A 57,671-nucleotide genomic window follows, 5' to 3' on the forward strand; every position below is an offset into this window, starting at 1 on the left:
ACTGAAACGCTCAAAGACTTCATTCTGCCTGAGCCTGACCGGCCGGATTATCCTAGAGCCGTAAAGATAAAGCCAACAAGATTCCCATTAAAGAAAGCCGAACATCTAAGGAAAAAACCTTAACCGAACAGCATTATGCCTGCGCAGGAATGACGGTTCTGCGCAGGAATGACGGCTCTGCGTAGGGATTACGGTGGTTGGTGCGGGTCTTCGAAGAACCGTCATACCTTCGAAGTACCGTTATCTTACGAAGTACCGTTATCTTACGAAGTACCGTTATATTACGAAGTACCGTTATATTACGAAGTACCGTCATCCCTTCGAAGGAAGGGATCTCCCACCTTTAACTGGTAAACTTAATAGGTGCTCTTTTTGGGTTTTCTTGTAGCGGATGGAGGTTCCTGCCTGCGCAGGAATGACGGTTCTGCGCAGGAATGACGGTTCTGCGCAGGGATGACGGTTCTGCGTAGGGATTACGGTGGTTGGTGCGGGTCTTCGAAGAACCGTCATACCTTCGAAGTACCGTTATCTTACGAAAAACCGTCGGCTCTTCGAAGAGCCGTTGTTTAGTGTTGCTTTACATCCACTCGGAGTTGCGGATAACGCCGACGGCGATGCCTTCGATATTGAAGGGTTGAGATGCTAAATCGACTTTAATAGGAGAAAAAGCTTCATTCTCGGCATGAAGTAAGACTTGGCTTCCACGCTTTTCGAAACGTTTGACTGTGACATCTTCATCCACTCGCGCCACAACCACTTGGCCGTTGTGTACATCGGTAGTGCGATGAACAGCTAGAATGTCACCATCCATAATACCGATGTCTTTCATACTCATGCCATCGACTCTCAATAAGAAATCGGCATTGGGTTTGAATAGATCAGGATCAATTTTGTAATGGCATTCAACATGCTCGGTTGCAAGGATTGGCTCACCTGCTGCAACACGACCGATCAACGGTAAACCTTCTTCGGCTTCATCGTCCAACGGGCAATTCAGACGTATCCCACGAGAAGTACCGGGAATAATATCAATCACACCTTTTTTCGCGAGTGCCTTTAAATGTTCTTCTGCCGCATTAGCAGATTTAAAACCTAAACTGCGCGCAATCTCTGCACGAGTCGGTGGCATTCCGGTGTCGATCATCGTTGTTTTAATTAAATCGAGTACTTCTTGTTGCCTGGGTGTTAGTGGACGCATAAACAGCCTGTTTTTCTATACAGTTCAGTGTAAGTATATACAGGAAAAGACAAATGGCAACGATCAAATTTGTGGGATCCGGTTTATTTTGCAAAAAATCCGGCTTGATTGAACTCGATTAGTTTGTTTTTTCCCTCCTAAATCCGAATTGAAACCATACAATAACTAGGGTGGATACATGGTGAAAGAATTATCCATTCTCTATTTATTTCGTATTTGGATAAAGCATTAGGTTATATCACGTCTTGCAAATTAAAATAGTAAAAAGCAACTCGATAACTGGGTAAAGATTTGAAAGCGTGTTAGTTACCTTAGTCTAAAGGAAAAAGCTACATGTAAACTGCATTTAACATGCATGTGAAAATGTTAGAGGATAAATATGCTTGTACAATTGTTGATTCCTAAATTAAAAAGCTATCTAGCTGATTTTGAACAATCTCAAAAGAATGACAATACTACTCACTAAATATCATTAAGATAGTCGCATATTTAAACTCATATTTGATACATTACCATTAGATAAAGGGAATTATAAAAAGGATTATAAAAATGGCAGATTTTAAAAAGATAGAAGAATTAGAAAAACGATTATGGTCTGCAGCAGATTCATTACGTGCTAACACCGGCTTAACTGCGCAAGAATATTCTCGACCAATACTAGGATTAATTTTCCTTAAGTATGCAGAATATCGCTTTACGTTAGCAAAAAATAAAATTGAAGAACAAACTAACTCACGTCGCCGCAGCGGTGGGGACATTAAATCGAAAATTCAAGCAGAAGGTGCGATGTACGTACCGGATGATGCGCTTTACTCGAATTTATTGACACTACCCGAAGGCTCAAACATTGGCGTTAATGTTAACAACGCGATGAAAGCGCTAGAAGCAGACAACGAAGCAATTAAAGATGCCCTGCCTAAAACCTTTACTCGTTTTGATAACGACATACTAAAAAGCTTGCTGAAAAACTTTAACGATATCGACTTCAGCCTTGGCTCAGATATCTTTGGGCGTATTTACGAATACTTCCTTAATGAATTTGCCAAAACTGAAGGTCAAGGCGGTGGTGAGTTCTTCACACCCTCAGCATTAGTAAAGTTAATCACTGAGGTGATTGAACCTTACCACGGTAAGGTATTTGACCCTGCTTGTGGTAGTGGCGGTATGTTTATTAGCTCTGCCGATTTTGTGGCAAAGCATAACAAAGACGCCTCTGATGAGTTGTCTGTATTCGGGCAAGAAAAAACAGGTGATACTGTTCGTTTATCTAAGCTGAACCTCGCGGTTCATGGTTTACAAGGTGATATCCGTGAAGGTAACTCTTACTATGAAGACCCGTTCGATTTAGCTAAAGGTGATGTAATTGACGGTAAACAATACGGTCAGTTTGACTATGTGATGGCTAACCCACCGTTTAACGTTAATGAAATCCAAAAAGACCGTTTAGAAGGTGATAAACACCGTTTTCCTTATGGTATGCCACGTAACGACAATGGCAATTACCTGTGGATTCAAATGTTTTATTCAGCACTTAACCAAAAAGGTCGTGCAGGTTTTGTTATGGCTAACTCAGCCAGTGACGCTCGTGGGTCAGAGCAAGAGATCCGTCAAAAGCTAATTGAAGAAGATGGTGTTGATGTCATGGTCGCTGTTTCAAGTAACTTCTTTTACACCGTTACTCTACCTTGTGCTTTATGGTTTTTAGATAAAAATAAACCTGCACATAATAAAGACAAGGTATTATTTATTGATGCTCGCCATATATTCCGCCAAGTAACCCGTGCTGTGCGTGATTACACTAGCGAGCAACTTAACTTTATTGCCAATATTGTGCGTTTATACCGTGGGCAAGATATTGATAATACTTATCTTGAAACTCACCCTGATGCAGGTAACGATAGTAAATTTGAACTAGAAAGCTTCTTTGCTAATGACAATGGAGAACTGACTTATCAAGATATTGCAGGCCTTTGTAAAGTAGCATCTAAAGGAGAAATCATTGAACAAGGTTATAGCTTAAATCCTGGCCGTTATGTGGGTGTTGCTGAAGGTGAACAAGAAAATGATGAAGACTTTGTTGTTAGGTTGACAGCATTACAAGAAGAGTTAGAAGTTTTGAATGTAGAGGCGCATGAATTAGAGGCTTCTATTTCAGAAAATGTAATTAAAGTTTTAGGGGCTCCTTAGTGATTACTTATAACAAAGTCCCATTGAAGGATGTGTGTAAAATAATCTCTGGTTATGCTTTCAAAAGTGAGTCTTTTAAAGTAGGTGGAAACACTCCAGTTATAAAAATTAAAAACATAAAGATAGGGACTGCTTCTCTTGATGATGCAGATTATGTTGACTCGATATTTTTAGACAAAATAGATGATAAATATAAGGTTACTGCTGATGATGTTTTGATATCACTTACTGGTTCACATATGACCCAACCAAACTCTGTCGTCGGTAGAGTTGGCAGATATCCCAGTAAATATCCAGTAGCTCTTCTTAATCAACGAGCTGGCAAAGTAATACCTAATGAAGCACGAATTGATAAAAGCTATCTTTTCTACTCTCTTCTTGGCGAGGATATTAGGAAAGAGATTGCACAAATGGCTCACGGTGCAGCGAGTCAAGCTAATGTCAGTCCAACTCAAGTAGAAAGTATAGAGATACCGCTACCTGAACTTAAATCGCAGAAGAAAATAGGTAGTGTTTTGCAAAATTACGACAACCTAATCGAAAACAACAACCGCCGTATCGATATTTTAGAGGACATGGCACAATCACTTTATCGCGAATGGTTTGTTAACTTCCGCTACCCAAGCCACGAAGATAGCCTTGATGCAGACGGTAAACCAAAACTCATCGACTCGCCACTAGGTCAAATTCCAGAGGGATGGGAAGTTAAACCATTGGGTGATCTTGTTGAGTTTAAAAGGATAACAATAAAAAAAGGAAGCGTACCTGACAACACACCTTACATGGGGTTGGAGCACTTTCCGAGAAAATCAATTGCATTATCTGACTGGGAAGAAGTGTCGGAAATTGGCAGTAACAAACTAGCTTTTAATCGCGGTGATATATTGTTTGGAAAAATTAGGCCGAATTTTCATAAAGTAGGTGTTGCACAAGTCGACGGTCTTTGCTCTTCCGATACGTTCGTTCTATCACCCAAAGAGCCTGAACACCACTCTTTAATTGCTATGGTTACATTCTCCAATGAATTTGTTGCTCAAGCAGTGCAAACAGCGCAGGGCAGTAAAATGCCAAGAGCGAGCTGGGATGTTTTAAAAGAGTTTGCTGTGTGCTTACCTGATTCTAATGCTCTTGAAAGATTTAACAGCGTGGTTAATCCTGCGATTGAGCAAATAAGATTACTTAGCCTTAAGAATAGAAATCTAAAACAACAACGAGACATGTTGTTACCGAAGTTAATTTCAGGACAAATAAAATTATAAGGATATATTATGCAGCCCGTAGAAAAACTAGTCGATTGGGTAAAAGACAAACCCGTTTTTTGGCGTCATGCTGTAAAGCTTGCGTTAAGAAAGGGTGAATTAACAGAAGCACAACACCACTTGATTTGGTCAATAGCACAAATGGAATACGGAGTTATTGAAAAGGGCGAGTTGTATCCTCTCTATGAAACCCCTGTTACTGCAACAGGATTAGTCTCAGAAGTGTCAGAGATAAACTTATCTTCGATTACTGATGTGGTGAATGTCGGCTCTTTAGCGCCAAACCAAGAACTAACTTTAAACACAAAAGGTTTAAATATTGTTTATGGTGATAATGGTACGGGTAAATCAACATATGCTCGTATTTTAAAACACGCCTGTTTAACGAGAGGTGACGTTGCACCCATACTTGGTAATGTTTTTGATAATTCGAGTGACGAATCCTCAGCAAAATTGACTGTGTGCAATGAGAGTGAATCTTTACCTGTAGATTGGACTAAAATGGCAGAACCAGACGAAAAATTAAAATCTATTCGAGTATTCGACACAGAAACTGCATCACACTATGTAAGTAAAAAAGAAGGAGTCCTTGGCTACAAACCTTTTGTTCTTAAAGTGCTAGAGAGTTTATCCCTTGCTTTAGATTACATAAAAAGACAGATTGGGGAAGAGTTAATGCCTGGTAATGGTCTTCAATCACTACCAGGGTTTTCATCTGACACATTAAGTGGGAAATTTGTAAATGGATTGAGCCATCTTTCAACGTTAGAAGAAGTTGAAAAGCATTGTGCAACTGACGACGAAATTAGCCAAATAACACCAATCCAACAAAGTATTTTTGAGCTAAAGTCTCAGTCTGTGGCGAGTATAAAACAAGGTTTAAACGCACAGGTTGCTAGGATAACTCCTTTATCCAATAAGCTTAGAGCGTTAAGCAATGCTTTATCAGATAAAGCTTATACCGACTTAAATGCTGTTAAGCAAGAAGCTGCTGAAAAAGCGGAACTAGCCAAAGAGCTGCGAGAAAGAGTATTGTCCAACTTGCCATTTGAAGGTATTGGCGATGCCAAGTGGTTAACTCTTTGGCGAGCAGCGGAATCCTTTATTAAATCTCAAACGAGTGACATATCATTTCCACCAGATGAGTCAGATACGTGCCCATTCTGCTTACAAGCTATAGGCAGTGATAGTGCACAGAAATTAGTTTCTTTTAGAGAGTATGTTGCTAACCAAGCCATTCAAGAAGCTGAGAGCGCAAGTAAGACGCTTAAAGCAGAAATCAAGAAAATTGAAGATATCGTGTTAGACCTGAGCGATTACGATGCTGTTATTGATGAGCTGACAACCGAAGATAATACATTTAAAACCTCGGTAGCAGAGCTTGTTGAGTCACTTAAATTACGCAAGTTACAATTTTTAAATTCTAATCCTGAAAGTGCTTCCCCTGAGATTGATGAAGCACTTGTTAAATACTGCGAAGACGTATTGAAAGAGTTAAATAATGACGTTAACGAGCTGGAAGGTAAAGATGATGAATCTCATGACGCCTTGATTGTGGAAAAAGAACAAGCATTAGCAGAGATCCAATCAAGAAAATTAGTTTCTGATAACAAAGAAAGCATTATCAAAAATATATCGCGCTATGTTTTTGAAAAAAAGCTAAAAGCAATTGAAGAAGTTACAAATACAAGGCAAGTAACTATTCTCGCAAATGAATTAAGTAAAGCGACAATTATTGAACCTTTGGTGAAGTGCTTTGAAGATGAGTTAAAGAAATTCGGATTTGATAGATTTAATGTCAAAGTAAAAACGAGAGGGTCATCTAGCCAACAACTTTCCAAATTAGAAATTATTGAAGGTAGCAATAATGTAGTTGCTGAAATAGCTAGTGAAGGTGAACAAAGGTGCATCGCCATTGCTTGCTTCATGGCTGAGATAATTTCAGATGGTAGACGCTCATCGGTTATTTTTGACGACCCTGTTAACTCTCTGGATCATAGATGGCGAGAAGATATAGGCAAGCGTCTTGTAGAGGAATCACTAGCAAGACAAGTAGTTGTATTTACCCATGATCTAGTGTTTTATAAGTATTTACTTGAGTGTGCTGATGAGTCAACAGACGCTTCTGTTACGCAGATTCGTTTAGATCGTAACCGCAAACATACTGGCATAGTTGACCATACTCCTCCTTGGGATGCTTTACCTATAAAAGCAAGAGTTGGGCAACTTAATGCAAGCTATCAAGCATTAGAAAAAGTTGATCGGACGGGGACTGAGCTTGAATATTCACAACACTGCTATGGTTTTTATAATTTACTTCGGGAAGCTTGGGAAAGGTTGGTTGAAGAAAAGCTGTTTAATAATGTTGTAACGAGGTTTGGCCGTTCAATTCAAACTCAACGTATCACTAAATTGATAGGAGATATTACTCAAGCAGATTACGATATTATTGAGCAGGGAATGTCGAATTGCAGTACGTTTTTTCAAGGGCATGATACTGCAACGGGCTTACAGCAAAGGCCCAGGAAAATTATAGAAGTGAAGGCTGATTTAGATTTAATCGGTAACCTATTAATAGACCTAAATAAAAGAAGATAGTTAAGGAAGTAGTATGAAAGCAACGGAAACACGACTATTCAAATTTTTACAAAAGTCTGCACAATTTATTATTCCAATTTACCAGCGCCAATATAGTTGGACTCATGCTCAATGTGAGCAATTATGGAAAGACATAGTATATGCAGGAGCAACGGATTTAGAAGCTCATTTTATCGGTTCAGTGGTCTATGTAGAGCGTGGTCTATATAGTCATAGCGATGTTCCTCAATTGTTGGTTATAGATGGGCAACAGCGCTTAACGTCAACCACGTTGTTAATCTCTGCGTTAACTCGTGAAATTCAAAAAAGAATTGATGATGGTAATGAAAATGTTGTTGATGGGACCAATGCCAAGAAACTTAAAAAGTATTACCTATGTAATGATGCTGAAGATGGTGATTTATTTTATAAACTGATTTTAACCAAGGCTGATGATAAAGCTTTACGTAGTCTAGTTGATGGCAAAAGCATAGAAGATACAGAATCCTCATTAAGGGTTATTCAGAACTTTTTATTGTTTGAACGAAAGTTACAAAATGCTAGTAATGAGCAATTAAATCAAGTTTACCTTGGTTTACAAAAGCTGATCATTGTTGATATTGCATTAGATAGAGAAAGGGATAACCCACAACTAATATTTGAAAGCTTAAACTCAACTGGGCTGGACCTAAGTCAAGCTGATCTCATTCGGAACTACGTACTAATGGGTCTTGAACCCAAACAACAAAATCAACTTTATAATGATTATTGGTTCCCAATGGAAAGTGATTTTGGTCACGGTGAGTATAGCTGGCTCTTCAACCAGTTTATGCGTGACTTCTTAACAGTAAAAACAGGTAAACCACCAAGAGTTGGTGATGTTTATGAGGCTTTTAAGAAATATGCTTCGGCACTTGAAAGTAATATTGCAGAAATTGTAGCTGACGTGCACCTTCATTCGAAATTTTATATTTCATTCGTCCGAGAACTAGAAACCCAACCTAAATTGTTAGAGGTATTTAAAGATATTAATGCTTATAAGGTTGATGTCGCATATCCTCTAATTCTTGAGCTATACCATGATTACCACTTCAATATTCTAACTGTTGATGAATTTGAGCAATGCTGTAGATTTATTGAAAGCTACGTGTTTCGTCGTTACATCTGTGATATTCCAACAAACTCCTTAAACAAAACATTCGCTGGTTTTGGCAAATCACTCAAAAAAGAGAAGTATTTAGAAAGCTTTAAAGTTGAATTGCTAAAATTAACCAGTTATCGACGATACCCTTCTGATGACGAGTTTAAGCGCTGTCTTGCGACCAAAGATATGTACAATATTCGCAGCAAAGCATATTGGCTTAGACGACTAGAAAACTTTGGTAGAAAAGAGCGAGTTATCGTAGAAGATTATACGATTGAACATATTATGCCGCAAAATAGTAAGTTATCTGACGAATGGAAAATGGAGTTAGGTGACAATTGGCAAGTTATTCAAGAAACATATTTACACACTGTTGGAAATTTAACGCTAACTGGTTATAACTCTGAATTAAGTGATAAGCCTTTTATAGAAAAAAGAGATATGGAAGGCGGTTTTGCCCAAAGCCCACTAAAACTAAATCAAGGTTTAGCAAACCTTAGTAATTGGAACGAACAGCAAATTAAAACTCGTATTACTGACTTAAGCAATAAAATGTCAAAAGTCTGGCTATACCCAGATATAGATAAATCTATTTTAGAGTCATACCGCACAATTGATGAACAAAAAACGTCTTATTCTATTGAAGATCATCCTTTCATTGACAAAGGTGCGACAAAAGATCTGTACCAAAAATTTAGAACACAAATTTTGGCACTTGATGAGAATGTTAGGGAAGAGTTTTTGAAGCTTTATGTTGCGTTTAAGTTAGATACAAATTTTGTAGATGTAGTGCCACAAGCTTCAGGATTGCGCTTATCTTTAAATTGTAAATATGAAGATATTCATGATCCTAAAGGACTTTGTAGAGATGTAACTAACCTTGGTAGGTGGGGAAATGGTGATGTTGAACTGAAGGTATCTCAAGTGTCTGAACTCCCATATGCTTTAGAACTAATACAGCAAGTTATTGATATGCAGATCTCAGGCTAGAATAGGTAAGTGATATGACATACACGGAAGATGTTTTAGTAGAACAGCCAGCAATTCAGTTATTTTCAGATTTAAATTGGAAAACGGTAACGTGCTGGGATGAAGTATTTGGTTCCTTTGATGATGAATCATTGGTTCATAACCCAATGTTTTTTGGTAGAGAAACTCGTAATGACGTTGTGTTATGTTCTCGATTAAAAGCATCACTACTAAAGCTTAACCCTAATATTAGCCCAATGATAATTCAAGAAGCCATTGACGAAATAGCGCGTGATAGAAGCGCTATGACGGCAATATCAGCTAATGAAGAAGTTTACGAGTTATTAACTAGTGGATACGTGTACACAACAAATGCTGAAGATGAAGAAGATTGCGTTGTTCAATATATAGATTGGTCAAACTCCGGCAACAATGAATTTTTGCTTTGTAGCCAAATGAGCATCACCGGAGAAATTGAAACGCGCAGACCTGATTTACTTGGCTTTGTTAATGGCCTTCCACTCGTATTTGTAGAGCTAAAAGCAAGCCACAAGAACTTATTAACCGCTTACAAAGAAAACCTTGCCGATTACCGTAAAACTATTCCCCAGTTATTCACTTTTAATCAATTAATTCTGTTGTCAAACGGCGTGCAATCAAAGGTTGGCTCTATATCAAGCCAATGGGAACATTTTGCTGAATGGAAGAAAATTGAAAATGAATCTGAAGAGCGAAGGGTTAGTTTAGAAGTTGTTATTCGTGGGGTATGTGAGCAAAACCGTCTGCTCGATATTATTGAAAACTACGTATTGTTTGTAAAAACAAAACAAACGATAAAAATCATTGCCAAATATCATCAATATCTTGGTGTTAACCAGGCATTGTCAGGCTTAACTAATGTAAAACAACGTGCCAGTTCAGCTAGTTCTGGTCAGTTGGGTGTGTTCTGGCATACACAAGGCAGCGGTAAAAGTTTTTCGATGGTCTTTTTCTGTAAAAAAGCCTTTCGCAAATATACCGGTAACTGGACATTTGTTTTAGTTACCGACAGAACCGACCTCGATGATCAAATTTATAAAACCTTTAATGCAGCGGGAATCGTTACCGAAAACTGTCAAGCAGACTCAGGTGCGCAATTAAAGTTATTGCTTGGGGAAGATCACCGTTTTGTATTCACCTTAATTCAAAAGTTTAAAGGTGATGAAAAAGGCAATTATCCGATTTTATCGGAACGTGATGATATTATTGTTATTACTGACGAAGCCCACAGAAGCCAATACGACTCTTTAGCGATGAATATGCGCAATGCTATGCCTAATGCCTCATTTATGGCATTTACGGGCACTCCGTTGCTTGCAGGAGAGGCTAAAACACAAGTAGTGTTTGGTGATTACATTAGTATTTATAATTTTTCAGATGCGGTTGACGATGGTGCGACTTTACCTCTGTATTATGAAAACCGAGTGCCGGAAGTATCACTAGCGAATGAAGGTATTGGTGATGAAATCGCTGAAATACTAGATGAAGCAGACTTAACTGAAGAACAACAAACTCGTTTAGAAACTGAGTTTTCTAAGGCGTATCATATAATTACTCGCGATGACCGCTTGGAAACTGTCGCTAAAGACTTAGTAGAACATTATATTAATCGTGCGCCTTTTTCTGATGGCATGTTAGGTAAAGCCATGGTTGTTTCTATTGATAAAGCAACTACGATAAAAATGTATGACAAGGTTCAGGCTGCTTGGAAAACCAAGTTAAACAGCTTAATAGCGCAAGCTAAAGTAGCCAGAGGAAGTCGTTTAAATAAGCTAAACTTTCAAATAGATCATATGACATCAATTGATATGGCGGTTGTTGTATCCGGTGGGCAAAATGATGATGAACGTCTTGCTAAGAAAGGTCTTGATTATAAACCTCATCGTGAGCGTTTCTTAAAAGAAAAAATTGATGAGCAATTTAAAGACCCTCAAGATAACTTAAGAATAGTATTTGTTTGTGCCATGTGGCTAACCGGATTTGATGCCCCATCTGTGTCTACACTTTACTTAGATAAACCCTTAAAAAGTCATACATTAATGCAAACCATTGCTCGCGCTAACCGTGTGTATGCAGGCAAATCTGCAGGGCAAATTGTTGACTACATCAATATTTTTAGTTCGCTTCAGCAAGCTTTAGGCATGTACGGTGGCGGTGTCGCTGAAGGTAGTGGTGGGTATCAGGTAGACAGCCCCGCCAAAGATAAATCAGAATTGGTAACAGCATTGGGCATTGCCGTTGGTGAGTTACAAGTTTTCCTAAATAACAATGATGTAGATTTAGCAGGCATAGTGTCAGCTCCGGCTGATGGCTTTGCTAAGTTATCTTTGTTAGATAACGCGAGTGAAATACTTTTAGACCCTAAAAACAAAGATGAATTTACCGCATTTCTTCGTCAAATAAACCGTATCTTCAAAGCGATAATGCCTGATGATAGTGCTAATAAATATGTGCCCTATCGAATCGCGATTAATATCATTTATTCCCAAATGCGTTTGAAATCTGGCTTATCAATTGATGATGAAGATGTGCTCGATGTCGTGCGTAATCAAGTGAATGAACTGCTTGATGAGTCGATATCAACGATTGAAATTAAAAGTAACTTACCAGAGCCTATTAATATTGCGGATATAGATTTTGATGCGCTAGCAACTATGGTTGCCAAGGTTGAAAAACCTAAACAGTCGGATGCAGAGCGTTTAAAAAACCTGATTGAGCGAAAGCTTCAGCCAATGGTGTTAAAAAATAAAGCCCGTCAAGATTTACAACAAAAGTTCTTAGATTTAGTTGAGGAATATAACCTAGGGGCTTATACCGCTGAAGAGTTCTTTAATCGTTTGAAAGAGTTTATTAATGACTTAGAGCATGAAGAAAAACGCACCGTTCGAGAGGGCTTAACTGAAGAAGAACTAGCGGTATATGATCTGATGATTCAGGACGCACCATTAACCGATAAAGAGCGTAGCCAAGTTAAAGAAATAGCCAAAGAATTAACCGCAAAAATGCAGGATATTTTAGTTATCGATTGGCGTAAAAAACAGCGAACTAAGGCTAGAGTGAAAAATATGATTGAAGAAGTATTAGATAGCTTACCTGAATCATATGATGATGACTTATGGCCTAAGACTTGTGGCGATATATATATGCACATATTTGAAAAATATCCTGGTCAAGGGCAAAGTGTTTATATGGGTTAGTGTCAATACAAAGGGAAACTGTCGATCTAATTACCAGGCGACTTTGTCGAAATGACAGTAGCCATAAGAGTTTGATTTCGTAATCTAACGGCACTTAAATAAGTGCTTGGCGCGAAATCAGACGTCCCATTCTGAATAGTAAAATGAGTATCTAGTGCCAAACACCGGCCATTCCAGGCTCAGAAATATCTAGTCTATTGTTAGAAGCGGGTGCTCAACGCTGGGTTCTGCAGCAAATTTGAAGCGCAGCGGAAAATTTGTCTGTCAGAAGCGTCTTGATATTGGGCATTATCAACGGCCAAAGGTTTCACATATGTATTTGTCGTACTCATAGCAATACATATGAGGATATTCCATTCCACTTCGGCTTATATAAAAAAGCACCCCTTGCAAATCCTCTCTGGCGAAAGACTTAACAAGTTTTGCACTCAAATCGGATTGTAGTGAAAGGCGATCAGTATTTGTTTTAAGGATTGTAGAGTGAGACAAAAATGGAGGAACCACCAACATTTAGAATAAAAAGAGTTTTATGCTCACTCTTTCCCACATGCCTCTGCCAAATCAAATCATTTTCCATCTTAACAATAGAACCTTTCGGTTTATCACGGTATGTAAAGGACCAAAGCATCACATTAATTACAGAGCTTCTGTAGACTCCCATCAGTTCCTTTCTTAAGTACCCTGCTGCAAAATCAGGGTTGTCTGATGAAAAATATGTTTCTAAACCGACCTCATCCAAAAGCGCTGATAAATCTCTACCTATCCAAGCATCATCCGCAGCAAAGGAAAATTCAACATCAATTCTTTTTGAATCTGACATATTCTCTCCGTATGCCCATTAGTAACTTGATAGACATACACTACTCTCGAATTGTAATAATTTTTACCCAGCTTACACTCTTATCCTCACCTTCAAAAACTTCGATAGTCGCTTCTCCAGAACGAACAAACTCCAACTCCATATCTGCTGTGCCATTTTCAGCAGTAAATTCTTGCCTACCACCACTTTCGGACTCGTATGTACTGGTAGTCCAATTTGAACGCTTTGAAAGATTATACTGCCATGAATGACCTTTGTCTGATTTATGAAGCGGCTTAGGCCCCTTGAGCACAACGAGTATCCTTGATTTCTTTGGAATCTCTGCACGAAAACCGACTTTTTCATTAATTCCAATTGACTGGGCTGTATTAGAAAGTACATTTTTCCCATATCTGCCGCTTTGAGGGTATTCAAAGTTCTCATGAACAACAGTTTGGCTATTACTGGCATTATTCTTCTCTTTTAAGAGCTGTATTCGTTCTTTATAGAATAAATTGGCAGCAGCCCAGCCTAAACCAAAAAACATTAAAGCAAGTGCTATTGCTACCCAAGGGTTAACTGACAGCCATTCCCAATTATTTTTTATAATATCCATATTTAAAACTAGTCCTAAACTATTTGTATTTCTAACAATTTACTACTGAGAATTTATAGTAACACTCGTTTTCCTTGAAAAGCTAAATTTTGTGTTTTCATTGGAAGGGCTGAATGACTATAATTACCGTGAAGCTGCCATTATATCAGCCTAGTTTCTACAGGAATTAAATTAGATTACCTTTGAAGTAAAAGACCAAACGACGTCTCTGATTGAAACGTGGTTTGGTCCTGCCCACCCCTTTCCCTTTTTGCTTAGGATTTTTTCAGCTACTTGGCGTACCTTTCACCTAGCCATTGGCAAATCACAAAGCACCTTTATGTTGAATGCGACCATAGCGTCAAATAGCTATAGTGGCACCGCGAAGCGAAACATAACAAGATGGCTGTATTCCCAGCCTTTCACGGAGTATTACTCCAGTTTTTTTGGGGTTTACCGATTATCTAATTTTGGTTCGAAATGTCAATAACATCAGGCAATTGAATGCCTTCTCGCATCAAATGTCGTCTTATATTGAATTGTAATTCTTGACCAGAAAAAATACACTCCTTGCTAAAAATAATGCGCCCTTCAGCAAGATTTTTAGCTACTTTATCAACACAATGTAATAACTCTTCTATTGTTAAAAGCTCTGAGGTTCCTTCCGATATCCAGTTAGCATCTTCATTGTCACAGTGGGATAACGACGTTAGTATATCTGAATCAATAAATTGTTCGGCATCGAAACCTTTTCTAGTTTGTGAAACCAAATAATAGCTATCGTCTTTTCGATAAATTAAAAATCTATGAAGAGCAATATTAAGTTGTTTTTTGGAAACTCGAATGTATTCACGAACGACATGTTTTACAACTAGGTCACCTGTTAACTTAATAAAGTATTGTTGCTCATCTTTTTCAATAAATAATAGATGTTCAGACTTGCGCCTCAATTGCTCGCCAAACACCTTTACGAAGAATCCCATCTGGCGTTCATAAGCCAATACCCCGTCATTTAGCCAGCGGCTAACCATGGATATGGACTTTGGACTTAACCCAGCTTTTTTAGCGATTTCCTTATTGCTCATGCCAGAATCTTTGGCTAATTTCAAAAGCCTTTTTGTGTCCTTACATTTTTTATCCGTTTTCAAAAGCTACTCCTTTGGCTGGTAGAAATTGTATTATCTACCAGCCAGTTAGGTTAGTCATCCCCAATATAGTCATCATTATTTGGGTTATGACAATCAGCCCAATCATCCATATCTGCTTCATTGTTTGGGTTGTTGATGTCTGACCATACATCAAGCTCTTCTTGTGACATATCTGACATATATTTCTCCTTATTTTTTACCTTTGTAACTAGGGTTATTTGGGTTTAGTTGATTACTTCTGTTATCTAACACCTTTTGGTGTGCAGTATTTGTCCCTGAAGTTCCTGTATTCTGATTTTTTTGGTTGGCTTTGTGGTTATTGTTACTCATGACATTCTCCTCTGTGTTGTGTCATGGTTATATTAGTAACTGAATTACTTGTGATGAAGTGATGAGTTGGTGATAGTTTGGTGAAAGGTTGTGATAAATAGTGATAGGTTCAATTTTATAACACTTGGATTGAGAATAACTTTACCGATTACACTAATTCAGTTCGAATCAGTTACGAGTTGAAGCTGAACGGCTGCTAATCACAAAGCTGCCATTGAAATAACCGCATTAAAGACGAACAACTTGTTGCTAGTACAGCGCTGTAAGAGTGATTTTTGATGGCTTTGTTAGCTGTTTATGATTTCAATATTATTCAGCCTGTCACTAATCATGCTTGCTATATCGTCTTTAATTACTTCTAAAGTATCAAGGCGTTTTCCCGCTAACGCTCGTTCTGTAGTGTATGAATACGAAGTATTTTCCTTTTTTGCCTTTATGCAAGCTGCGGAATAAAATAATTCGTTCCTAAGTTCTCTCCCATACTCAACCATTTTCAGTTGAATCGCTGAGTCAACAAAAGGCTTTTTTGACCTAAACACTCTCATTGTTTCTATGTACTTGTCTTCCGCCTCATCATAAGCTTTTTTATCTCCGTATGAAGATTCGTCTTCCGAATACAAATGCTCTAATCTAAATATATAGTCAGTCATTAAATCTAATGCTTCCCACATTGCCTTATATGACTCAAATTCTACTTCAAATTGTGACTTGAAAACTAAGAGGTTTTTTGATGACTTTTCTTTGAATGCTTCAACAGCAATATTCAATTCATTTTGAATTTTAGCCAACTCAATCTTATGGATATTTCTTTCATACTCCAATATGCGATCAAGGTGTCGCTTACCCAGCCATCCAAACAGTCCACCCAAGATGATTGTGGTGCCGCCAATTGAACTTAAAATTATTTGGTATATTTCCATAATCCTTTGGTCACAGTTAGTCATTTAATAGTTCGCAAATTACGCGCTTTTCTACCGAGCATGTGCTCGTTTTTTCCATGATGCCATGATTTAGCTGGTTCTTTCAAAAGTTTAAAACTATTTTGACCGTCCGGAATCTATCAAAAGCATCCAGTCAGGCAACATTCACTGGCCGCCTACAAATGGCACTGAGCCGAACTTCGGCTTAGAGCGATAAGCTGAAGTTGACTTGAGTATCATCGGTCGACCGCTTTAGACAAGGAGCGGACGTTCATTGATATGAGCTTCTATTTCAGTTTTGTGCCAATTGCAGACGTTCACCAACATTCAGCTGAATTGGTGCTTTGGGCAGAAAGCCGACTGTCAGGATTTTTTACAATACGACGGCAAAGAGCGATAAGTAATAGTATAATAGTTGTGGGTATTGTGTATTCAAACCGAATTTTCAAGGTTAATTATTCTTTAGAAATATCCACATTTTACTTAGACGAAGCTCAATAACACCTATAAAACGCTAACAAAGTAACGTCACTAAACCGTATAAATCCATTTTTATTGGCACCACTTTTTGTCAATTAATTTTACATAATCGATTTCTTTTTTTTATAAATCATTCAATATCATAAAGTTACGGATTGGCCTAACTTTTGCTAATATTGATTTAGCATAATATTAAAAAAGGAATTAACATGGGAAAGCTAGGGATAAAAATAATAATAGCAATAAGCACCATCCTGTCAGCTCAGGGGCATAGTTCAATAAATTCGATAATACTTTTTGATGGTCAATTCAACAATTCAGGAAGAACAGTCGATAGCAGTGTAGAATGGGACGTTAATGATACTTTTTCTGGATACTTGACACTTGATAGTTCTTTTGTATTGGAAGCCCCTGAGCCTTTCGAGCAACAATTTTCGCTGGGGAATCTCGGTGCAACTATTTATTCAGATGAACTCGGAAAGACAGTCGGTGGTGGAAGCTTTGTTGAGTTTTATTACGATGCGAATGGAGATAAAATCAAGAATGTCTTCGATGGGCCAACTGACTCTACTCATTTAATAACAAGGTTCAATTCTTCTTCAGAAGCAGCATTTCCAACATTTGAGTTTGACTTTACTGAACTTAGCAATGAAAGCATCGAATTTTCAATGTCTAATGCCCTTGGGGGGTACTCTGAAAGTTCTATCACCGATGTTGTCAGTTATAATTTAGATGATATCCAACAAAGTGTTTTTATTGACTGGAGTAGTGTTAATCCAGTAGGCTTTGTACAAACTCAAACGAGTGATGGGTGGGACACTATCGCTGACTATTCTGTGGTTGGCAGTAACACGAAATACCAGTCCGTAACTCAGGCTTCGCGCCGCTCAATACTTGCTGAGACACGAGCAATATTCGAACGTTCTGGTTTAAATAATATAGCAATTTTTGATGATGTAAGATTGTTTGATATTTTTAACACTGACAATAACGTTACCACGGTAAACTTCCACGACGAACTTAACTTTGATAAAAGTTTATATGGAATCGCTTATGAAGGTGTTGATTTCAAGAACCAAACAAAGAATGACAACGTAACAGTTTTCTGGAATGAATCATATGATTTACCAAACAACGTAGATTTTATTAATAATGAGCAATACTATAATTTTGCTCATACGATAGCTCACGAGGTAGGACATGCAATGGGAGCCGCTCATATTGATGCTCCTGGATTAAACAATACTATGGAACGGTTTTTCTTTGAACCAGTCACTTTTTATGATGGTGTTGCTGATATAGATGATGAGGGAAACTTTTTAACACACAATCCTCGTTGGCATTTAGGCCGATATGGAAATGGTGAAAGTAAGCAAGAATTATCAGTAAAAAATATAGAGGCTGGAACATATGACAGACTTCCTGCATTTATATCGAGACTCGATTTCACACTGGAAAACATTGACTTGCAAGACGCAAAAGTAGGTTATTTCTTGGGTGAGGGAGAGTCTCGGAGTTTTATTGATGTAACGAAAGGTGTGGGTCTATTTCAAGGCTCAGTTTACACTCCTCCTCATGTACTCGAATTGATTGTTATAGGAAAATCAGACCGTTCGCTAACTAACTATGACGTTGCATCTGACATTTTTAATGTCGGTAACGGCTTAAACGAGCAATTCCAATTAGCATTGTCTCAATATGACTCGAGCACTGGTAGTATCGATAGTTTTGGAACCATTAGAGCACGGGTTAGCCAAGTAAGCGCACCTCCCATTGTAATACTTAGTAGCTTGTGTTTATTTGGTATATTGCTATGGAGAAAATGGCTTGAAAATTTTTCTTATATTGAATAAGGTTCATTGAAAAGTGCATGAACAGGATTCCATTTATATTTGAGTTTTCGATAAAGTTCTAGGGTTGCATCTGCATCTGCATCTCCCATTATATACTGGCTAAGGCTCTTATTTAAGAAAGGCCTTTAGGGGGCTTTCTGTTATATTGAGAGGATTTAATAAAAAAGTGTCGTCGTATCCCAAAGCCCGTCTACTGTTGCGTAATTTAGCAACACATTTCGGAGTCGCTTTTTATTAATTGATAACACCATGCGAAGAAAACGCCGAAGCAAAGAAGAATGGAAAGTTACGCTGAACGCTCAAAGTGTAGGACAAATTAACTCTATCGACTAGCCTTTGTGACGGCTGTAATATAATTGGATGTAATATTGTCTTTTACTTTGAACATTCGCTCTAGGGAGCGACAACTCAAAGTTCTGAAATGACTCCTTTTCGCTCAGAGCCGACCGTTGAGCAATTTTTACGACAGTCTGCAAACTGCTGTTTATGCAACGCTATAACTGTAGTAGTCCAAGGAGCACTAACATGAAACAGAGAAAAGCATTAATAATGCCTGAAATAAATATACTAACTCTCAGCAATATTGATTGGATTTACTCTCTTATGTTTATCTGCTCTATAACTCGTAAAGTCCAATCGCTGTCTGTAAAATTCTGAGTGGCTCTTGTAAGTAACGCTATTCTTGGCTAAGTGTTGCAGAAAAAACACCTGCTCAACTTCCAGCCTTCGCAGATTCTCATACTGATCCTTCACTCCCAGCAATCTATAACACGCAAATTCGAGTGCAAACTCAACAAAAGCACCCTTTGACACTCTAAGTTCACCGGAAGTATAAACGAGCTGATTGTTTACACCTTCTGAAAGAGGTACGTCAAATCGAACAAGCCCTTCAGCTTTACGAGCTTGCTCCAACAATTTGAATCCTTCTTCGTTATTTCTACCAACACTGTAAATATTCCTTCTACCGAGTAAGAATTCAATTTCATTCTCAATGAAATATCTAGACCAGAATGTGGATTTCAAACCCAAGCTCTTACACATGAATTTAAAGTTAGTTGCTGAAGATTCTGAAATTTGGAATGTACGATTTTGCATTTTAATTAACCCATTGATTTAAAAGCACGAATTTTTTCGTAAAATAAAAAATAAAGAAAAAAAACACGCTAAATTACTTAAAAAAACAAGAATTATAAGCCATATACGTCAATTAATGTCCACATTTCGTCAATCATCATGAAAATATACAAGTAAAGGCCTAAAATAGGATGTTTATTTTTTACATCAAAAATCGGAACTCATTTCTAGCAACCATAAAATCAATAAGTTAGCTAAAATCGTCGAGCTAAAAACAAACAGTTTTAGTATAAAATTTAACCTTGTTTACTTTTGGTAAAATAGCCTTTTTAATGTATCAGAGCGTTGTTTTTGGAACTCTAAACTTGTTATTCGAAGCTAATAATACTTTTCGTGAAATTAGTGTGTTTGATCACTCGGAACCGAGCCAATTTAAAGTGCGAGGAGCAAAATAGAATGGGGTAAATGCTTTACAAAACCTTTAAATATAGTCTAGAACAGATGTATGGGCAAGAAAAAACGGATTTATTTTTCGCGATTTTTTACAAATATTGTCATTTATGATTGTTAATTATTGGAAGAGAGAAACTTGTAATGCAAAGAAAGAGAACATTACCTCGCACGAGTCGCGTATTGAATATCACGCATTTCTATTCAATGAAAAACGGAAAATCAATATATTGCGAGAGTAAGCTTGAGCGAGATGTCATGCTTACACTTGAATTTGATACCAATATTCGAGCATATACCAGTCAACCACTCTCTATAATTTATGAACTAAATGACAAAGAAACTCGCTACACCCCAGATCTTTTAGTGCAGACGGTGACTGGCGACTTGTACTTCATCGAAATTAAACCTCATTCGATTTTCCAGCTTGAAAAAAACAAACAAAAGTTCGCATTTCTTATAGCTCACTTTCGAAATAAATATCAGCGAGAGCTTCAACTAGTGAGCTGTCATGACATTTATATCGGAGCACAAATACCCAATTTAGATTCACTTTATCGATTCAAAAAATTCAATGTCACTCAAGCAGCAAAAGTGCTCTTCGGTGAGCTTCCGAATGTGATTGATTCAACGATCTATCGACAACTACGCCGCGATGAAAACAAACATCTTTACAACGATTTCATGACATTACTAGCACACAATTTCTTTCATTTTGATATCACAAAAAATTTTGAATCCACACAGTCGTTCTTTAAGAAAAGGGAAACGTCATGCAAATAATAAAGCAAGACATGCGTGTCAATTATCATAAAACACCTGCGCTAGTAAGAACTGTTGATAAAGATTTCATTATTCTTCAACTCGCGAATGACAAAAGTAAAGTGATCTCTGTTGCAGAATACTTTCAACAGACTCAAGATGGTCGCATTACACCTTATGAGCCCAGTTTAGCATTAACTAAACAAAGCGTTTTTCTCACGTCTAAACAAAATGAACAGCTTCAGAAGATGAAAGATTATATCTCTCCACTTTTAGAAGAAGAGTCACCATGTTCTATCCGAGTCCGTCAACGTATTATAAGTGAAGTATCAAGAAAGCGAGGAGATAGCGGGAAAAATATCCCCTCTACAAGCACTTTATACTGTTGGTATAAAACGTTTGTTAGCGACAAAGTCAATCGAAACTACCTAAATTTGATTTTACCGAGTAACGTAAAGAGAGGACGTCATATTTCGACTGAAATTTTTGACTTATTCTCTAGTGTTGTCGACGAGTGGTATCTTAAACCACTCAGTGAGGGAGCACTGAACAAAGAGCAAACATATAGAAAACTGAAGATTGCATTCTCACAATACAAAAGCGAGCTACCAGCTTTCGACCGAGAAAAAGCCAAACTCTTTTCTCGCACCGTCTTTTATGAGCTTATCAACGAGTTATCACAGTTTGAGGTTGCCCAAGAGCGAGAAGGATATTCAGCTGCCTTACAACGATATCGCTATACCAAATCAGTTTACATTGCCGAACGACCACTTCAAAGAGTTCAAATTGATGCGGTTCATATCAATATCGCGTTAAGAAATGAAAATGGCGACTATGTTGGAATGCCGGTTGTTTTTTTTGCCATTTGTATTTTTACTCGCGCAATTGTTAGCTATGTCATATCAATCGCAAAAAAGCGCAGAGAAGACTTATCGAGCGCTATCGATACAGTTAAATGTGCGTTATTACCAAAATCAGCACCTGAATATACGGAAAACGGCTGGCCACTTTACGGCAGAATCGAATCGATTCAGTTTGATTCGGGTATTTTTGCCTCCCAAACCTTTAAGAACTTTCTTGAAAGTATGCAGATCGAAGGGATTCAAAATCCGCCTAAAAAGTCCTGGCGTAATGCCTTTATAGAACGATTTAATCGTACTTTTCGTGAGCAATGCTGTAGAAAAATACCAGGATACGCGGGTAAAAACGAAGGAAGAAAAGACTCCACTGTTATACAAATGCTGCCATACACAACTCACGAGGAATTCAAAAAAATAGTGGATTGTTTCATACTAGATATCTATCACCAATCCCCCCACAAAGGATTGGACGGGAAGTCTCCAGCGCAAGTGAGTCAAGAATATAATGACATCGTAACAATAATGCCTCCAGAGCTCATCGCTTCAATTGATGATTTTCGCGGAATAAAATCGACCGGCACGATTCAAGCCCATAAGGGTATAGAGAAAAATTATCATTTCTATCACAGCGAACAACTACGCGAATATTACGTAGCAATCGTCGGCTCAAAGAAAGTCAATCCGCGAGTCACATTTTTTTACTCTGAAAATGACATATCGAAAATTTCAGTTCTAAATGAAAAAACTGGAGAACTGTTTAATGTCCCTTCTATCACCCTAAATGAACCAATTTCGCTAGCTGAAGACAGAGCAAGGCGAAAGGGTGAAAACAACTTTGATAAGCCTATTGTGTATGATTCGATGACGCCAATCATCAACGATATAACTAGCAGAGCTAAAACGGAGAAAAGTGAAAACAAGAAAAGGCGCAAGGCAAATCAGCAAAACAAAGCTAAACACAAAGCTAATCTAACGGACGAAGCACTTTCTAAACTGCTTAAACCTTCGCCAATTCATGGGAAATCTCGACACGTTGATCGAAAACCAACTCCAACCAAGACCAAGACAGAAGCGTGTCGCTCACGTAAGAAAAACGTTTCAAAATTTGATACTTAATTTTCACTCCAAATAGAGGTACTTACATTGCAGTTTTCGTTGTCGAAGGAATCTTATCGATTTGTTGATTATTATTCTGATATACCAAAGTTCTCTGACGTGTTTCTTGAAATTGATGACGTCATTTTGTCTCGTCATCTTGAAACTTGCGGCGGGCTTCTGATCGGGGCACCAGGGACTGGTAAAACGACGCTTTGCAAGCGCTTTATTGAAACCAGAGCGAATGCGTCAAAAGTTAGTGCGCGAGAATTCGGGGTTTATGTAGAAAGTCCAGGCTCATCAATCACTGAGCTATTGACCGAAATATTGCGTGCTTTAGACGATATAGCTCCAGAAAAGGGAACTATTGCATCAAAGCAACATCGTATTATTACACTGATAAATAACTTGGATATTAAAGTCGTTTTTTTAGATGAAATTCAAGTTGTTTTGCCAACCAGCCGGCTTTTACCAACATCAAAGATACTGAAAATCATCAAGGAACTTGTCAACAAGACGAATTGCGCCTGGGTAGTCGCCGGTGTTCCAGAATCGGCTCAAATTTTATCTATAGATGCACAAATATCAGAGCGCTTTACTAGAACATTTAAATTAACTTCGTTTTGCATGCTAGACAATGAAAGCACCCTCGACTTTTTTGAATATCTCATCGATATATTGGCCCATATAAAAAGAAAAATGCCCTTTTTTAGTTGTCTCAACGACTCAATCACCGATGATGGTTTTGAGTATAAGACCGACATAAATTACGACAATTTACTTCGTTTTCTGCTTGCAACAAAAGGAAAGCCTAGACAAATTCGGCATTTGCTCTCTGAATGTATTCACCACACTCAGCCCTCACAGAAAATCAACTTACAAACGTTAGCCGACTTGTATGAACGTGTTTTTTCAACAGAATTTAACATGTCCAAAAATAATCCTTTTCGTGGATCCATCAAAGAAGTCAAAAGACTACTAATAAAAGAGAATTTATATGCCTAAAGTTTTTCGTATTAACCTAAAGCCGGAAGTTGGCGAGTTGTTCAAAGGTTTTTTGTTAAGGTTAGCAAAAGAAAATGGATTTATGACAATAAAAGAAATGTTCAGTGCAATTGGCATGGTATACACAAGTTCCTGCTTTAAACGAACGAGCAAAATGCACAAAGATTTGTTTAGCACGCTCGCACCAATGCTCAATTTTAAAGTAGATTCACTACAGCAATGCTTTGAATCGTTGAATTTCTTCGAAATAGAAAATAAAGACGCCTCTCTATCAATTCAAACGAATACTCCTTCCGTCTGTATCAAATGTTTAAAAGATAGCGGCTTCATTCGTGAAAATTGGCAGCAATATCACGTTACATATTGCAAATTTCACTCCGGCGAATTGAACACTCACTGTCCTAGCTGTGCTGAAAGACTCTCCTGGAACGCAGATATATTTTCCGGCTGCAATCGATGTGGCTACCGCTGGTGCGAACACGTTTTACAATTGTCAGAGGAGCCAGAACATCTCCGCTTTATAGAAAAATTAACGGGTAGAAAAGAAGAAACTATATTTCTCTCTTCACTTTATAAAGCTTTTTGCGAATTAGCACAGCCTTATTCATTTGCACCCACGAAGGTTGACTTTAATCAATATAACAATAGTGAATTAAGTAATCAGTTTACGCATGCGTTTCAACTAATTACCAGTAAGGCATCAATGTTATTATTTACAGAAAGTATTCATTCTAAACTGGCGAATACGATGCAGTTTGTTTCATTTGAATTACTAAAAAAACTTGAACATCCGATTAAAAATATCCGCCCAAACTTTTTTCAGTACGATACCGCAAACAATAGAGCGTTGATGACTACAAAGATGGGTAAAACGTTGATTACGGAGGTGCAAGTTGGACGATTACTTGGTATACCGCCTGTGACTGTGCGCTCGCTTAGTAAATTGGGACAATTTTCCTCAATAAACTACAACAGAAGCCGACAGTACGATTTGTACGAAATTGATAGTTTCATGCTTACCTGGTCAAAGAGAGCGTCGCCAATTCAAGCCGACGAGATACATCTGCTATCAAGTCTAACTACTTTACACACCATGTCAGTGAAGCACCTTCAAAGCGAAGCCGAAGCTTTAAACTCTTTACTAAAAAGCAACCTATCGGTATACGTTGCGCCCGCAGCTAAAAACCTAAATGACTTCTATGTAGATAGAAACGACTTTTTAGCACTGATTTCTACTCAATATGACGATGTAACCTCCCATCTTCTAAGCTATACAGAGCTGGGCGAATATCTCTGCACTAATCGCTTAAAAGTATCGGAGTATGCAGAAGCTTTTGGATGGAAGCCTGTATTAACAAGCCGCAATGTCAAAAAATTTGACAGGCAAGATGTGTACGAGACGATGGAGTCTCACATTTTTCTGGACAGGTGGTGCGGTTTTAAACCGTACCCTAAAAACGGATTAGATACTTATCTTCAGCAACACGGATTACGACCCGTTTTGAGTGCCAGAAAAGGTACAAGTCTTCATGTCTATATAAAATCGTCTAAGTTGATTGAATTAATTGAGCTATACGAGCAGCTTTGGCTACAACTTCAACCTCCGAATATTGTTCGTGAACGATGTAAAAATAAAAATATTCCATTCGTACAAATTAACAACAAACTGCTGATGCATGACTTTCAGCTCTATCCATATCCAGCCTAGCTTTTAACTCCACTATGTTAAGCAAGCCTAACTGCGGCTTGCTCTATTTAAGTCTACGCCAACGACTGACGTTTATACTCTTGCATAATAAAAATTTTCTGATACTTTAAGTAAATCATCGTATATTGTTAATACTTATTAATAGCTCGTGAGCAATATTTGTGTTTGAGTTCAGACTCAACTCGGATTTTGTTAGCTCAGTTCATGTTTAAACCGGATAAATTAAATTCCAATTCCGGATTTTCCCTCTAACTTATTGATTTATAAAAACGCTGAATTTAGTTCTAAACTGGATCCCACAAATTCACTTTTGTTTAAAAACTATCCTTTTCGCAACAATCGCTTAAGTGACATGCTAGTGAAAAAGGAATTGAAGAAATGTACAAATGTCATGTTATTATTCATTTGTATTGATTCATATCAGGAAGACTACATGAGTGGCGCACGCGCATTTTTTCGAAAAATACTTACTTCGCCAATCCGTTGGTTAATCTCGGTTAACAGTGTGCCCGCTAATGTAGAGACTGAACTGGGCATAAATAAACAAAAACCCATAATCTACTTACTTCAAACCGAATCCATTGCTGATCTCGTTGCATTGCAGAAATCAACAGCAGGTTTGGGTCTACCCAACCCTGTTGCACCGATAGAGTTTTTAGGTCAAAGCCATAAACGTTGCTATTTTCTAACTCGGCCACAAAGTCTTTTTTCAAGAAAAATTAAGAAGACCAGCATTGAAGACGTCTTCACCAATACCTTTTTATTGCATCGAGAGAATCCCGAACTAGATTTACAAGTTGTGCCCGTATTTATATCGTGGGGAAGATCAACAGGTAAAAAATCATCAGGATTTGCACAACTATTAGCAGATAGAGCCTCTCCGAGCTGGTTGAGAAAGTTCTTTATTTTACTCTTTTTAGGTCGCGATAATGTGGTCAGCTACAGCAAAGCCGTCTCAACTAAACAAATGGCGGAATTGCATGGTTCGAACCAAAGGATCTCACAAAAACTAGTAAGAGTAGCGAGGACTCACTTTCATCGAAAGAGACAAGCTTTAACGGGGCCAACGCTTTTAGAACGTTCAACCTTATATAACTCCTTACTTGGTTCAGACGCAGTCAAACAAGCCATGTTAGAAGACATGCGCTCAAAAAATATCAGCGCACAAGAAGCGAGAAAACTTGCAATAAGCTACATTGACGAAATTGCAGCGGACTATCGCGTGGGTCTAGTGCGCATTGGCGAACGCATTTTAAGCAAGATATGGAACAAAATTTATAACGGTATTCATGTCGGTCATGCATATCGAGTAAGAGAACTAGCCCAGAATGGTCACGAAATTATTTACGTTCCGTGCCATCGCTCACACATGGATTATTTGCTTTTAACCTATGTCATTCACAATGAAGGCTTAGTTACGCCGCATATTGCCGCCGGCATTAACCTCAACTTTTGGCCTGTAGGTAAGATATTCAGAAAAGGCGGTGCTTTCTTTCTTCGACGCAGCTTTGCGGGCAACAAGCTATATAGCACAACCTTCAGAGAGTATTTAGAGTTGTTATTCAACCGCGGCTACTCGGTTAAGTATTATCCCGAGGGTGGGCGCTCAAGAACTGGCAGACTATTACCACCAAAAACCGGCATGCTAGCCATGACCTTGCAAGCTGCGCTAAAAGGGATTAACCGCCCAGTGTCGATTGTTCCGGTTTATCTTGGTTACGAACACGTAATGGAAGTGAAGAGCTACCAGAAAGAATTGAAAGGGAACACTAAAAAGAAAGAGTCCCCTACCCAAGTTTTTTCTGCCATTCGCAAGTTAAAAAATTATGGTCATGGTTTCGTGAACTTTGGCGAGCCTATTCAGATCAATCAGTTTTTAGACAGTAATGTAGACAACTGGCGTGAAACAACACCCGATGATCCAAACAAAAAGCCCGCATGGTTAACGCCAGCAGTAAATCAACTGGCCGATACAATCATGACTCGCATCAATCGAGCCGCAGCTTTGAACGGTACAGCCTTGGTTGCACTTTGCTTGCTATCATCGAAAACGCAAATTATGAGTCAGTCTGAACTCACTGCAGCAATTAGCGATTACTTAGAGTTATTATCAAATGTGCCTTTTAGCGGTGACTTCACATTGCCGGAAGCCGATGCAGAAGAGTTAGTAGAAACAACATTAGCATTGAAGCGTTTCGAGCAGTCGGAAGACGAATACGGAAAAATGATTGCTACCAAAGAAGGTAAAGCTGTTTTACTAACATATTATCGTAACAATATTATGCACGTATTTGCTTTACCCAGCTTAATTATGGCGGTCGTATTTAATAATAAGAAAACCGAAGCGTCGCGTGTAATTGATATGGTTAAAAAGCTTTATCCATTGCTGAAGCGTGAATTCTTCATGCATTATTCACTGGACGAAGCAGTTAAAATCGCTGAACAATTGGTTGAGCAAATGAAGACCCAAGGTTTACTCAGTCAAAGTGAAGAGTATTTAATGCCACCGCCGTCTAGCTCAGACAGCTTCCATTCTGCTTGGTTACTGAGTCGTGCAATGCAAGAGACATGGCAACGCTATGCGGTTGTTTTAAGTGTATTGGAAAAAGAGAAATCCTTAGCTCGCACTCAATTAGAAAAACAAAGCTGTGTTGTTGCTGAAAGGCTGTCTACTTTGTATGGCATGAGCTCACCGGAATTTTACGATAAAAATGTACTAGGCTCATTCGTGAATGCCTTACGCGAAAATAAGCTACTCAACACACTCGATAGCGGCACTTTAGAGTTCTCTGAAGACAGCCGAGCCTTAAAAGAAGCGATCATGGAATTAGTTTGGCCTGAAATTGCTCAGCATTTAGAGAAGATTTAAAGCTATAGTGCAATATTTGAAGCAATTCTTGCTTGTGCATAATACTGTTCGTTAAAGCCTTTTACTAACTCTATCAATCTCAGCATCGCAGCAGATAGACGGAGATTACTGCCTTCGCAGTAAAGACGAGGGGCTTTTAAAGCTTGCACGAACAGTATTATGCCGCTTTAAGAAAGACGAGGGGCTTTTAAAACTTGCACGACCAGTATTATGCCGTTTTAAGAAAGACGAGGGGCTTTTAAACCTAGCACGAACAGTATTGTGCCGCTTTAAGAGAGACGAGGGGCTTTTAAACCTTGCACGAACAGTATTATGCCGCTTTAAGAATGACGAAGGGCTTTTAAACCTTGCACGAACAGTATTATGCCACTTTCAGAATGACGTGGTCTTAAGCAAGGATGAAAGTGGACTTGTTGAATAGCTCATGCAACTCGTTTATTCTGAAATCAACGTTCTTTATTGTTAAGCGGCAGAATGAATCGATATAAAAGTTTCATTGGGACTCTAGTTCTCAGCATCTTGGTTTTCAGTGCCGAATGTCACTCATGGCAAAACAATACCCTTCCTAAAATAAACTTCGGCTATTCAGAGTTCGCACCCTACACTTACACAGATGAAAAGGGTCTAGCGGTTGGAGAGGTGACCGAGATTATTAAGAAGGTAGTGATTGACTCAGGTTATGAATTCACTGCTTATCCCGGCCCTAATCGACGCTTATTCAGAAATATGGTGACGGATAAAATTGACTTACTCATGGTCGTCCCTTTTACCAGCCCTGGTTCAGACAAATTAATATTTGGAGAGAAAGTATTTGATACTTTGGATATGTCTGTCTTTTGGTTGGCAGACAAAACGCCTCCTATTAGTAATATATCTCAATTACAGGGAACACCACTTATCACCATCGCAGGATACAGTTATGGTGGCGCGTTCAGAGGAGAAGGGGCGTTAGTGAGCAATGAACGCTTTAACTCAGAAAATCATCCGCGCGCTTTGAAAGCGCTTGTTCAACAACGCGCACAATACTTATTAGCCTACAAGAAGCCGGCTCTGTTTTACCTTAATTCAGATCCAAGTTTGAAACTACATTCTTACACCCTTGAAAAGATACCTCTAGTGTTGTCTATTAGGCGAAACTATCCAAACGCTGAGCAAGTTCTAAAAGAAATTGAAACACGCTATGCCGAACTGTTCCCTGTGCGTTTTCTAACTTTAAACCCAATTCTACCAAATGAGTAAGTTGGTTTAATTTAAAACGACGCTAAGCAAGATTTTATTTAAGTAAAACCTAGGCTTATTGTGTAGAGACTGTATGTAGACTATGCTAACTAATCCTTTAATTAATATACAGGTAGTAGATGAAGTCGTTTTTCCTAGTTATATGCTACTTGTTGCCTTTCTTTGTTCATGCAAGTGAGGAAGTAGACGAGATTTTCTACCCTCAGCCTACAGGAAAGGCGGATGTCAGAGACAAATACTTTTACGAATTACTGCAATTATCATTAGAAAAATCCATCGATAAGTTTGGGGCATATTCTTTAAAGTACGCTGAGATTGAACTTCCGAGTACACGAATTCCCGTTGAAATGAGCCGCGGTCAATATGTTAATGTTTTAACTTCCCCTACGAGTACTCAACTTGAGTCTATGGTACTTCCGATTAAAATTCCCTTAGTGAAGGGGATCCAAGGTTTGCGGCTACTGTTAATAAAAAAAAGCAAACAAGCGCAGTTCGCTGAAGTAGAAAACCTTAATCAACTTACGAATTTTATATTAGGACAAGGCAAAGGATGGCTAGACACTATCGTATTTAACGAGGCTGGTTTAGACGTTGCAACATCTACGGAATATCATGTGCTTTTTAAAATGCTTGCCTTCGACCGCTTCGATGCATTTCCTAGAGGCTTAAATGAAATATACCGAGAACTAGATGAGCGGAAGACAGTTTATCCAGAATTTGCAGTCGAGCAGAAATTAGTTATTTATTACGACTTACCCGTCTACTTTTTTGTTCAATTAGGGGACGAAAGACTGCATGACAGAATTCAGTATGGTTTGAATAACGCGCTCGAAGATGGCAGTTTTGACCAACTCTTTTTTGACTATTATGGTAAGGATATTATCAATGCCAAGCTTCATAATCGGACCTTATTCTATCTGCCAAATAAATTTGTACCCGTCATTGATAAACCGCAATATAGGCAGTTTTGGTTACCCTTTATTCTAGAGAAAACGGCAACATTAGATGCCCCTCTCGATTAGCCTCTCTCGTTCAAAAATGTCTAAGATCGAAGCTTCATTTCTGCCCAGATAAAAACAAACGATACGCTGGATTGTCTTGATGTTCATGCACATCAAAACCGAGTTCTTTCACATGTAAATCAAACAACTCTCTTTTATTATCTTCTATATCGAAGCCCGCTAGCACCAGCCCTTCGGCAGCACCATGATTGCGATAATGAAACAGGGTTATATTCCATTGCTCACCAAGCTTGCTCAAAAAGTGCATCAATGCGCCAGGGTATTCTGGGAATGAGAATGAAAATATATGCTCGTTTATGGGTTCTTGCGGTTTACCACCTACCATATGGCGAACGTGCAACTTAGCTAATTCATTATCCGACATATCAAAACACTCGTAACCGTTCTTATTCAGTCGTTTTAATAATGCCTGCAACTCAGCCATGCCGCGTTTTAGCTTCACTCCTACAAAGATATGCGCTTCATCGCCTTTCGCAAAACGATAATTAAACTCTGTGATGGTGATGCCACCAAGCATTGTGCAGAATGCTTTGAAAGAGCCTTTCGTTTCAGGAATTTTTACCGCAAACACCGCTTCTTTTTGCTCGCCTAACTCACAGCGTTCAGACACATAACGAAGCGTGTGGAAATTGATATTTGCGCCACACAAAATACCACCAATGACTGCGCCTTGAAGCTTGTATTGTTTGCTGTATTTTCGGATCGCTGCTACGGATAATGCGCCCGCCGGTTCAGCAATAACGCGCGTATCATCGAAGATATCTTTAATTGCCGCACAAATCTCATCATTACTAACCGTGATAACGTCATCTAAATATTCTTGGCACAAACGAAATGTTTCGCTACCAATCGTTTTAACTGCAACGCCATCGGCGAATATACCTACCGTTGGTAAGGTAACCGGAGCGCCTTTTTCCATTGCCGCTTTTAAACAAGCCGATTCAACGGACTCAACACCGATTATTTTAATATCTGGACGTATTTGTTTGATATATATAGCGATGCCAGCAGCTAATCCGCCGCCGCCAACCGCAACGAAGAGGTATTCTAAATTAGGGTTTTGTTCCAGCATCTCTTTTGCAATAGTGCCTTGCCCAGCGATCACATCTGGATGATCAAAAGGCGGTATCATTGAGAAACCTTGTTCTTTGCAAAGTGTTCTAGCTACATCATTAGCTTGGTCAAAACTTGTCCCCGACTGCACAACGGTCACATTGCTGCCACCAAATCGCTTTACGGCTTCTACTTTGATATCTGGCGTCGTTTCTGGCATAACGATGGTGGCTTTGATATTGAGCTTTTTCGCTGCATAAGCAACACCTTGGGCGTGGTTTCCTGCTGAGGCTGCAACAACACCAGCCGCTTTTTTCTCATCACTGAGTTGGCGTATACAATTATACGCACCACGAATTTTGAAAGACTTCACCGGCTGCTGGTCTTCGCGCTTCAAATACACTTTGTTCTTCAGCTCTGCCGACAAGCTTGAGAGATAATCCAAATCAGAATTAATTGCGGCCTCATATACTGGGGCACACAAGATCTTCGTTAAATATTGATAAGGCGTTTTTTCGCTTGTGGTTTTTACACTACTTAAAGTCATTAGTAATCCAGTTTTGATGGGTCACGAACGGCGCCTTTATCAGCGCTTGATGCCAACATAGCAAACACTTTCAATGCGGTGCTTACTTCACGCTTTCTATCCACTGGCTTCCAGGGGGTCGCCGAATTATTCATCGCGTTTCTTCTAGCTTGCAATTGTGCATCATCGAGCACCAAATTCATTGTTCGATTAGGAATGTCGATAGCGATAGTGTCACCATTTTGCACTAAAGCGAGTCCACCGCCACTAGCCGCTTCTGGTGAACAGTGACCAATAGAGAGACCAGATGTACCACCAGAAAAGCGCCCATCTGTGATCAAAGCGCACTCTTTACCTAAACCTTTCGACTTCAAATATGAGGTTGGGTAAAGCATTTCTTGCATGCCTGGGCCGCCCTTTGGTCCTTCATATCGAATAACCACAACTTCACCCGACTTAACTTCATCATTCAAGATACCCGCAACGGCATCGTCTTGGCTTTCGTATACGCGAGCTGGGCCTGTGAATTTATGAATAGACTCATCAACACCCGCAGTTTTCACGATGCAGCCATTTTCAGCTAAATTACCAAATAAAACAGCTAAACCGCCCTCTAAACTAAAGGCGTTTTCAATACTGCGAATACAACCTTTTTCGCGGTCAACATCAGCCGATGGATAGCGACAACTTTGACTGAAAGCTTGGGTTGTTCTAATGCCAGCAGGGCCCGCTTTATAGAATTCTAGAGCTTTTTCATTTTGTGGATTGGTAATATCCCATTCGGCAATCACTTCTTTCATACTCTTGCCAAGTACATGAGGGTTGTCACCGTGTAGAAGACCGGCTTTATTCAGTTCATTTAGAATGCCCATGACACCACCTGCTCTGTGCACATCTTCCATGTGATATTCGGGTGTGGAAGGCGCTACTTTGCATAAATGCGGTACTTTGCGTGACAGACGATCAATATCATCCATGGTGAATTCAACTTCACCTTCAATCGCGGCGGCTAGCAAATGTAGAATGGTATTGGTTGAGCCACCCATCGCGATATCTAGGCTCATCGCATTTTCGAACGCCTTAAAGTTCGCAATATTTCTTGGCAATGCTGTTGGATCGTTATCACCATACCAACGCTTGCATAAATTAACGATTTCAACACCTGCTTGCTTAAACAAACCTTCACGGTCGGCATGAGTTGCCAGCATTGAACCATTGCCGGGTAATGACAAACCTAGCGCTTCGGTTAGGCAGTTCATTGAGTTTGCGGTGAACATGCCTGAGCAAGAACCACACGTTGGGCAAGCTGAGCGTTCTATTTGATCTGAATCTTCTTGAGATACTTTATCGTCAGCGGCTGCGACCATCGCATCAACGAGATCGAGCTTGATAAGTTGATCGCTTAGTTTTGTTTTCCCTGCTTCCATCGGGCCACCCGAAACAAAGATGACAGGTACGTTAAGGCGCATAGCTGCCATCAACATGCCTGGGGTAATTTTGTCGCAGTTTGAAATACACACGATTGCGTCGGCGCAATGCGCGTTAACCATATATTCCACAGAGTCGGCGATGATTTCGCGCGAAGGAAGGCTATACAGCATGCCGCTGTGCCCCATTGCGATGCCATCATCAACCGCTATGGTATTGAATTCTTTTGCAACGCCACCTGCGGCTTCAATACTGCGCGCGACGAGTTGCCCCATATCTTTAAGGTGCACATGACCAGGCACAAACTGAGTGAAGGAGTTGGATACGGCAATAATCGGCTTCCCAAAATCACCATCTTTCATGCCAGTCGCTCGCCATAGTGCTCTTGCACCCGCCATATTTCGGCCTTGAGTAGATGTTGCTGAACGTAATTTAGGCATTGCTTTCTCCTGCTATCGCATCAATAAGGATTAGGGCTTTTAAAACAAAAAAACCCTCTATAAAAGAGGGTTTTGTGAATTCTGAGAATGCACTGCGCCCTCGCTCAACTAACGCTTACACACTATTTATGGCTAAGTCGTTGTTGCGAAGATGCTTGAAAAATATTGATTCATATTGTCGTCACTCGGTCAATGTGCCTGAATTAAAGGCGCTTCGCAAGCACTTCTTGAAAAAACTGCTACAAAGTCCAGCTGATTTTCCCCTGCTCATCAAATAGGCTATACGCATAAAAACCATTAGGATTTAATTCATGTCTTTATCTATTGTTTATACCCGAGCCAATTTGGGTGTTGATGCACCTTTGGTCACTATTGAAGTGCACTTATCTAATGGTCTACCTGCGTTTAATTTGGTGGGGCTGCCAGAAACGACCGTGAAAGAATCGCGCGATCGTGTGCGCAGCGCTCTGATCAATAGCGACTTTGAGTTTCCATGTAAACGCATTACCGTAAACATGGCACCCGCCGACTTACCAAAAGGCGGAAGTCGTTTCGATTTGGCAATTGCTATTGGCATTATTGCCGCGAGTGAGCAACTGAAAAGAGTCGACTTACTGCAATACGAGTTCATCGGGGAACTCGCTCTTTCTGGTGACCTCAGAGCAATTCAAGGCGCATTACCCATGGCTTTTGCTGCTTCTAAATCTAAGCGACAACTTGTATTGCCGGTAAGTAACGGAGACGAAGCGAGCCTTGTGAGTAACGCTCAAATTGTGGCTGCGAAATCACTCACTGAGGTTTACTTACATCTATCTAATCGGCAAAAAATTGCGCCTCACATCATCAAAAAAACAAAGCAAGAAGCGTCTGTTTACGGAGATATGTCTGACATTGTTGAACAGCATCACGCCAAGCGCGCATTAGAGATTGCCGCTGCAGGTGCGCACAATATTCTTTTCTTTGGCCCCGCGGGAACTGGAAAAAGCATGCTAGCGAATCGACTACTTTCTATCATGCCAGAACTTGATGAGGAATCTGCGCTTACTTCTGCTTCAATTCGCTCTATTTCAGGCGATAAAATTTGCCCAGCGACATGGCGTAACCGAGCATTCAGACAACCTCACCATACAAGTTCCGCTACTGCACTGGTAGGTGGCGGAACCTACCCCAAACCCGGGGAAATTTCTTTGGCGCATAAGGGCGTTTTGTTCTTGGATGAGCTACCTGAATTCGGTCGTCACATACTCGATGTATTGCGTGAGCCAATGGAGACAGGCGAAATCAATATTTCTAGGGCAGCACAAAAAGTTGTCTACCCAGCGGAGTTTCAACTAGTTTGCGCAATGAATCCAAGTCCAACAGGGGACATAGATGATCAGCGAGCAAACCCAGATCAGGTCTTACGTTATTTGAATCGAATCTCTGGCCCATTCTTGGACCGAATTGACTTGCAAGTGAATGTTCCGCGAATTGATCTAGGCAAAGCTCTGCAAGTGAAACACCAAAGTAAAATGGCGACCGAGTTTTCACAACAGCGAAGCAACAATAATGTGCATCATCTAAAAGCCACTGCTAATTCGGACATTTCGACGTCGATGTCCTCTCAAGCCGAAGAAGCAAACATAGCAGCGCGAAAAGATCATAGGGCAACAGATGTAAAGCAGGAAAATAATGTAGAAATCAATATATCGCAGAGGAAGCAAGGGGAAACCAATTCATCGCGTGCCGAACAAGGAGAAGGAAGTGAGCATCCGCAGCTCGCTGTAGACCTGGAAACAAGCGCCATCGTAAAAGCGAGAGTAGTAGCCGCACAAGAGAGACAAATGGAGCGCCAAGGTAAGCTAAATAAATGTTTAAGTGGAAAGGAGATTGAGCAGTACTGCCCGCTTAGTGAAACTGAAAGTTTATTTTTGAGTAAGGCAATGCAAAGCATGAATTTATCGATGCGTGCTTACCATCGAACTATGCGGGTTGCACGCACCATTGCTGACTTAGATTGCGCAGATCGAGTGAATCAGCGGCATTTGGCCGAAGCGCTTAGTTTCCGGAGCTTCGACCGTATGCTAAATGAACTTACCGGCTAGGCAAGTTCTAATCTTCAGCAGCGCTAACTTATTCGATAACGGCGTCTTCTTCAGATTGAAACAAAACTTCAATTTGCATACCGAATAATTTCGCCGCTTTAAATGCCAAGGATAAACTCGGGTCATACTTACCCTTTTCTATCGCTATGATGGTTTGCCGTGACACATCCAATTCGCGCGCGAGATCGGCCTGCGTCCAATCGCGTTCTGCCCGGAGTACTTTGAATTTATTTTTCATGAGTACTTCCTTGTAGCCACCAACATCGCTACGCCATAGGATATACCCATTACAAAAAGGACACTTGAAGGGTTGGGTTCAAATTCAACTAAACGAACGGCCTCAAGTAAACCAAATACTGCCCCAAACACCATACTAACGCCAAGTGAAAATGCCATCGCAACGAAATGGATACGCTGTTGAAGCTCATCTAAATCCAATAAATATTGCTTATTTGCCATGATCATTTTGTAACCCATCAGTATGTTAATGGCGATAGCCGATACCGTGATTACTTGGCCATAATCCCATAAAAATTTCGGACCGAAAGCCACAAGGGCTAGGCTACACAACCAAGCGCCGGTCCAAACCGCGAGTGATCTAGTATTGCGCTTACATTTGTCTGCCATGCTGATTTTGTCTGTAGAACTTTGAATAGTAGTCATAATGTTACCTTTTAATGTTAGTTTGTCGATAATTCAAGGTAAAGCGTCCTTTACTTAATGATAAGTTAAGCTTACTTTTGATTAATGTCAAGGAAACATTACTTTTTGTTTTGATGTTCGTACATTAAGTATCAAAAAGTTCAATCATGGCACGTATCAATGCCTCATTCTCTCGCTCTCTTAAAAAGCATATTCCTAGCGAGTAGGCTTCTATGTCCTTCACTTCAATACTCGTCACTTTGGATTTCGCCACTGAGTTATCCAGCACAATTTGCGGCACAAAACCGATCGCCAAGCCCAGAGCCACCATGCTCACAATCGCTTCATTACCAGACACACTTGCGTAAACTCTGGGTTTCACTCCATGTTCTGCAAACCAATGGTTTATAATTCTTTTTGAAGGTCCTCGAGCTGGCATCACCACGCTATGCTCATGCCACTTTACCTCGTCGATGTGAGAGACTTGAAGTGACTTGGGCACAATTAAAACCAGTGGCACTTCTTCTAGTTGAATAAAAGACAAATGCGAAGGGAACTCGGGCGTATGAATAGTGATCGCTAAATCTGCTTTGTGCTGTTGCACATTATCAATTGCTAGTGAGTGATCGCCCGTATCTAGCTTAATCTCGATTTGTGGATATTGTGCATAAAGCTTATCGAGTAGGGTGGGAAGATGACTTTGACTCGCTGTCACCGAACAATACAAGGACAAACAACCGCTCAACTGCGTTTGTTGCTGGCCTATATCAGCGCGAACCTGCAGCCACTCATTAATCGTTAGATCAGCAAACTCCAAAAATCGTTGCCCTGCCGCCGTTAATTTAACACTGCGATTATTGCGAACGAACAAAGCGGCACCGCACTCTTCTTCCAATCTTGAAATTGCTCTGGAGAGCGTTGGAGGAGAGACAAACATTGCCTGAGCTGTTTTACTAAAGTGCAAACTCTTGGCCAAGTGTCGAAACATTTGTAAGGCTTTTAGTTCCATTATTTACTCGCATTAAATAGTCTTTGATTGTCAGCTTTCACTAATAGTAAAACTTAATATTTCATAATATGAAATATTAAGTTTCAAATATATCACTTTATAAAAGATTATTTAGTTCTTATTATCGAATCATGTCGTCACGGACACAAAAATTAACACTCATTCAGATATGCAATATGACTAATTGAGTGCGATGCTTGAAAAGCAGATTCAGAACTAATCGGATAGAAAATGACAAATTATTTCAATACATTACCTTTACGCAAACAACTCGACCAATTGGGTCAGTGCCGGTTTATGCACCGAGACGAATTTGCGGATGGTTGTGATTACTTAAAAGGCCAATCGATTGTTATCGTAGGGTGTGGCGCTCAAGGTTTGAATCAAGGCTTGAACATGCGCGACTCTGGTCTAAATGTTAGCTACGCTTTGCGCCAAGCTGCTATTGACGAAAAACGCGATTCGTATGTAAGAGCATCATCAAACGGTTTTGAAGTCGGTACTTATCAAGATTTAGTTCCTGGTGCAGATTTAGTTTACAACTTAACACCTGACAAACAGCATTCTAGTGTTGTCGAAGCGGTCATGCCTTTAATGAAAAAAGGCGCGACGCTTAGCTACTCACATGGTTTTAATATCGTTGAAGAAGGGCAAAAAATTCGCTCTGATATCACCGTTGTGATGTGCGCGCCAAAATGCCCTGGTACGGAAGTACGTGAAGAATATAAACGCGGTTTTGGTGTGCCAACACTCATTGCCGTTCACCCTGAAAACGATCCTGAAAATAAAGGTTGGGCAACTGCAAAAGCATTAGCTAGTGCAACTGGCGGCGATAGAGCCGGTGTTTTAGAAAGTTCATTCGTCGCAGAAGTGAAATCTGACTTGATGGGCGAACAAACAATTTTATGTGGCATGCAACAAGCCGGTGCCATCCTAGCATATGACAAGATGGTTGCCGATGGCGTTGATCCAGCATACGCAGGTGCCTTGGTACAATATGGTTTAGAAGCGATTACCGAAGCACTTAAGATTGGCGGCGTAACCAACATGATGGACCGCTTATCTAACCCAGCCAAAATTGTCGCTCACGAATTATCAGTAGAACTAACAACAATGATGCGTCCACTATTTGAGAAGCATCAAGATGACATTATTAGCGGCCACTTCTCCACTACAATGATGGAAGATTGGGCTAACGGTGATGCGAATCTATTGAAATGGCGCGAAGAAACGGGCCAATCAGGTTTTGAGAATGCGCCAGTTTATGAAGGTAAAATTTCAGACCAAGAATTTTTTGATAAAGGCATCTTGCTAGTTGCCATGATAAAAGCCGGTGTTGAACTCGCATTCGACGTGATGGTTGAAGCTGGTATTTTACCAGAGTCTGCTTACTACGAGTCGCTACATGAAACGCCTCTTATCTCAAATACCATCGCAAGAAAGCGTTTGTATGAGATGAATGTGGTTATTTCAGATACGGCTGAATACGGTAACTATCTATTCGCTAATGCAGCAGTACCTTTGTTAAAAGAGAAATTAATGCCAAACATTACTGCCGAACATATCGGTGGTGGTTTAACAGGGCAGTCCAATGCAGTGGACAATATGAAACTCGTACAGGTTAACAAGGCAATTCGTTCTCATGGAGTGGAAAGTGTCGGTGAAAAGCTTCGCGGATACATGACCGATATGAAAGCAATTGTAGAATAAGTTTAGTTGAAGTTTGCGTAGCCAGTTTTCTAATCCCTTGCTGGCTATGCAATTTTCCACTAATCAGTATTCTTTATACTAGTTTCGAACATTTTCTGTCGTTAGGTGCTTTAACTAAGCTCCTTTTGCCCGGCCTTTTGGTCGGGCTTTTTATATTTAGTTGTAAAATTTAGCTCGAAAAACCCCCGTCGTCACAAATGCCGTGTAGCCAAAAAGATACAAACTGAAAGTTTGAAGTTATTTATCATTACTAAAGTCTATAAATCGGCCTATAGCAGGCAAATAAACACGCTTTAGCTATTGAAACTGCTGAATAAGACTATATGCTTACACTCGACTTTTCTTTGCGTATTAAATGCAAAGGTTAGTTATCACTGAAGATACATTTGGAAATACTATATGCAACCGATGACATCAAGATACACTCAAATAGGCGATTGGATATTTGAAGTTAAAATGGTGAGAGCGTTGAGAGTCAGAAATTATGGTGAAGCTTACACAGGTTCAGCTAACATGACTATCAACGGCGATTCAGCGTACATAGATACACAAATGACCAGGGAAGGTGATAACTTTTCTAGAGTAGATTTTTTAGCGTTCTACAAGTTTTGTCAGATGCTAGAATTGAAACAGACATGTTACGATAAGATGAAAAACGGACAACGTGTCTCTAAAACGATTGATATTGTGGATAACTCAGCTTCTCACTCTCATTTAAAAGTAGCTTATTCAAAATAAGTGATAGACTCTACAGCGGAGATTAGCCAGCAGTAAGGTCTGATACACGAAATTCTGATATAAGAAATGTATGACCCAAGCTTAGCTGCTAGCTAATGATATTAATTAGCTCCAAAAACGTAATTAACATGTATTACGAGTTGTAGTTTATTTAGAAATTAAAAAAAGGGTGATGTAAAAGCGACCTAGTTATATGGGTCACTTTACTATCGCCCTTTTTTATACCTATCAATCTGCCGCTGGCGTTCTCTTTGCATACTGCACAGCGAAAAACGAGAGAACCGAAAATAGTAAAAAACCAAGAGCGATTGGTATCACGTTGTCACTCAAGAATAGGTTAATAATGGTTGCAATCGGTACCGCGACGATACTTGTGAATGACCCTATAAAGGCAGCACCTAAGCCTGCAATATGACCAACAGGTAACATCGCTAGTGCGTTTAAATTCCCAAACAACATACCGATAAAAAAGAAACCAAAAAATAGCGTGCTGATGAAAAGCCACAGCGGTGGAATACCTTCAAAGTACAAAGTGATCACAGTTAATGCAATACCGAAAACCATCGAGAAGAAAAGTGCACGATCGCAAATCGAGCGCATTCCCCACTTCATCACCATCATACCGTTAAAGAATGATGCAAGACCTATAGAAAAGGCTAAGGTTGCGAAGACTAAAGGGAACCAGACACCGGTATCATAAATTTCTTGGAATATCGTTTGTGAAGCACTTAAGTACGCAAGAAAGGAACCAAAGATGAATCCCATTGCAAAGGAGTAGCCCATCACTTGAGGCTGCCTCAACAACCACCAGCATGAACGGAAAAAGTGATGCCAAGCGAACTTCTGGCGATTCGCTCTTATTAGTGTTTCTGACTGACGCAGGAAAAACCAAATACCGGATATAATCGCGACAATCCAAAACACGGTGAATATTTCACGCCAATGAAAATGCTCCATGACTGCTTGACCTACCAAAGGAGCAATCATGGGCACGAGAATAAAAATTACGGTAATAAAAGACATGATGCGAGCCATTGCTTCGCCTTCATATTGATCTCTGATAACCGCCATTGAGGCTACTCTTGGGCCTGATACGCCGAAAGCTTGAATGAGTCTGCCAATCAGCAACACCTCAATACTTTGGGCGAAGTAACACACGAAAGTACCTAGAATGAATATGATCAAACCAACAAGAATTGTTAGCCTGCGTCCTCGCGCATCTGAAAATGGCCCAAAGAATATTTGGCCCAGAGCCATCCCCCCAAAAAACAGAGATATAACGAGGTAAGTTTGTTGCGGGCTGCTGCTGTTTAAGTCTAAGCCAATTTGATTCAGTGCTGGCAACATCGCGTCGATACTTAAGGCAACGAGCGATGTCAGCAAAGCCATTAAGGCAATAAATTCCAACAACGGCAATGGTGGCTTTACAGCTTTTACTGCCGCAGGTGTTGTCATCAAAGAACCGTTATCTTGCCGTTACGCAGGCTGTATATCCAACTGTGGATTTTAACGTCTTGATCGCGTTTCACAGCATCCTGGTAGACAGAAGTGCGGCGCACATTCTCGGCTTGTTGTAATACATTCAGTTCGCAAAGTTTGGCTGCTCTTTCTTCTGGAGGAAGCGAATCAAGCAGGGCTTTATTCTCGTCGGCGGTATCTTTGATATGTGCCAACCAGTTATCGATTAAACCGAAGCTTTCAGTGCCCATAGCCGCTTCAACACCGCCACAACCATAGTGGCCACAAACGATCACATGCTTCACTTTTAGCACATCAATAGCGTATTGCAAAACCGTCAAACAGTTAAAGTCGGTGTGCACGACCATGTTCGCGACATTTCTGTGAACAAAAATATCACCCGGTAGTAAATCAACGATCTGATTTGCTGGTACGCGACTGTCTGAACACCCAATCCATAAGTAAATCGGCTTTTGTTGCTTTGATAGTTTATTAAAAAACTCTGGATCAGCTTTATCTGTCTCTTCCGCCCAACGTATGTTGTTGTCTAGTAATTTTTGAATTTCTTTCATGATAACTCACTTTAGTGAACAGATATTATTCTCGAATGAAGTCGACGGTGATCTCAAAACCCGTCGCTATGAAGAACTCGCCATCGACACATTTTGGCGCAAAGTACCACTGTTTTAAAGCGGCAATAGCGTATTTGTTGAAGGCAATATGAGTGCTGTTCTCAATTTCTATATTAATTGCTGTTCCCGTCTTACTAATATCAAACGCAATAGTAACAGATGCTTTGTTGGTATCTGTTTTCGCCACTTTCTCTGAAGGGAAACGCGGCATAACTCGATGTAAGGCTACTTTCTCACCATCCCAAACTCTATCTTTGCCAACCAGCTGGCTATGAAAGCCTGCTTTCTCAGCATTATTTTTACGTGCATATAACGACGTCAAATGAGCATGCGCAACCGTTCTAAAACCATGCATATCAGTACTTTGACTTTGTGGCAGTGCCAAGGCTTTTTCTAGTGTCTGTAAGGCATCTTTATTTTTTTGCATGCCATACAAAACTTGCCCAAGGTAAACCAAAGATTCTGCATATACGGGGGATGATTCACCAAGATGCTTCTTCGCATCAATACTAAATTGCTTAGCCATATCCAGCAATTGACTGTTTTTTTCAGCCCATCGATTGCTGATTGCTGTTTTTACCGTATGCCCGAGAAACAAAAGTGCATTTTCTGGCATAAACGAAACGAGTTCTTTTGTTACTGCGAGCAATTTAACAATCGCTTTATCGCGCGCAAATTGCGTTATCCCTAAGTCTTCAGCTAGCAACTGCTTCGCTTTGTAAGCAGTATGCAATAAATTAATAATATCAAGTAAGGCAAAGTAATAAGCTTGGCTTTCGTCGCCCTGAGTTTCCTCATAATACTCTATCACTGAAGCATAGTTGGCAGCTGAACGAGAATAATCACCGGTCGTCAAATACGCATTGGCTAAGTTTTGTTGCAATAAGAAGGTGTTCTGATGACGTGGACCAAACTTTGCCTTACCAAGCTGATAAGTTTGTTCGGCGACAATCACTAAGTAAGCTGATGATGCATTGTTTGAGCTAATGACTGCGATGTATTCTTTATAAGCATCACGAAAAGTAGTGAGGGGCTCTATTTCATCAACATCCGCAACAGCTTTGGTCGTCGCATTTCCATAACCGACAAATACGGTCGCTAATGCGAGGGCAAGTACCTTATGGCGCTGACTGAAGCTTGTAAGTAAGCCATCATCTTCCAAGCTATGAATGTTTATCATATATTTGTTTACATCATCAGGCTCAAATGCCCGTTATTATTATTATTTGATGCTCAAGCATGGCAAATACAGCCAAGTTTACATCGTTAATTACTCTCGCTATAAAGCGCGAAGCGAGTTATTAAGCACAAGCATGCACCACAACTGGCCTAGACTCAAATATTTTTAGTACTATAGGACAAATATTAGCGTAAATTCTGACGCAAATTTTGGCTTAATACCAAATCATCTCGGTGGATTGCCTCTTCACCATGACTAAAACCAAGCACGCTCTCAATGCGACTGCTGTTCAACCCTTTAATGGAACGTAGCTCGCTATGAGAGTACAAGCTAATACCTTTGGCAATCACACTTCCTTCGTACAAAATATCGACTGCATCGTTACTCTTGAAGTTACCACTTACTTCACTTATACCTACCGCCAAAAGTGAAGCACCTTTTTCCGAAAGCGCAAGATAAGCGCCTTTATCGATGTTCAGTGTGCCGTTAGATTTTACCGTGTGAGACAACCATTTATGCTTTGCAGAGCGCAGATTATTAGTGGCTTTAAACAAAGTTCCGGGACACATTCCTTGCGACAATGCATCAAACACTGAAGCGTGTCTGCCATTTACCAATAAAGTTTGAACGCCACTTTCTCCGCATTTTTGAGCCGCTTGAAGTTTGGTGATCATGCCGCCTGTCCCTACTGCACTGCCAGCACCTCCGGCTAGTGCACTAATTTCCGGCGTAATAACATCGACGCAAGGCAGTAATTCGGCATCCGGATTTTTACGAGGATCGGCGTTGAACAAGCCGTCAACATCGGTACAAATTATCAGTGTGTCGGCTTGAGCTACAAGTGCGGTATGGGCAGCGAGATTATCATTGTCGCCTACCTTGATCTCATCAACAGCCACGGTGTCATTTTCGTTCACGATAGGAAGGGCGTGATTAGCGAGTAGTTCTCTTAATGTGTTTTTTACGTTTACGTAACGGCGACGATCATGCAAATCATCAAGCGTTAATAGAATTTGCGCACAAGGGAAGTCGAAAAAGCGCGCCCAATTGGCCATCATTTGCGTCTGACCTATAGCGGCCATGGCTTGTTTTTCGGCAATGGTCGCTTGTAAACCCGTTTTTATGGAACTGCGACCCGCCGCAACACTGCCGGAAGATACAATAATGACCTCTTTGCCCTGTTGACGACTGGCAGTAATAAACTTTGCAATAGATAACAAATACTCAGCGCTGCAACCCTTGCCATTAGGCGAGATTAAAGCACTACCGATTTTGATTACGGCCCTTTGCCATGAAAAAGAAGTCATTATTCGCTTTTTGTTACAAAATTTTTATAGTTATTGAGAATACTGTATTCAGCTTGATTAACAAGGAGAATTCAAGGTTTCGCTGATAAATAAATAGCACATTATATAAACAAATATTTGCTACGCCTTTTAATTGTTATTGAAGCCGTTACAATAGCCGAAAATAATTAGAATCGACAAGTGGTAGTACTTTTCAAATGCTCCGTAAGTAGGCACGTACGAAGTGAACGCGAACAAGTCACAAACCAACCAACAGCCAATCGGTAACAGGAAAATAAACATGTCATTTAAGAGAGCCTCGCTTGTTGCACTCGTGTGCGTTTCAAGCTTTCTTCCTATTTGTAGCAACGCAAGCTCTGCCATTCAGCAGACGAAAGGTAATTTTGAAGACAAGTTCCGTCAATTAGACGAAGCCTTACCTACGCCAAACGTATATCGAAATGCCGCTGGTGAACCTGGCCATATGTATTGGCAGCAAAAAGTCGATTATGTGATTGATGTGAAATTAGATGAAGCTAAACGTCGTTTGTCGGCTTCGCAAAGCATCGATTACCAAAATAATTCGCCTGATACTCTAAAGTATTTATGGATCCAGCTTGATCAAAATAAATTTAAAGATGATTCAATGGCCACCCTTACTAGCGCCTTTGGTGGCGTTGGCGGTCGTGGTCCTGCGTCACAAGGTGCAAACGGTGACTCACCGGCACGCCTAAGTCTTGGTGCGTTGCGCAGCCAACAGTTTGTTGAAGACACTGAGTTAGGTTTCGAATTAAACAAAGTCACTGACAACAGAGGGAACCCTCTTAATTACGTGGTTGTCGGTACGTTAATGAGAGTTGACCTAGCTTCACCGTTGAAACCTAATTCCAGCACAAAGTTAAAGATTGATTTTGCTTTCAATATTGTTGAAGAAAATGCCGTTTCAGCTCGTGGTGGTTATGAGCACTTTCCAGATGATGCCAGAGAAGGCGGCAATGATATCTTCCTGCTAGCTCAATGGTTTCCGCGTTTAGCTGCGTATACCGATTATGAAGCATGGACGAATAAAGAGTTTATGGGCCGCGGTGAATTTACCCTAGAGTTTGGTAATTACGACGTGAGCATTACCGTTCCAGCTGACCATATTGTTTCATCGACGGGTGAGTTAAGTAATCCGAAAGATGTACTTACAAAAACTCAACGCAAACGTTTAGAAGAAGCTGAAACAGCTAAACGCCCAGTATTTATCGTGACTGAAGAAGAAGCTTTAGAGAACGAGAAAGAAGGCACGAATAAATCAAAAACATGGCGCTTCAAAGCAGAGAAAGTGCGTGATTTCGCTTGGGCCAGCTCACGCAAATTCATGTGGGATGCCAAAGGATATAATCAAGGCGGAAAAGAACGCCCACTCGTCATGGCGATGTCTTTCTACCCGAAAGAAGGTGGCGATTTATGGAAGAAGTACAGTACTGAGTCTGTTATTCACACCATGGAAGTTTATAGTCGCTTCTCGTTTGATTACCCATATCCTGTTGCCCAGTCTGTAAACGGACCAGTAGGCGGTATGGAATATCCAATGATTACCTTCAATGGACCACGTACTGATTTACAAGATGACGGCGAGCGCACTTATTCATTAGCTGAAAAACGCTTCTTAATAGGCGTAGTTATCCATGAAGTGGGTCATATATATTTCCCAATGATCGTCAACTCCGACGAACGTCAGTGGACGTGGATGGATGAAGGTCTAAACAGTTTCCTTGATGGTGTAGCCGGTCGTGAATGGGATCCGACTATTCCTTGGGGTGTTGAACCACGCGACATTACTAGCTACATGAAGTCATCTACCCAAGTGCCTATTATGACTCAGTCGGACTCTATTCTTCAGTTCGGTCGAAACGCCTATGCGAAGCCTGCTGTTGCTTTGAACATCTTGCGAGAGACTATTCTGGGCAGAGACTTGTTTGATTTTGCATTGAAAGAATATGCGCAACGTTGGAAATACAAACGTCCTACGCCAGCAGACTTTTTCCGCACAATGGAAGAAGCTTCAGGTGTTGATTTAGATTGGTTTTGGCGCGGTTGGTTCTACTCAACCGATCATGTTGATATTTCACTAGATCACGTTTACAAACTGCGCTTGGATACAAAAGATCCAGATATTGATTTTGCCCGCCAACGTCAAGCCGAGCTAGATAAGCCATTGTCTCTTACCGACGAACGCAACAAGGCGGAAGGTATTGAGCTTTGGATTGATAAAAATAAAGACGTAAGCGATTTCTACGACGAAAACGATCAATTTACAGTTACTAACAAAGAACGAAACAAGTATCGCTCTTTCTTAAACAAACTTGAGCCGTGGGAAAGACGTGTGTTTGAGCGCGCCGTGAAAGAAGACAAAAACTACTATGTATTAGACTTCTCGAACAAAGGCGGCCTAGTTATGCCAATCATCCTTGAACTTGAGTTTGAAGATGGTTCGATAGACAACATGTATATTCCTGCAGAAATTTGGCGTCGTGCGCCACATTCGGTTTCGAAGCTTATCGTGACTGAGAAAGACAAGGTGCTCAAATCAGTCACTGTCGATCCTCGCTGGGAAACTGCTGACGTTGATGTTGAAAACAATCACTATCCACGCCGCATCATTCCAACGCGCATCGAAGCTTATAAGTCGAATAGCAGCAAAACAGGCGTTCGTCGCGACTTAATGCAAGATAGTAAAACTAAGCTAAAGACGGACGATGAGATTAAAAACGACAAGAAAGATAACGAAGACGAGAAGTAGCGCTTGATATGACAATTTATTTTCAATCAAGTAAAACGGCCGTAACGAAAGCAGAGCGAAGCCTTGAAGCTGCGGTCTCGTTTTCGTTCGCGCTTTCATTCATCGCTCGCTGCAAGGCATTATGCTTGTCTAGCGTCGTTTCACTTGTGTTCACCTGTGCCTTGGTGGCAAGCCTCGGTTTTTCTGCTGTGTTTGTGGGAAGCGCGTCTGCTCACCAACAAAAAACCGCAATTACCACAGTGCTGTACAACCCTCGCACGCAAAACCTTGAAGTCAGTCATCGCTTTGATTTGCACGACGCGGAACATGCGGTAAAACAAATCTTCGATACCAGTGCTGATATTATGAGTAGCGAAAAAACCCAGTCGGATTTCGCGAAGTATGTACTAGAGCGCTTTGCTCTATATAACTTAGATAAAACCGAGTTAGCACTGAGTTTTGTGGGTCTTGAGCTGGAAGGAAAACACTTTTGGGTATATCAAGAAACACCTGCTCCGAAGAACTTGAACGGTTTGTACATTCAACACAATGCGCTCAGAGATATATGGCATCAACAAACGAATACAATAAACGTGGAAGGCATGGGCGACATTCAAACCTTAACCTTCACCGATAACACTGAATTATTAAGTGTAGAGTTTACTCGTCATTAATGCTGTAATTAGATTTTGTACCAGCACAATAAATTCAGTGAAAATCTAAGAATAAGAGAAGCCTATGTCAGATCAAAAGTACAATCCTTTAGACGAGTTTAAGAACAAAAAGAATATCGTATGGGTCATCATGTCAGCTTCGATGTGCGTATTCATACTCTTTGTTTTGTTCAGTGGTGCAAGCATAGGTGAGAATGTTGGTGTGATTGATTCCGTTTATAGCGTCATGCTTTGGTGTGGCATATTCGGCGGTATCCTTGCGCGCTACATTGATAAGAATGGTTGGTTAGGTTTCGGTATTGGCAGTGTGTTCGGCATGCTGTGCTTTATCATTGCGCCAATGATCGCATAAACGTGTCAGAAAAACGAAGTGAACGAAAAGTTCCTTCCGGGCGACTTTCTCGTTTAGCCAAATTTGGCGGTTTAGCTAGCGCCGTCGCGGGTAATATCGTCAAAGGCGCTACGCAACAAATCCTCAGTGGGCAACGCCCCTCATTAAATCAATCACTCCTAAATACCGACAACGCACTATCTATTACCAAACGTTTGGCACACATGCGTGGCGCGGCCATGAAAGTTGGCCAATTGCTTTCCATGGATGCAGGAGAGCTATTACCAGCTGAATGGGAACCCATCCTTTCCCGTTTGCGTCAGCAAGCCGATCCCATGCCCAAAGCACAATTGCTAAAAACCCTCGAAAACTCATGGTCGAAGGATTGGCATGCACAATTCTCTTATTTTTCATTTGAACCCATTGCAGCAGCAAGCATAGGCCAAGTGCACCGAGCAACCTTGAAAGATGGGCGCGAATTAGCAGTTAAAGTACAATACCCTGGCGTTCGTGAAAGCATTGATAGCGATATCGATAACGTCATTGGCCTAGTCAAAATGACAGGTGCGTTACCGAAACATATCGATTTGAGCGGCATTCTAGCTGAAGCTAAGTTACAGCTGAAGAACGAGGCTAACTACTTACAAGAAGCCCAGTATATTAAAGCCTACGCCGCCAACATAGGGAATGACCCGCGCTTTGTCGTACCCTATGTTGTCGATGAACTGACCGATGAAAACGTGCTTGCCATGGAATACATTGAAGGCTCGCCAATTACCGACATTAACGCGATGAGTTCTGAAATTACCGATCTTGTTTGCACCCATCTTATGCACCTCACCTATGAAGAACTATTCACGCACAAATTGATGCAAAGCGATCCCAACTTTGCTAACTACCTTTACCAAAGCGACACAAAGAAGATAGTGCTTCTCGACTTTGGTGCATGCAGAGAAGTTAGCGAGCATACTTCTACGCATTACTTGGCAATGGCCGATGCAATGCAAAGACAAAATACAGAAGACATGCGCAAAGCGTTATTCGCTCTGGGTTTAATAGACGATAACATGAGTGACTCAGCAATCGATACTATCCTAAAGGCCTGTTTTGAAGCCAGCGATTGTCTGCAAAGTGATTCCCTACAAAGTGATAGTGGCTATAATTTGAAAGAACAACAGCTGATTAAACGAATTCAAAAAATCACCATGCCTTTGATGATCGATAAAACGGCGACCACGACACCTGTTTTCGATGTCGCCTTGGTAAATAGGAAAATTACAGGCATGATACTATTAGCAAATAAGTTAGGCGCCACCCTCGATTACAAGGGTGTATTAGCGCCCTATTTAGAGCGCCATTGAGTGCGCAATTTAGTGCCATATTCAACTCTTACAAATGCGGAAAATCAAGATGGATGAACTCGTTACACTCGGTTGGGCAATGATCCCCTATGTACTGACAATCATTGTTGTTGTCGCATTTTTATGGGGTTCGCATAAGGTACTGCTGGGTAACAAAAGCTTAAGCAATGAAGCAAAGTTACCCCGCAAAATTATCTTATTGGTGCTTTATATTATGGGTGTTATCGTGATTGCCAGCGCGCTTCCGGTAACTGAAAGCACACGAAATCAAGTCATCAGCTTAATTGGTCTTTTACTGTCGGGTGTCATCGCCTTTTCGTCTACCACTATTGTGGCAAATATTATGGCGGGTGTAGTTTTGCGCTTTACCCAGCCCTTTCGTACTGGTGACTTCATTCGCGTTGATGGCTTTTTTGGGCGCGTAACTGAGAAAGGCGTTTTTGATACCGAAATTCAAACTGAACAACGCGAGCTTATTTCATTTACTAATTCGTATTTAATGTCGCATCCACTGCAAGTTGTGCGCTCCTCAGGAACCATTATTTCGGCAAGCTTATCGCTAGGTTATGATATTCACCACTCGCGCATCGAGCCTTTGTTGATAAAGGCTGCGGAATTGAGTGAATTAGAAGGGCCTTTTGTGCAAATTACCGAACTAGGTGATCACGCTATTACTTATCGAATTTCAGGGCTACTCACGGAAGTGAAAAGTATGATTTCCTCACGCTCAAAATTGTATACCAACATTCTTGACTGTTTGCATGAAGAAAAAGTTGAAATTGTATCTCCGAAGTTTATGAACCAGCGAAAATTGCCTGACGGTGAGGCTGTTATTCCTAATAACGACACGACAGGGGCTCAAAACACATCAGTAACACCAAACGCAGAAGAAACGCTAGCCCAAGCGGGACTGAATAGCGAAGCAGGAATGGGTGGCGAAGCGGAAATAAGTATCGCAGCAGGACAGAACAACATAGCAGATCCAACAACAAATCCCGAATCTGCACTTTCTAAAGATACGGTAGCGGAAACAAAATCGACGAAACAGCCAAAAGCCAAAGAAAAAATACCAGCCGAAGCCACACCTGAAGATATGATTTTTGATAAAGCAGAAGAAGCCGTAGCCAAAGAGCAGAGCGAGATGGATTTACTGGAGAAGATTTCGCGACTTGAAACCGAATTGAAGGAAGCAGAAGGCGAATCAAAAGACCTAATCAAAAACAAGATAAACCGTCTGCTAGAGCGTATTAAAGCTTTACATGACAAAGAGAATAAGAGCGACTAAACATGAAACAATATTGGCTATTTAAAACCGAACCCGATGCTTTCAGTATTAGCGACTTAGCCAGCCGTCCAAACAAGCGAGAAGGCTGGGATGGCGTTCGCAACTACCAAGCTCGTAATTTTATGCGTGATGCCATGAAAGTGGGTGATCTGGCGTTTATTTATCACTCCAGCTGCAAAAATATTGGCATAGCTGGCTTGGCGAAGGTAAGTCAAATTGGTTTAACCGACCAGACGCAATTTGATCCTGAAAGCCATTATTTTGATCCAAAATCAACGCCAGAGAAGCCTCGCTGGCAAATGGTAGAGCTTGAGCATGTAGAGACATTTAACAAGATTCTACCCTTGGCTACTATCAAGAAAATGCCTAACATCGTAGAGCTTGGTTTGGTGAAGAAGGGTAGTCGCTTATCAATAATGCCAGTAGAAAAGCAAGAGTTTGAAATCTTGCTGAATGAGGCCAGAAACAATTAGTAAGGCTGGGCCATAGAAAATGGTATTTCAGGCGCTTTCCTTTCAACGATTGGGTTGCCTATCATTTCTTCGTAAACCGAATCTTGCGTCATTACGGCAACTTCCACCTCACAATGAGAAAACATGTCTTTGATCATTTGAGTACTGAAAAAACGCATTGGGCTATCGTTATGATCTGTCACAAACCCGGTTCTACCTTCTATCGTAATCTTAACTAGATAAACGCTCATTTCAAACGATTGCACTTCTAAACGTTTTATTTGTTGGGGTTTTGTTGCCAACATCGTCATCGGAAATTTTACAGTCATAATAAGTCACCTATACTTGATAATATAATATAAATACCCAGATCCAGTGAAAAGGTTCATTTCGAGCGCTGTGATTTAGAAAGCTTTGATTTCAAGCTCTATGATTTCATCCAATAGCATGAACCTTCTATATAAGTGCGTGTCATAATTGCTATGCTAGTTGAACAAAGGTTGTTAATTCTGAATTTCAGATCCATTTTACTAAAGGCAAGGAGAAGTAAGAATGTCAGATCAAGAAACACAGTCACCAAGTCAAATTGAACAAATGAAGCCTTATCTCATCGCTTCAGCCGTCTTAATTGTGATTTTAGTCGTGGCATTTTTGTGGCCGATCTCTGACGAAGAAGAAACTATAATTTCTGAGCCCGTTGCCATCACACCAGTTCAACCCATAGCAGTGGAAACACCGGCTATTGTTGAGCCTGAAGTAACTCCTACTGAAGAAGAGTTGTTTTCAGGCACACCTGAAATTCAAGCGCTTGAGATTGAGACAGGTGAGGACATTGAGCCGCTGCCTGAAATTGTTGAAGCTGAGCCTTTAGATGAAAGTGATGCCGCCGTGAAGAACGCCTTCGTTGAGTTAGCTACCTCTCCCCTTGTAGCGAAGTATCTAGTGGACGAAAGTTTATTACAGAAGTTTGTGATAAACGTAAATAGCATCGCCAATGAAGAAATGTCACCTAATCATAATTTACTTAGCCAACCTGAAAATGAATTTCGCGTTTACACACAAGCCGATAGTGAATGGATAGATGCGTCGAGCTATAAGCGCTACAACAGCTATGTCGATGCACTAGAGTCATTAAGCACCGAAGATTTGGTGAAATTGATGGACACCTATCGTCCAACTTTGGAATCGAAGTTCGCCGAGATTTCGCCACCGAATACGTCTTTCGATGATGCTCTTTTAAAAGCGATTGACGAACTGCTTGATACCCCAATTGTGCCAATGCCAATTGAAGTGTACTCGGATAGCGTGATGTACAAATTCAAAGATGAGCAGCTTGAAGCATTATCGGGCCCTCAAAAACAATTGATTCGCACAGGCCCTGAAAACACACGCAGAATTAAAGATGTTCTGCGAAAATTAAAAGACACGCTGCAGGACTAAAATGGACCTAGGTAAGCTAACTCAGCAATTATCCGATACTTCGCCCGCAAAGAAGATGCCTCCTGTTGATCAATGGGATCCTCCTTTTTGCGGCGACATGAATTTGGTAATTAAACGCAATGGTCAATGGTGGCACGAAGGCACACCGTTCACTCGCGCAAAGCTAGTTAGTTTACTGTCGAGCGTGCTCAAGAAAGAAGATGAAAAGTACTTTTTAGTTACTCCTGTCGAGAAGATTGGTATTCAAGTTGAGGACGTGCCGTTTATCGTCGTCGATTGGTACTTTGAGGAAGGCGCGCTTAAAGTCAAAACGCAGATTGGTGATGAAGTAGAAGTTGGCCCAGAACACCCCATCGAACTTAGGCAATTTCAAGCGGATGATGAGAGCGCCGAAACCTTAGTTCCTTACTGTTTAATTAGACGCAACCTATGGGCACGGTTGCACCAGAATGTGATGTATCAATGGACGGAAATAGCGGAGGAGTCAAAAACGTCTGACGGTTCTGAGTTGGTGATGAGAAGTAAGGATTATAGTTTTAGTTTGGGTTGTTTTTGATTTGATATAACCGTCTTCACTTCGATACCACCGTCATCCCTTCGAAAACACCGTCATCACTTCGAAAAAACCGTCATCCCTTCGAAAACACCGTCGTCACTTCGAAAACACCGTCATCCCCTCAAAAACACCGTCATCCCCTCGAAGGAGGGGACCTCCTACCAATTACGCCAATCTTAAAAAGAGCTCTTTTTGGGTTTTCTAGTGTTTTGGGGAGGTTCCTGCCTTCGCAGGAAAGACGGGGTGAAGTAGCCGTCATCCCTTCGATACCACCGTCATCCCCTCAAAAACACCGTCATCCCCTCGAAGGAGGGGACCTCCTACCAATTACGCCAATCTTAAAAAGTGCTCTCTTTGGGTTTTCTAGTGCTTTGGGGAGGTTCCTGCCTTCGCAGGAATGACGGGGTGAAGTAGCCGTCATCCCTTCGATACCACCGTCATCCCTTCGAAGGAAGGGATCTCCTACCAATTACAGCAATCTTAAAAACAACTATTTCTTCCCAAACGCATTAGCCATTCCAACCATACGCTGAATGTTGTCAGTCAATGCTCTGGCATTGTCTTCCATTTCCACGGCAAGTGAAGCGTTATCATCTGCAACCACTTGGATGGCTGAAATGTTATTTTCGATGTCGTGACACATCCCGTCTTGCACTTCGGTTTCTCTTACGATGCCTCGCAAATGGTCAGAGATAGTTTCGATCATCGTGTAGATGTCTTGGATTGCCTCAGCAGATTGATTCGCTTGCTCAGCACTTCTCTCCGCATTGTCTCGGCTTTCATGCATTTTACCAACCCAACCTTGAAGTGTGTTTCTCATCTCAGCAAGGCTGCCCATCGTATTTGCGGCTGATTCTTGGGTGCGGGTTGATAAAGCTCTCACTTCGTCGGCTACAACAGAAAAGCCTCGACCTGTTTCACCAGCTCGCGCAGCTTCTATGGCCGCATTCAAAGCCAACAAATTTGTTTGGTCTGCAATAGAGTCAATTTCACCCACGGTTTCCGATACTTTGTCGGACGCTTGCATTAATTCATCCGCCGTTTCAGATGCTTGCTCAACAATGCCAGCCAAACCGCTCACACTATCACGACCGCGAACAATCAACTCTTTAGCGCCCGAACATTTTTCATTAGCAAGCTGCACTCTTTGGTTAGTATCTTCAGTGCTAGTCATAACCGTTTGACTACCTTCTGACATAAGCTTTATCGCCGCCGAGATTTGCTGCATTTCAACTTTTTGTTGGTGTATGCCCTGGGTAGTTCGTTCAACCATTGCTAAGGTATTCTGCGCAATCTTGTTTAGCTCCTGTGTCGCGTCTAGCGTGCGCCCCAGTATGGTTCGGCGCATAGCTTTATGCAGGCCTAGATGAAATTTAACCACGCCAGACACACCTCGGCCGGCTAGCACGTACCTGCTCACACTATCGTATTCGAGCTTGAGTTCTTGCGCCATTTTAGGAATGTCGATTAACTCTGTCTTGAAGGTAATTAAACCAATCACGCTAAGTGCGATAATTGAAAGGCCTGCAAACCACCCTGACGTGAAGGTAGTAAGAATGGCCGCCAAGGCAACAACAACGGCAAAGAACATAGCTTTTTGGGCGTAATTCAGTTCTGCTTGTTTTAGTTTGCGACCTTCATTGACGAGTTTATAAAACGCGGTGGCTCTCTCCACCTGTTCGGCTTTTGGCTTTACCCTAACTGATTGATAGCCCGTAAGTTTTTTACCTTCGTAAATTGGCGTTATGAACGCGTCCACCCAATAGTAGCGCCCATCTTTACACAGGTTCTTGACGATGCCATGCCACGACTCTCCTTTCTCTAAGTGAGTCCATAGGTCTTTGTAGGCCGCTTTTGGCATATCAGGATGGCGCACAATGTTGTGGTTCTTACCTAGCAGTTCATCTGCTTCGTAACCGGCGACTTGGCAGAATGCTGAATTCGCATAGGTGATAATGCCGCGAGTATCCGTTGTGGAGACTAGCTCAACTGAATCTGAAAATTTTACTTCTTCATTAACGACCGTCTGATTTCGACGCATATATTTAACCTTGTTATGACATGCTTTTTTAAATGCAACTCACTCTATCGAATACAAGCTTTACGTCCTTTTTGAGCTTATGTTTCATAATCCTTTGATTTGCTCAAATTTTTACCCTAATGTATAGGATACGATAACGCAAACACTCTAGGATGAAAATTAGTAGAATGCTTAAAGACATATTCAAACGCTCTCACATTGCAAAAGCAGTGCTTATCTCTGCGGCTTTTATAGTTGCCTCGAATGCGCAAGCAGCGACTCATATTTTTGCTAGTAAGCTCATCACATCTGAAGATTCTAAAATGCAGAGTGATAAAACTGTTATCGTCGAAAACAATAAGATCATTAGTATAGTTGATGGTAAAAATCAAGGTGGCGAAGGCGATACATTTATCGACTTAAGCGGTAGCACACTGATGCCAGGTTTGATGGATATGCATGTTCACTTGTCCTATCAAAATGAAGGGCCAAGCTCCTATCTTAAAAGATTTACCGCCAACGAAGCGGACTACGCAATTTCAGCCGTAGATTACGCACAAAAAACCTTAATGGCTGGCTTCACGACCGTTCGTAATTTGGGTGATGTAACCAACGAAACCGTTGCCTTAAGAAAATCAATTAGCCAAGGCGTGAGTGTTGGGCCTCGCATTTATTCAGCAGGCAAGTCGATAGCAACGACTGGCGGTCATGCTGATCCAACCAATGGCAGAAGCAGCGATTTTATGGGTAATCCTGGTCCACTCGAAGGTGTTGTTAACGGTGTTGCCGAAGCGAGAAAAGCGGTGCGTCAGCGTTATAAAGAAGGGGCTGATTTAATCAAGATTACTGCGACCGGCGGCGTTCTAAGTGTTGCAAAAAGTGGTCAAAACCCTCAATTCATGACCGATGAATTAGAAGCAATAGTGCAAACGGCAAAAGACTACGGCATGACCGTTGCTGTTCACGCACATGGTAAAGAAGGGATGAAACGCGCGATCCTAGCGGGTGTCGACTCAATTGAGCATGGCACGTACATGGATAAAGAGATCATCCGATTGATGCGAAAGCATGATGTATACTACGTACCTACAATCCTAGCGGGCAACTTTGTGGCAGAGAAAGCCAAGATAGATGGTTACTTCCCTGATATCGTTCGCCCGAAAGCAGCAGCGATTGGTCCTTTGATTCAAAAAACATTCGCTAGAGCACATGAAAATGGCGTCTTAATTGCGTTTGGTACCGACTCAGGCGTATCAGCTCATGGCGATAACGCACAAGAATTCGCACTTATGGTTGAAGCTGGTATGTCGGAAATGGATGCAATCATGTCTGCCACAATCAACGCTGCTAAGCTACTTAAAATAGACAAAGAGCTAGGGACTATTACGCAAGGTAAACTTGCTGATTTAGTTGCGGTAAAAGGCAATCCCCTTGAAGACATTACCTTGATGGAAAAAATCGACTTTGTGATGAAAGACGGGAAGGTTGTTAAACAATAGTCCACGATACGATGCCAGGTTGTCGGTTCATCAAAAGTAAATGAGTCGACTTCCTTAACCTCTCCTCACTTTTTAGCTGGAATGCTGTGTCTATAAAGAAAAAAATCAAACGCATGATCAACTCTAAACATATGCTACCCGCTATCACCTTAGCGTCATTTTTAGAGTCGACCGTCGTGCCCATACCTATCGAAGCGCTATTAGTGCCTCTGATGCAAAAGCGACGTGACCAACTCTGGCTAATTGCTTTAATGACCACCGTTGGCTGTTTGCTTGGTGCAATGTTAGGGTATTTAATCGGGTACTTTCTATTCGACATAA

The 57,671-nt window shown here is 40.7% G+C and carries 45 protein-coding genes (1 of these 45 running past the window's edge); 26 read left to right on the forward strand and 19 right to left on the reverse strand.

Going from position 1 to position 57,671, the window contains the following annotated elements:
* Nucleotides 1-577: 577 nt before the first annotated feature.
* Nucleotides 578-1,198 (reverse strand): transcriptional repressor LexA, encoded by a 621-nt coding sequence (lexA, locus tag ACKLNX_RS08835; RefSeq protein ID WP_411695338.1) that lies wholly within the window; start codon nt 1,196-1,198, stop codon nt 578-580.
* 549 nt (nt 1,199-1,747) lie between these two features.
* Here lexA and ACKLNX_RS08840 point away from each other — a divergent pair.
* From ACKLNX_RS08840 to ACKLNX_RS08860, 5 genes are read left to right on the forward strand one after another with little or no spacing between them, the layout of a single operon-like run.
* A complete protein-coding gene (locus ACKLNX_RS08840) occupies nt 1,748-3,385 on the forward strand; it encodes a type I restriction-modification system subunit M (RefSeq protein ID WP_412972073.1) in 1,638 nt (545 codons plus the stop codon).
* The gene (locus ACKLNX_RS08845) at nt 3,385-4,644 is read left to right on the forward strand and encodes a restriction endonuclease subunit S (RefSeq protein ID WP_412972074.1); all 1,260 of its coding nucleotides are present in this window, start codon (nt 3,385-3,387) and stop codon (nt 4,642-4,644) included. The genes ACKLNX_RS08840 and ACKLNX_RS08845 overlap by 1 nt, the downstream gene beginning before the upstream one ends.
* Before the next feature lie 9 nt (nt 4,645-4,653).
* Nucleotides 4,654-7,242, forward strand: coding sequence for an AAA family ATPase (locus tag ACKLNX_RS08850; protein WP_412972075.1), 2,589 nt, complete (start codon nt 4,654-4,656; stop codon nt 7,240-7,242).
* 13 nt (nt 7,243-7,255) lie between these two features.
* Nucleotides 7,256-9,355 carry a DUF262 domain-containing protein gene (locus tag ACKLNX_RS08855; protein ID WP_412972076.1) on the forward strand — a complete coding sequence of 700 codons (2,100 nt, stop codon included), beginning with the start codon at nt 7,256-7,258 and terminating at the stop codon, nt 9,353-9,355.
* 14 nt (nt 9,356-9,369) lie between these two features.
* Nucleotides 9,370-12,570: a type I restriction endonuclease subunit R gene (locus tag ACKLNX_RS08860; protein ID WP_412972077.1), complete on the forward strand. Its 3,201-nt coding sequence runs from the start codon at nt 9,370-9,372 to the stop codon at nt 12,568-12,570.
* 466 nt (nt 12,571-13,036) lie between these two features.
* Here the strand turns inward: ACKLNX_RS08860 and ACKLNX_RS08865 are convergent, their stop codons facing one another.
* The 6 genes from ACKLNX_RS08865 to ACKLNX_RS08890 all read right to left on the reverse strand — a co-directional run bounded on the left by ACKLNX_RS08865 (nt 13,037) and on the right by ACKLNX_RS08890 (nt 16,362).
* A complete protein-coding gene (locus ACKLNX_RS08865) occupies nt 13,037-13,390 on the reverse strand; it encodes a hypothetical protein (RefSeq protein WP_412972078.1) in 354 nt (117 codons plus the stop codon).
* Between the two features lie 40 nt (nt 13,391-13,430).
* Nucleotides 13,431-13,985: a hypothetical protein gene (locus ACKLNX_RS08870; RefSeq protein ID WP_412972079.1), complete on the reverse strand. Its 555-nt coding sequence runs from the start codon at nt 13,983-13,985 to the stop codon at nt 13,431-13,433.
* A 443-nt stretch (nt 13,986-14,428) separates the two neighbouring features.
* Nucleotides 14,429-15,112: a hypothetical protein gene (locus ACKLNX_RS08875; protein WP_412972080.1), complete on the reverse strand. Its 684-nt coding sequence runs from the start codon at nt 15,110-15,112 to the stop codon at nt 14,429-14,431.
* A gap of 50 nt (nt 15,113-15,162) precedes the next feature.
* Nucleotides 15,163-15,291, reverse strand: coding sequence for a hypothetical protein (locus tag ACKLNX_RS08880; protein ID WP_412972081.1), 129 nt, complete (start codon nt 15,289-15,291; stop codon nt 15,163-15,165).
* A gap of 10 nt (nt 15,292-15,301) precedes the next feature.
* Nucleotides 15,302-15,442, reverse strand: a complete 141-nt coding sequence (locus tag ACKLNX_RS08885) for a hypothetical protein (RefSeq protein WP_412972082.1) — start codon at nt 15,440-15,442, stop codon at nt 15,302-15,304.
* Nucleotides 15,443-15,729: 287 nt separating this feature from the next.
* Entirely contained in the window at nt 15,730-16,362 is a 633-nt protein-coding gene (locus ACKLNX_RS08890; protein ID WP_412972083.1) for a hypothetical protein, read from the reverse strand.
* A gap of 689 nt (nt 16,363-17,051) precedes the next feature.
* Between ACKLNX_RS08890 and ACKLNX_RS08895 the strand changes: the two genes are divergently transcribed.
* Nucleotides 17,052-18,695 carry a hypothetical protein gene (locus tag ACKLNX_RS08895; RefSeq protein ID WP_412972084.1) on the forward strand — a complete coding sequence of 548 codons (1,644 nt, stop codon included), beginning with the start codon at nt 17,052-17,054 and terminating at the stop codon, nt 18,693-18,695.
* Nucleotides 18,696-19,262: 567 nt separating this feature from the next.
* Here ACKLNX_RS08895 and ACKLNX_RS08900 read toward each other — a convergent pair.
* Complete coding sequence (locus tag ACKLNX_RS08900) at nt 19,263-19,790, reverse strand: hypothetical protein (RefSeq protein WP_412972085.1); 528 nt, start codon at nt 19,788-19,790, stop codon at nt 19,263-19,265.
* Nucleotides 19,791-20,363: 573 nt separating this feature from the next.
* Between ACKLNX_RS08900 and ACKLNX_RS08905 the strand changes: the two genes are divergently transcribed.
* From ACKLNX_RS08905 to ACKLNX_RS08935, 7 genes are all read left to right on the forward strand, one after another.
* The gene (locus tag ACKLNX_RS08905; RefSeq protein WP_412972086.1) at nt 20,364-21,002 is read left to right on the forward strand and encodes a Tn7 transposase TnsA N-terminal domain-containing protein; all 639 of its coding nucleotides are present in this window, start codon (nt 20,364-20,366) and stop codon (nt 21,000-21,002) included.
* The gene (locus ACKLNX_RS08910) at nt 20,993-22,957 is read left to right on the forward strand and encodes a hypothetical protein (RefSeq protein ID WP_412972087.1); all 1,965 of its coding nucleotides are present in this window, start codon (nt 20,993-20,995) and stop codon (nt 22,955-22,957) included. The genes ACKLNX_RS08905 and ACKLNX_RS08910 overlap by 10 nt, the downstream gene beginning before the upstream one ends.
* A gap of 99 nt (nt 22,958-23,056) precedes the next feature.
* Nucleotides 23,057-23,941, forward strand: a complete 885-nt coding sequence (locus ACKLNX_RS08915; RefSeq protein WP_412972088.1) for a TniB family NTP-binding protein — start codon at nt 23,057-23,059, stop codon at nt 23,939-23,941.
* The gene (locus tag ACKLNX_RS08920) at nt 23,934-25,649 is read left to right on the forward strand and encodes a TniQ family protein (RefSeq protein ID WP_412972089.1); all 1,716 of its coding nucleotides are present in this window, start codon (nt 23,934-23,936) and stop codon (nt 25,647-25,649) included. Before ACKLNX_RS08915 ends, ACKLNX_RS08920 begins: the two co-directional genes overlap by 8 nt.
* Before the next feature lie 433 nt (nt 25,650-26,082).
* Nucleotides 26,083-28,518, forward strand: a complete 2,436-nt coding sequence (plsB, locus tag ACKLNX_RS08925; RefSeq protein WP_412972090.1) for a glycerol-3-phosphate 1-O-acyltransferase PlsB — start codon at nt 26,083-26,085, stop codon at nt 28,516-28,518.
* A gap of 474 nt (nt 28,519-28,992) precedes the next feature.
* Entirely contained in the window at nt 28,993-29,757 is a 765-nt protein-coding gene (locus ACKLNX_RS08930) for a substrate-binding periplasmic protein (protein WP_412972091.1), read from the forward strand.
* Between the two features lie 119 nt (nt 29,758-29,876).
* Nucleotides 29,877-30,779, forward strand: a complete 903-nt coding sequence (locus ACKLNX_RS08935) for a hypothetical protein (protein ID WP_412972092.1) — start codon at nt 29,877-29,879, stop codon at nt 30,777-30,779.
* Between the two features lie 34 nt (nt 30,780-30,813).
* Here ACKLNX_RS08935 and ilvA read toward each other — a convergent pair whose 3' ends face one another.
* Both ilvA and ilvD read right to left on the reverse strand, forming a co-directional pair.
* Nucleotides 30,814-32,379: a threonine ammonia-lyase, biosynthetic gene (gene ilvA / locus ACKLNX_RS08940; RefSeq protein ID WP_412972093.1), complete on the reverse strand. Its 1,566-nt coding sequence runs from the start codon at nt 32,377-32,379 to the stop codon at nt 30,814-30,816.
* Entirely contained in the window at nt 32,379-34,226 is a 1,848-nt protein-coding gene (gene ilvD, locus ACKLNX_RS08945) for a dihydroxy-acid dehydratase (protein WP_412972094.1), read from the reverse strand. Before ilvD ends, ilvA begins: the two co-directional genes overlap by 1 nt.
* A 311-nt stretch (nt 34,227-34,537) precedes the next feature.
* Here ilvD and ACKLNX_RS08950 point away from each other — a divergent pair, with 311 nt between their 5' ends.
* Nucleotides 34,538-36,310: a YifB family Mg chelatase-like AAA ATPase gene (locus ACKLNX_RS08950; protein WP_412972095.1), complete on the forward strand. Its 1,773-nt coding sequence runs from the start codon at nt 34,538-34,540 to the stop codon at nt 36,308-36,310.
* Nucleotides 36,311-36,338: 28 nt separating this feature from the next.
* On the opposite strand, the gene ACKLNX_RS08955 is transcribed toward ACKLNX_RS08950, so the two are convergent.
* The 3 genes from ACKLNX_RS08955 to ilvY form a co-directional block, all read right to left on the reverse strand.
* The gene (locus ACKLNX_RS08955) at nt 36,339-36,548 is read right to left on the reverse strand and encodes a helix-turn-helix transcriptional regulator (RefSeq protein WP_411695345.1); all 210 of its coding nucleotides are present in this window, start codon (nt 36,546-36,548) and stop codon (nt 36,339-36,341) included.
* Complete coding sequence (locus tag ACKLNX_RS08960) at nt 36,545-36,973, reverse strand: hypothetical protein (protein ID WP_412972096.1); 429 nt, start codon at nt 36,971-36,973, stop codon at nt 36,545-36,547. Before ACKLNX_RS08960 ends, ACKLNX_RS08955 begins: the two co-directional genes overlap by 4 nt.
* A gap of 124 nt (nt 36,974-37,097) precedes the next feature.
* Nucleotides 37,098-37,961 (reverse strand): HTH-type transcriptional activator IlvY, encoded by an 864-nt coding sequence (ilvY, locus tag ACKLNX_RS08965; RefSeq protein ID WP_412972097.1) that lies wholly within the window; start codon nt 37,959-37,961, stop codon nt 37,098-37,100.
* Nucleotides 37,962-38,192: 231 nt separating this feature from the next.
* Between ilvY and ilvC the strand changes: the two genes are divergently transcribed.
* Nucleotides 38,193-39,671: a ketol-acid reductoisomerase gene (gene ilvC / locus ACKLNX_RS08970; protein WP_411695348.1), complete on the forward strand. Its 1,479-nt coding sequence runs from the start codon at nt 38,193-38,195 to the stop codon at nt 39,669-39,671.
* A gap of 399 nt (nt 39,672-40,070) precedes the next feature.
* Nucleotides 40,071-40,409, forward strand: a complete 339-nt coding sequence (locus ACKLNX_RS08975) for a hypothetical protein (RefSeq protein ID WP_412972098.1) — start codon at nt 40,071-40,073, stop codon at nt 40,407-40,409.
* A 228-nt stretch (nt 40,410-40,637) separates the two neighbouring features.
* On the opposite strand, the gene ACKLNX_RS08980 is transcribed toward ACKLNX_RS08975, so the two are convergent.
* The 4 genes from ACKLNX_RS08980 to proB form a co-directional block, all read right to left on the reverse strand.
* Nucleotides 40,638-41,864 (reverse strand): multidrug effflux MFS transporter, encoded by a 1,227-nt coding sequence (locus tag ACKLNX_RS08980; RefSeq protein ID WP_412972099.1) that lies wholly within the window; start codon nt 41,862-41,864, stop codon nt 40,638-40,640.
* A complete protein-coding gene (gene can, locus ACKLNX_RS08985; RefSeq protein WP_412972100.1) occupies nt 41,864-42,439 on the reverse strand; it encodes a carbonate dehydratase in 576 nt (191 codons plus the stop codon). The genes ACKLNX_RS08980 and can overlap by 1 nt, the downstream gene beginning before the upstream one ends.
* 25 nt (nt 42,440-42,464) lie before the next feature.
* Complete coding sequence (locus tag ACKLNX_RS08990; RefSeq protein ID WP_412972101.1) at nt 42,465-43,679, reverse strand: TonB family protein; 1,215 nt, start codon at nt 43,677-43,679, stop codon at nt 42,465-42,467.
* A gap of 185 nt (nt 43,680-43,864) precedes the next feature.
* Complete coding sequence (gene proB / locus ACKLNX_RS08995) at nt 43,865-44,986, reverse strand: glutamate 5-kinase (RefSeq protein WP_412972102.1); 1,122 nt, start codon at nt 44,984-44,986, stop codon at nt 43,865-43,867.
* A 280-nt stretch (nt 44,987-45,266) separates the two neighbouring features.
* On the opposite strand from proB, the gene ACKLNX_RS09000 reads away from it, so the two are divergent.
* From ACKLNX_RS09000 to ACKLNX_RS09025, 6 genes are all read left to right on the forward strand, one after another.
* Nucleotides 45,267-47,753 carry a M1 family metallopeptidase gene (locus ACKLNX_RS09000; protein ID WP_412972103.1) on the forward strand — a complete coding sequence of 829 codons (2,487 nt, stop codon included), beginning with the start codon at nt 45,267-45,269 and terminating at the stop codon, nt 47,751-47,753.
* A gap of 146 nt (nt 47,754-47,899) precedes the next feature.
* Nucleotides 47,900-48,406, forward strand: coding sequence for a DUF6702 family protein (locus ACKLNX_RS09005; protein WP_412972179.1), 507 nt, complete (start codon nt 47,900-47,902; stop codon nt 48,404-48,406).
* Between the two features lie 64 nt (nt 48,407-48,470).
* Nucleotides 48,471-48,758, forward strand: coding sequence for a hypothetical protein (locus ACKLNX_RS09010; RefSeq protein ID WP_411695355.1), 288 nt, complete (start codon nt 48,471-48,473; stop codon nt 48,756-48,758).
* A 2-nt stretch (nt 48,759-48,760) separates the two neighbouring features.
* A complete protein-coding gene (locus tag ACKLNX_RS09015; RefSeq protein WP_412972104.1) occupies nt 48,761-50,098 on the forward strand; it encodes an ABC1 kinase family protein in 1,338 nt (445 codons plus the stop codon).
* A gap of 49 nt (nt 50,099-50,147) precedes the next feature.
* Nucleotides 50,148-51,383 carry a mechanosensitive ion channel family protein gene (locus ACKLNX_RS09020; protein WP_412972105.1) on the forward strand — a complete coding sequence of 412 codons (1,236 nt, stop codon included), beginning with the start codon at nt 50,148-50,150 and terminating at the stop codon, nt 51,381-51,383.
* Between the two features lie 2 nt (nt 51,384-51,385).
* Complete coding sequence (locus ACKLNX_RS09025; RefSeq protein ID WP_412972106.1) at nt 51,386-51,856, forward strand: EVE domain-containing protein; 471 nt, start codon at nt 51,386-51,388, stop codon at nt 51,854-51,856.
* Here the strand turns inward: ACKLNX_RS09025 and ACKLNX_RS09030 are convergent.
* On the reverse strand, nt 51,853-52,164 hold the full coding sequence (locus ACKLNX_RS09030) for a DUF6482 family protein (protein WP_411695359.1): 312 nt from the start codon (nt 52,162-52,164) through the stop codon (nt 51,853-51,855). The genes ACKLNX_RS09025 and ACKLNX_RS09030 overlap by 4 nt on opposite strands.
* A gap of 223 nt (nt 52,165-52,387) precedes the next feature.
* Between ACKLNX_RS09030 and ACKLNX_RS09035 the strand changes: the two genes are divergently transcribed.
* A complete protein-coding gene (locus ACKLNX_RS09035) occupies nt 52,388-53,275 on the forward strand; it encodes a DUF3014 domain-containing protein (protein WP_412972107.1) in 888 nt (295 codons plus the stop codon).
* A 1-nt stretch (nt 53,276) separates the two neighbouring features.
* The gene (locus tag ACKLNX_RS09040; RefSeq protein ID WP_412972108.1) at nt 53,277-53,831 is read left to right on the forward strand and encodes a DUF1285 domain-containing protein; all 555 of its coding nucleotides are present in this window, start codon (nt 53,277-53,279) and stop codon (nt 53,829-53,831) included.
* 490 nt (nt 53,832-54,321) lie between these two features.
* Here the strand turns inward: ACKLNX_RS09040 and ACKLNX_RS09045 are convergent, their stop codons facing one another.
* Nucleotides 54,322-55,872 (reverse strand): methyl-accepting chemotaxis protein, encoded by a 1,551-nt coding sequence (locus tag ACKLNX_RS09045; RefSeq protein WP_412972109.1) that lies wholly within the window; start codon nt 55,870-55,872, stop codon nt 54,322-54,324.
* Nucleotides 55,873-56,039: 167 nt separating this feature from the next.
* Here ACKLNX_RS09045 and ACKLNX_RS09050 point away from each other — a divergent pair, with 167 nt between their 5' ends.
* Nucleotides 56,040-57,350, forward strand: a complete 1,311-nt coding sequence (locus ACKLNX_RS09050) for an amidohydrolase family protein (RefSeq protein WP_412972110.1) — start codon at nt 56,040-56,042, stop codon at nt 57,348-57,350.
* Between the two features lie 113 nt (nt 57,351-57,463).
* On the forward strand, nt 57,464-57,671 hold the start of the coding sequence (locus ACKLNX_RS09055) for a YqaA family protein (protein WP_412972180.1). Its footprint extends 335 nt past the window's final position; only the first 208 of its 543 coding nucleotides appear in the window; it begins with the start codon at nt 57,464-57,466; the stop codon falls past the right edge of the window.

It is taken from the genome of Glaciecola sp. MF2-115, assembly GCF_047250385.1.
Classification (GTDB): domain Bacteria; phylum Pseudomonadota; class Gammaproteobacteria; order Enterobacterales; family Alteromonadaceae; genus Glaciecola.

Bases quoted from the DNA above. Each gene is read 5' to 3' on its own strand.
- lexA (WP_411695338.1), bottom strand. From the start codon at position 1,198: ATGCGTCCACTAACACCCAGGCAACAAGAAGTACTCGATTTAATTAAA.
- ACKLNX_RS08840 (WP_412972073.1), top strand. From the start codon at position 1,748: ATGGCAGATTTTAAAAAGATAGAAGAATTAGAAAAACGATTATGGTCT.
- ACKLNX_RS08850 (WP_412972075.1), top strand. From the start codon at position 4,654: ATGCAGCCCGTAGAAAAACTAGTCGATTGGGTAAAAGACAAACCCGTT.
- ACKLNX_RS08855 (WP_412972076.1), top strand. From the start codon at position 7,256: ATGAAAGCAACGGAAACACGACTATTCAAATTTTTACAAAAGTCTGCA.
- ACKLNX_RS08860 (WP_412972077.1), top strand. From the start codon at position 9,370: ATGACATACACGGAAGATGTTTTAGTAGAACAGCCAGCAATTCAGTTA.
- ACKLNX_RS08865 (WP_412972078.1), bottom strand. From the start codon at position 13,390: ATGTCAGATTCAAAAAGAATTGATGTTGAATTTTCCTTTGCTGCGGAT.
- ACKLNX_RS08870 (WP_412972079.1), bottom strand. From the start codon at position 13,985: ATGGATATTATAAAAAATAATTGGGAATGGCTGTCAGTTAACCCTTGG.
- ACKLNX_RS08880 (WP_412972081.1), bottom strand. From the start codon at position 15,291: ATGTCAGATATGTCACAAGAAGAGCTTGATGTATGGTCAGACATCAAC.
- ACKLNX_RS08885 (WP_412972082.1), bottom strand. From the start codon at position 15,442: ATGAGTAACAATAACCACAAAGCCAACCAAAAAAATCAGAATACAGGA.
- ACKLNX_RS08890 (WP_412972083.1), bottom strand. From the start codon at position 16,362: ATGGAAATATACCAAATAATTTTAAGTTCAATTGGCGGCACCACAATC.
- ACKLNX_RS08895 (WP_412972084.1), top strand. From the start codon at position 17,052: ATGGGAAAGCTAGGGATAAAAATAATAATAGCAATAAGCACCATCCTG.
- ACKLNX_RS08900 (WP_412972085.1), bottom strand. From the start codon at position 19,790: ATGCAAAATCGTACATTCCAAATTTCAGAATCTTCAGCAACTAACTTT.
- ACKLNX_RS08905 (WP_412972086.1), top strand. From the start codon at position 20,364: ATGCAAAGAAAGAGAACATTACCTCGCACGAGTCGCGTATTGAATATC.
- ACKLNX_RS08910 (WP_412972087.1), top strand. From the start codon at position 20,993: ATGCAAATAATAAAGCAAGACATGCGTGTCAATTATCATAAAACACCT.
- ACKLNX_RS08920 (WP_412972089.1), top strand. From the start codon at position 23,934: ATGCCTAAAGTTTTTCGTATTAACCTAAAGCCGGAAGTTGGCGAGTTG.
- plsB (WP_412972090.1), top strand. From the start codon at position 26,083: ATGAGTGGCGCACGCGCATTTTTTCGAAAAATACTTACTTCGCCAATC.
- ACKLNX_RS08930 (WP_412972091.1), top strand. From the start codon at position 28,993: ATGAATCGATATAAAAGTTTCATTGGGACTCTAGTTCTCAGCATCTTG.
- ACKLNX_RS08935 (WP_412972092.1), top strand. From the start codon at position 29,877: ATGAAGTCGTTTTTCCTAGTTATATGCTACTTGTTGCCTTTCTTTGTT.
- ilvA (WP_412972093.1), bottom strand. From the start codon at position 32,379: ATGACTTTAAGTAGTGTAAAAACCACAAGCGAAAAAACGCCTTATCAA.
- ilvD (WP_412972094.1), bottom strand. From the start codon at position 34,226: ATGCCTAAATTACGTTCAGCAACATCTACTCAAGGCCGAAATATGGCG.
- ACKLNX_RS08950 (WP_412972095.1), top strand. From the start codon at position 34,538: ATGTCTTTATCTATTGTTTATACCCGAGCCAATTTGGGTGTTGATGCA.
- ACKLNX_RS08955 (WP_411695345.1), bottom strand. From the start codon at position 36,548: ATGAAAAATAAATTCAAAGTACTCCGGGCAGAACGCGATTGGACGCAG.
- ACKLNX_RS08960 (WP_412972096.1), bottom strand. From the start codon at position 36,973: ATGACTACTATTCAAAGTTCTACAGACAAAATCAGCATGGCAGACAAA.
- ilvY (WP_412972097.1), bottom strand. From the start codon at position 37,961: ATGGAACTAAAAGCCTTACAAATGTTTCGACACTTGGCCAAGAGTTTG.
- ilvC (WP_411695348.1), top strand. From the start codon at position 38,193: ATGACAAATTATTTCAATACATTACCTTTACGCAAACAACTCGACCAA.
- ACKLNX_RS08975 (WP_412972098.1), top strand. From the start codon at position 40,071: ATGCAACCGATGACATCAAGATACACTCAAATAGGCGATTGGATATTT.
- ACKLNX_RS08980 (WP_412972099.1), bottom strand. From the start codon at position 41,864: ATGACAACACCTGCGGCAGTAAAAGCTGTAAAGCCACCATTGCCGTTG.
- can (WP_412972100.1), bottom strand. From the start codon at position 42,439: ATGAAAGAAATTCAAAAATTACTAGACAACAACATACGTTGGGCGGAA.
- ACKLNX_RS08990 (WP_412972101.1), bottom strand. From the start codon at position 43,679: ATGATAAACATTCATAGCTTGGAAGATGATGGCTTACTTACAAGCTTC.
- proB (WP_412972102.1), bottom strand. From the start codon at position 44,986: ATGACTTCTTTTTCATGGCAAAGGGCCGTAATCAAAATCGGTAGTGCT.
- ACKLNX_RS09000 (WP_412972103.1), top strand. From the start codon at position 45,267: ATGTCATTTAAGAGAGCCTCGCTTGTTGCACTCGTGTGCGTTTCAAGC.
- ACKLNX_RS09010 (WP_411695355.1), top strand. From the start codon at position 48,471: ATGTCAGATCAAAAGTACAATCCTTTAGACGAGTTTAAGAACAAAAAG.
- ACKLNX_RS09020 (WP_412972105.1), top strand. From the start codon at position 50,148: ATGGATGAACTCGTTACACTCGGTTGGGCAATGATCCCCTATGTACTG.
- ACKLNX_RS09025 (WP_412972106.1), top strand. From the start codon at position 51,386: ATGAAACAATATTGGCTATTTAAAACCGAACCCGATGCTTTCAGTATT.
- ACKLNX_RS09030 (WP_411695359.1), bottom strand. From the start codon at position 52,164: ATGACTGTAAAATTTCCGATGACGATGTTGGCAACAAAACCCCAACAA.
- ACKLNX_RS09035 (WP_412972107.1), top strand. From the start codon at position 52,388: ATGTCAGATCAAGAAACACAGTCACCAAGTCAAATTGAACAAATGAAG.
- ACKLNX_RS09040 (WP_412972108.1), top strand. From the start codon at position 53,277: ATGGACCTAGGTAAGCTAACTCAGCAATTATCCGATACTTCGCCCGCA.
- ACKLNX_RS09045 (WP_412972109.1), bottom strand. From the start codon at position 55,872: ATGCGTCGAAATCAGACGGTCGTTAATGAAGAAGTAAAATTTTCAGAT.
- ACKLNX_RS09050 (WP_412972110.1), top strand. From the start codon at position 56,040: ATGCTTAAAGACATATTCAAACGCTCTCACATTGCAAAAGCAGTGCTT.